This window comes from Pseudonocardia adelaidensis, from assembly GCF_039543345.1.
Taxonomy (GTDB): domain Bacteria; phylum Actinomycetota; class Actinomycetes; order Mycobacteriales; family Pseudonocardiaceae; genus Pseudonocardia; species Pseudonocardia adelaidensis.
This window is the reverse complement of record NZ_BAABJO010000016.1, coordinates 1-55359: the sequence shown is the minus strand read 5'-3', so window position 1 is coordinate 55359 and position 55359 is coordinate 1. Positions and strand designations below refer to the sequence as shown.

Here is a 55359-nt window from a genome sequence, read left to right as displayed (position 1 = left end):
CCACGGCGGCCAGCAGCCGCATCGTCAGCTCCTTGTTGGTGAGCTCGGTGCCGCCGCCGATGTTGTAGACCTCGCCGTCGCGGCCCTTCTCCGCCACGAGCTGGATGCCGCGGCAGTGGTCGTCGACGTGCAGCCAGTCGCGGACGTTGAGCCCGTCACCGTAGAGCGGCACCTTCTTCCCGTCGAGGAGGTTGGTGACGAACAGCGGGATGACCTTCTCCGGGAACTGGTGCGGCCCGTAGTTGTTCGAGCAGCGGGTGATGCAGACCGGGAGGCCGTGCGTGCGGTGGAAGGAGCGGACGAGCAGGTCCGACGAGGCCTTCGACGCCGAGTACGGCGAGTTCGGTTCGAGGGGGTGGTTCTCGGGCCACGCGCCGTCGTCGATCGAGCCGTACACCTCGTCGGTGGACACGTGCACGAACCGCGAGACCCCGCGTTCCAGCGCCGCCTGCAGCAGCACCTGCGTGCCGACGACGTTCGTGGAGACGAAGTCGGCGGCCCCGGCGATCGAGCGGTCGACGTGCGACTCGGCCGCGAAGTGCACCACGACGTCGGTGCCGGTCATGACCTCCGCGACGACGTCCGGATCGCGGATGTCGCCGCGGACGAAGTGCAGCCGCGGGTCGGCGGCGCACTCGGCGAGGTTGGTGAGCGTGCCCGCGTAGGTGAGCAGGTCCAGCACCACCACGTCGGCGTCGGCGTAGGCGGGGTACGCGCCGGCGAGCAGCGACCGCACGTAGTGCGAGCCGATGAAACCCGCCCCACCCGTCACCAGGACCTGCACCGCGCTCCTCCTAGCCGGCGAACGACTTCGCCACGTCCATCACGTACTCGCCGTAACCCGACTTCGCCTGCCGCTCGCCCAGCGCGTAGCACGCCGCCGGGTCGATGAAGCCCATCCGCATCGCGATCTCCTCGATGCACGCGATCCGCACGCCCTGGCGATTCTCCAGCACCCGCACGTACTCGCCCGCCTCCAGCAGGGACTCGTGGGTGCCGGTGTCCAGCCAGGCGAATCCGCGGCCGAGGTCGACCAGGCGGGCGGTGCCGCGCTCCAGGTAGGCGCGGTTGACGTCGGTGATCTCCAGCTCACCGCGGGCCGACGGGGTGAGCCCGGCCGCGATCTCGACGACGTCGTTGTCGTAGAAGTAGAGCCCGGTGACCGCGCGGTTCGACCGCGGGTGCTGCGGCTTCTCCTCGATCGACAACAGCCGGCCGCCGTCGGCCTCCGCGACGCCGTAGCGCTCCGGATCGCGCACGGCGTACCCGAACAGCACGCAGCCCGCATCGCCCCCGCTGATCTCGGCGATCGAGCGCTGCAGCAGGCCGGAGAAGCCCGGCCCGTGGAAGATGTTGTCCCCGAGCACCAGCGCGGCGGGGTCGGACCCGATGTGCTCGGCGCCGATCACGAACGCCTCGGCCAGCCCGTTGGGCGCGGGCTGCTCGGCGTAACCGATGGAGAGGCCGAGCTCACCGCCGTCGCCGAGCAGCCGCTGGAACGCCGGGACGTCCTGCGGGGTGGAGATCACGAGGATGTCCCGGATCCCGGCCAGCATCAGCACCGACAGCGGGTAGTAGACCATCGGCTTGTCGTAGACGGGCAGCAGCTGCTTGGACACCGCGCGGGTGATCGGGTGCAGCCGCGTGCCCGACCCACCGGCCAGGACGATTCCCTTCATCCGGGCGCCTTCGCCCGGCTCACACGTAGACGGCGAGCGTGAGCGTGCCCACCCACAGCACCGCCAGCACCTGCAGCACGCGGTCGCCCAGCGCGATCTCCTCCGGCTCGCCACCGTTGCCCGAGTCGACGTCCACGGAGTAGCGCAGGACGGCGATCACGAACGGCACGATCGAGATCACCGACCACATCTGGTTGTGCCGTACGACGCCGATGTCAAAGGCCCACAGCGAGTACGTGGTGATCAGCACGGTGGCCGACAGCGCCCACACGAACCGCAGGTAGGACGACGAGTAGCTCTCCAGCGACTTGCGGATCTTCGCGCCGGTGCGCTCGGCGAGCATCATCTCGGCGTACCGCTTGCCCGCCACCATGAACAGCGAGCCGAAGCCCGCCACCAGCAGGAACCACTGGGACAGCACGATGTCGGTCGCGGCGCCGCCCGCGATCGCCCGCAGCAGGAAGCCGGACGCGACGATGCAGATGTCGAGCACCGCCTGGTGCTTGAGCCAGAAGCAGTAGCCCAGCTGCACCGCGATGTACACGGCGAGCACGACGGCCAGCTGGACGCTGGCCAGGAAGCTCAGCCCCAGCGAGCCCAGCAGCAGCACGGCCGCGACGGCCATGGCGAGCCCGGGCGGGACGATGCCCGCGGCGATCGGCCGGTTGCGCTTCGTGGGGTGCGCGCGGTCGGCGGCCACGTCGTTCGCGTCGTTGATCAGGTAGATGCCGGACGCGGCGATCGAGAACGCCGCGAACGCCACGGCGAGCTCGACGACGATGCCCTCGCGCGACAGGTCGCCGCTCGCGAACGGCGCGGCCAGCACCAGTACGTTCTTGACCCACTGCCGGGGCCGCATCGTGCGCACCACGCCCCGCGCCACGCTCACGGGCGTGCGGGGCGGCGGCACGGCCTGTTCGGTCGGCACGTCGGTGCTGGTCATCGCTGTTCCTTCCGGATGGCCCTGCGTGCCGCCAGCGCGACGGCGGCGCCGAGCGCGGAGCCCGCGAGGACATCTGTGGGGTAGTGGACGCCGAGCACCATCCGCGAGAGCGCCATCGACGGCACGAGCGCGGCGGCGAGCGGCTTGCGCAGCAGTGCGCCGAACAGCACCGCAGCGGCCGTTGTGGAGGTGGCGTGCGCCGACGGGAAGCTCAGCCTGCTCGGCGTGCCGACGTGGACCTGCACCCGCGGGTCGTCCGGCCGCGGCCTGCGCACCACGCGCTTGACCCCGACCGACGCACCGTGGGCCACGGCCACCGCGGCGGTGGCGGCGATCCAGTCGCGGCGGCGCCTGCGGTCCACCAGCGCCCCGATCGCGCCCATGGCGAGCCAGCCCGCGGCGTGCTCGCCGAAGAACGACATCCCGCGGGCGACCCGCACCACGGGCGGGCGGCCCAGCGCACCCTGCACCGCCTCCAGGACGCGCACCTCGCCCGCGGCCGGTGCGACGTCGACCGTGCCGTCCGGGTCGAGGACCGGGGCGGCGTGCGGGACGGGGCGGTCGAGGAGCTCGGCCACAGGTGGGGCCTCCAGTACGGCGTGGCGGGCGGTGTGCCCGCGTGATCCGTGCGGCACGGCGCCGCACTGAGTGCGCTGTCGTCGCCCGATGCTACGCCCGGTCACCGTGCGTAGCCGGGTGTGGGCGGAACCGTGTCAGAACCAGCGCTCCAGGACGAGCGCCAGACCGTCCTCGGCGTTGCTCGCCGTGACCTCGTCGGCGGCGTCGAGGAGCGCCGGGTGGGCGTTGCCCATCGCGACGCCGTGGCCGGCCCAGCGCAACATCTCCAGGTCGTTCGGCATGTCGCCGAAGGCCACCACGTCGGCGGCGGGCACGCCGTGCCGCCGCGCCACCTCCGCGAGGCCGGTGGCCTTCGTGACACCGGGCGGGGAGACCTCCACGAGCCCGCGCGGGTGCGAGAACGTGAGGTCGGCCTCGTGACCGATCACGGGGGTGAGTGCGGCGACCATCGCGTCGCTGGACAGCCGCGGGTCGCGGATGAGCAGCTTCACCGCCGGCCTGCCCAGCAGCGCGGAGCGGTCGGCCGCGACCCCGTCGCCGTCGACCCAGGCGTGCCGGTAACCGGGCTCCGCGACGAACGGCGCACCGGGGTCGACCCGCTCCACCGCCAGGCGGGACCCGGGCAGCGTCTCCGTGGCCGCCGCGGCGACCCGCGCGAGCGTGTCCGGGGCGAGGGTGCTGGCCCACAGCACGCGGTCCTCCCCGGCGTCGTAGAGCACGCTCCCGTTGGCGCACACGGCGAGCGACGCGACGTCCAGCTGCGCCACGACCGGCGGGATCCACCGCGGCGGCCGCCCGGTGACCAGCACGAACCCGACGCCGGCCGCCACCAGCCGCTCGACGACGGCGACCGCACGCGGCGACACCCGCTCGTCGGGGTCGAGCAGGGTGCCGTCGACGTCGGTGGCGACGAGGCGGGGCGGTTGCACCCGTCCAGACTACGTTCGCGCCGCCGCCGTGCTTCAGAGCCGCACGGGCATCAGCAGCGAGACCGAGCGCGGCGACTCCGTGGTGATGGCCAGGGGCGTGATCGGGCCGTCGAGGGCCAGCAGGAGCTGCCCGCCGCCCGCGTCCAGGGCCTCCAGGAGGAACTCGCGGTTCACCGCGACGCCCGGGCCGTCGGTGACCCGGATGCCGTCCGGTCCGCCCTCCAGGACCGTCACCTCGTACTCCGTGCCGTCGCGCCGCATCCGGCGCGCCGGGGCCGCTGCCACCGCGGCACGCAGGGCGGCGCCGTCGACCGGCACCGGGCGGCCGCCGGCGGGCAGCAGCCTGCGGTAGTCGGGGAACGGCTCCGCGATCGGCTCGCCGCGCAGCACCTCGCCGGCGGCCGTCACCTGGACGGAGCCGCCCGCGACGGTCACCGAGACCGTCCCGGCTGCCGGGATCCGGTCGACGAGGGCCACCGGCAGCACGGCCTCCACCGGCGGGCCGTCGAGCGCTCCGACGGGCGTGGTGGCGGTGGCGAGCCGGTACCGGTCGGTGGCGACGAGGGTGAGGGCGTCCGGCGTGATGTCGAACAGCACGCCGGACAGCATCGGGAGCTCCGGGTCGGAACCGACGGCGAACCGGACGGCGCGCACCGCGGCGGCCAGTTCGGGGCCGCGGACGGTGACGGTGGTGGACGGCACGGGATCCTCCTGTGCGACGAGCGATCGGACGGAGGAGAGCTCGCGGCGGGCGTCGGCCAGCCCCTGTTCCAGGCGGCGCAGGTGCCGGTCGAGCAGTGCGTCGACGGTGGCCGCGTCGTGCCGGTGGGCCAACACCTCCCGGATCCCGGCCAGCGGCATCCCGACCCGGCGCAGCGATGCGACGAGCCGGGCGAGCACCACCTGGTCCGGCGTGTAGTACCGGTAGCCGGTGGCCGGGTCGACGCGCGCGGGCGTCAGCACCCCGGCGCCGTCGTAGAAGCGCAGCGCGCTGACCGAGAGGCCGCTCTCGCGGGCCATCCGGCCGATCGCGCGTGCCCCGTTCGAGCTCTCCACGTCACCGACCCTCGTGCCTCGACATGGTCGAGAGTCAACCCGACGCACCCGCGGGTAGTCCCAGCCATGGCCGACGAACGGAACCTCCTCCAGACGCTGCTCGACCGCGCCGGGACCACCTACGCCGAGCAGGCCGGGATCCGGCTCAAGGACAGCCCCGCGCCGCTCTACCGCCTGCTCGTGCTGTCGGTCCTGCTCTCGACCCGCATCAAGGCCGACATCGCGGTGGACGCCGCCCGCGCGCTCGCCGACGCCGGGATGGGGACGCCGGAGAAGATGCGCGACGCCTCGTGGCAGGACCGCGTGGACGCGCTCGGGCGGGCGAGCTACAAGCGCTACGACGAGAGCACCGCCACCGCGCTCGGCGACGGCGCGGAGCTGCTGCGTCGCGAGTACCGCGACGACCTGCGGAGGCTGCGCGACAGCGCCGACCAGGACCCGAAGCGGATCCGGGAGGCGCTCACCGGATTCCCGCGCCTCGGCCCGGTGGGCGCGGACATCTTCTGCCGCGAGGCGCAGGACGTCTGGCCCGAGCTGCGCCCCGCCATCGACGGCAAGGCGCTCGACGGCGCGCGCCGCGTCGGGCTGCCCGCCGACCCGGGCGCGCTGGCGCGCCTCGCCCCCGGTCCGGAGCTCGCCCCGCTGGCCGCGGCGCTGGTGCGGGTGGCGCTGGACAAGTCCGTCGCCGACGAGGTCAGGGCAGCTGCCTGAGCTCAGAGGATGGCGACCGCCACCACGAGGCCCAGTGCGAGGTGGGCCGCCGAGACGACGAAGGCCTGTGCCTGGATGCGCTCGGCGGCGAGCACCGCGCCGATGTCGATGCCCGTGACCCACTCCAGCAGCCGCACGCCGCCGATCTGCGCCACGATCCCGACCAGGCCGAAGATCAGCGAGGCGAGCAGGCCCTCGAGCAGCCCGCCGGTCGACGTGTAGATCGCGACCACCACGATGAACGCCATGCTCACCATGCCGGCGGCGGTGACCACCACGGCGTTGGGGAGCCCGTCGCGGACCAGCCGGTTGAGCTTGCCCGGCGTGGTGATGTCGACGGCGTAGAAGCCGAGCAGCATCAGCAGGACGCCGAGGACGGCGTAGAGCAGGATCGCGCCGATGCCGCGGCCGATCACCTCGCCGAAACCCGGACCGATCTGGGCGAGCGTCACGAGAACCTCCATCAAGCGTCCAGGGAGCGTCAGGTTGGGGGGATGCGGTGGGGGACGAACGCCGCGCCGTCGTCGGTGACCAGCCCGACGGTCTCGCGGATGCCCAGCCCGGCCGCGGTGTCACCGACCACCCACGCACCCAGCGCGGGACGGTAGCCGTCGAACTCCGGCAGCGGGTCGAAGAGCTGGTAGACGTACCCCTCCTCGCCGTACACACCACCCGTCTGGTGCTCCATGCCGGGCGCGACGATCGAGATGTTCGCGCCCTCGCGGCCCAGGCGCGGCTTGCGGACGTACTCGGTGAGGAGCCCCGGCTGGTCGAGGTAGGCGGGGAGCAGGTTGGGGTGGCCGGGGTACATCTCCCACAGCACGGCGAGCAGCGCCTTGTTCGACAGCAGCGACTTCCACAGCGGCTCGATCCACAGCGTCTCCGGCAGGCTGCGGACGACGCTCTTGCCGAACTGGTCGGTGAGCGCCCACTCCCACGGGTAGAGCTTGAAGACCGCCGCCATGGGCGCTTCCTCGAGGTCGACGAACCGGTCCAGGGCGGCGTCCCAGCCGATGTCCTCGATGGCGAGCCCGACCGTGTCCAGGCCGGCCTCGGCCGCCGTCTCCTGCAGGTAGCCGGCGGTGACGTGGTCCTCGCCGGTGGTCTCGCTACCCGACCAGGTGAAGTGGATCTCGCTGCCCGGCAGCCTCCCCTTGATCTGCGACCAGCGCTCCACCAGCGACTCGTGCAGGGAGTTCCACTGGTCGTCCTCGGGGTGGACGTCCTTCAGCCAGTACCACTGCAGCAGCGACGCCTCGAGCAGCGTGGTGGGGGTGTCGGCGTTGTACTCCAGCAGCTTGGCCGGGCCGCCGCCGTCGTAGCGCAGGTCGAAGCGGCCGTACACGTGCGGGTCGCTGCGCTTCCACGACGCCGCCACGGCCTCCCAGCACCACTCGGGGAGGGCGAAGTCGCGGTACCGCTCGGTGGTGACGACGTGGTCGACGGCTTCGAGGCACATCCCGTGGACCACCTCGACGTCGGCCTCGAGCGACAGGACCTCGTCCATCGAGAAGGAGTAGTGGACCGACTCGTCCCAGTACGGCCGGGGCCCACCGTCGGCGCCGCGGCCCGGGGTGTTGAAGACCATGCCCTGCTCGCGGACGATGCGTTCCCAGCCGGACCGGGGCTCGCCGGTGTGCCGTTCCATCTACGAGCCGCTGCTGGAGGAGCCGCCGGACACGCCGAGGCCGCCGCGCGACACGCTGCTGCTGCCGGAGGAGAAGGTCTTGCCGGACGAGGTCGTGATGCGGGTTCCCTCCCTGGGCACCGTGGTGGTGCCGCCCTGCACGTGCTGGCCGATGGAGCCGCTGCCGCCGTAGGTGTAGTGGTACTGCCGGCCGCCGCCCCCGATGAAGATCGGGTAGAAACCGCCGCCCCCGTAGTAGCCGCCACCGCTCGCGCTCGCCGGTGTGACGCAGTTCGAGTCGTCGACGATCACGCCGTCCTCGCCGACGCACTGGGCCTGCACCTCGTCGTCGGGCTGCGCCACCGAGTACCCGATGGCGATCAGCGCGACCACGCCGACGGTGACACCGGCGCCGATCAGGATGCGCTTGCGCTTGCGCGCCGAACGCTCCCGGTCCTCGGCCTCCTGGCGCTCGGCCTCCTCGGCGCGCCGGGCCGCGACCTCACGGGCGCGGCGCTCGGCCAGCGTGGGCTCGCGCGGCGTGGTGCTCTCGTCCTGGAACCGCATCCGGCCCCGCGCGCTCTCCTCCGGAGCCGGTGCACCGTCGGGCTGCTCGTCCGGTCCCCCGGCGCCGTCGGTCCTCTCGTCGGGCACGCTCATCCCCCCTTCGGCCGTGCTCCCGGGCCGGTGACAGGTCCGTCCCGCGCGCCGAACCGTACCTGGACACCACCCACCGGCAAACGCTGACGCTCGCAGCACGCCGACGACCGATGGTCGCGCAGATCCACCCCGCCCCCTGGACGTGACCCCAGGTAACGGCATGATGACGGCCGACATGGACCGACTGACCGCTCCCCACGGCCGGCCCCCGATGCCGCAGAACGCAGGTGCCCCGCACCTCCGTCCTGCACGGCGTCCGGGGGGTGCGCCCACCGTCGTCGTGCCGAACGTCAACCGCCTCGCCGCCGCGCGTGCGGCGGCGTTCAGCGACGTCGGTCCCGCCGCCCGCACCGGCCGACACAGCGTCCCGGCCCCGTCCGCGCGTCCGGCGCCCCCTCCGCCACCGCCGTCGCGCACGCCCGAACCACGGCTCGTCCGCCGCATGGTCATCGGCGTCCTCGTCGGCTCGCTCACCATGCTCGGGGTGGCCACGCTCGACTCGTTCGCCGGCGCCACCGTGCCCGTGCTGGGCACGCTCGCGGCGCTCCCCGCGGCAGCCGGCTCCAGCGCGCACGAGGTGCCCCCGCCGCCCGCCACCCCCGGCACCTGCCTGATGTGGAGCCGCCCGGACGCCGCCGACACGGAGGTCGTCGACTGCGCCCAGCCGCACCTGTTCGAGCAGGCCGGCTCGGTCACGCTCGCGAGCGACATGGCGCTGCCGGACGACCGGCAGTGGCGCCAGCTGGTCAACGAGCGGTGCGAGCCCGTGGTGGTCGACTACCTGCGCGGCAAGTACGACCCGGACGGCCGCTTCCGCGTGGGCGCGCTCAAGCCGTCGGCGTCCAAGTGGGCGGACGGCGACCGCGAGCTGCGGTGCGGCGTGCAGAGCGCGTCGCGGTCCGGCGCGCTCCTCCCGCTCTCGGGTCGCGCCGCCGAGTCCGACCAGGCGGCCGTCCAGGAGCCGGGCACCTGCCTCGCCATCGACGGACGCACGATCGGCGACCCGGTCGACTGCACGGGCCCGCACGCCGTCGAGACCGTCGGGGTCGTCGACCTCTCGGAGAAGTTCCCCGATGCGTTCCCCGCCGTCGGTGACCAGGACGCGTTCCTGCAGCCCCAGTGCGCGGAGATCGCCGGCAAGTACGCGGGCGACGCCGACGCGATCTCGGACAAGGGCCTCACGGTCTACTGGGACAACATCACCGAGGAGTCCTGGAAGGCCGGCAGCCGCAAGGTGAACTGCAACCTCGCCGCGCTCCTGCCCGACCGGAGCGGGTTCGCGCCCGTCACCGGCCCGGTGAAGGGTGACGTGGTGGTGGGCGACGAGCCCGCCCCGCCGGCCACCAGCACCCCGGGCTCCCCGGTGCCGAGCACGCCGGCACCCCCGACGGACGGCCCGCCCGCCGAGGAGCTCCCGACGGCGACGCCGACCCCGGCCCCCACCAGCGAGCCCCCGGCCGACGAGAAGCCCGAGAAGCCCGAGAAGCCGACGGCCACCCCGGCCGCTCCCCAGAAGCCGGAGGAGCCGGAGAAGCCCGAAGCGCCTCAGGCGACCCTCCTCCCGGCGCCTGCCGACGCGGGTCCGTGACGTCGCGGGCGGCCGCCCGGGTCCACCCGGCGGCCGCCCCTCGGTGCGAGTATCGACGCGTGGACATGACGCGGCGCCAGTTCGAGGAGCTCGTCTCGGACGCCCTCGACACCATCCCGCCCGAGCTCACGGCGGCCATGGACAACGTCGTGGTGCTGGTCGCCGACCGCCACGACACCGATCCCCGCCTGCTGGGGCTCTACGAGGGCGTGGCGCTCACCGAGCGCACGTCGCAGTACGGCGGCGTGCTGCCCGACCGGATCACGATCTACCAGGATGCCATCCTCGACATCTGCGACGACGAGGACGACGTGGTGCACGAGGTGGCCGTGACGGTCGTGCACGAGGTGGCGCACCACTTCGGGATCGACGACGAGGCCCTGCAGGAGCTCGGCTGGGGCTAGTGCCCCGAACAGGACCCTCCTAGCCGGGCGTGCCCCCCGCGGTGACGTCGCCCGCGACGGGCCGTGCCCCGTCCCAGTGCTCCAGCGCCCAGCCCCCGTTCTCGGGACGCAGCACGACGAGCCCGGTGTTGGGCAGGAACCGCGTCTCCGCGGTGTCGCCGAGCAGGGCGGCCGCGGCGAGGCGGATGGCGGCCCCGTGGCTCACGAGCACGACGTCGCCGCGCGCGCCGTCGAGGATGCGGTCCAGGGTCGGCAGGAACCGGTCCCGGACGTCGTGCGCGGACTCTCCGCCGGGGAGGCGGGCGTCCAGGTCGCCGGTCCACCACGCGTTGTAGACGGCCATGAAGCGCTCCAGGGCCGCGCGGCCGGATCGGCCCTCCAGCTCGCCGCAGAACACCTCGTGCACGCCCTCGGCCACCTGGACGTCCAGGCCGTGCGCCGCGGCGACCGGCGCCGCCGTCTGCTGCGTCCTGATCGCCACCGAGGCGTACACCGCGCTGACCGGGTCGGCGGCGAGCCGCCCGGCCAGTGCCGCCGCCTGCGCCTGGCCCTGTTCGTTCAGGGGGGCGCCCGGCGGGCGGGTGTCGAGCACGTGCCCCGCGTTCGCCGCGGTCTGCCCGTGCCGCGCCATGACGAGGCGGAGCGCGCTCACGCGGCACCCCCCGCCCGCAGGGCCTCGAGCCACTTCTGGGCGGCCGCGAACCGTGCGGCGTCCGTGCCCCCGATCGGGAGCGGGGACGTGCTGGGGGCCGCCGCCGACCCGCCGTTGCCGGCCCGCGGGTAGGAGCCGAGGAACCGGACGCGGTCGGACCTGCGGTGCAGCGCGGCGAGCGCCTCCCCCATGGCCGGTTCGGCCACGTGGCCGGTGCAGTCGAGGTGGAACCAGTACTCGGCGTGCCGGTCCTTGATCGGCCGGGACTCGATCCGCGTGAGGTCGATCCCGCGCACGGCGAGCTCCGTGAGCAGGCCGAGCAGCGCGCCCGGCCGGTTCTGGGTGGTGGCGGCGAGCGATGTGCGGTCGTGCCCGGTGGGCGCGGGCGGCGGCCCGGGCGGGGACACGAGCGCGAACCGGGTGACCGCGCCCGCGTTGTCGGCGATGTCGTCGGCGAGGATCGCCAGCCCGTGCTGCTCGGCCGCGAGCGGCGCCGAGACGGCCGCGTCGAACTCGCCCCTGGCCACCTGCGCGGCGGCCTCCGACGTCGACGCGGACGTCAGCACCGTGGCATGCGGCAGCCGCGCGGCGATCCACTCCCGGGTCTGGGCGATGCCGTGCGGGTGGGACGCGACCGTGCGCACGTCGCCCAGGCCCGTACCCGGGCGCACCAGCAGCGCGAACCGGACCGCCAGCACGGCCTCCCGCACGATCACAAGCGGCGGGTCGGCCACGAGACCGTCGAGCACCGCCGGAACCGCGCCTTCCACCGAGTTCTCGATCGGGACGCAGCCGAGGTCGGCGGACCCGTCCCGCACGGCGGCCAGCACGGCGGGCGAGCCGGTGACGGGGACGAGGTCGGCGCCGGCGGCCTCGGGCATGGACCGCAGAGCCTGCTCGGTGAAGGTGGCGCGCGGCCCGAGGAACGCAATGCGGGTCACGTCGGCGACCCTACTGTGGGCCCATGGGCAACCCGACTCTGGTGCTGGTGGCCGTCGACGCACCGATGGCACGGGCATGGCGCGCGCTCGCCGAGGGGCGCGCCGGGCTCGTCGTGCACGAAGGCTCGATCACGGATGTGGACGTCGACGCCGTGGTGAGCCCGGCCAACTCGCTCGGGATCATGGGCGGCGGCATCGACGCCGTCTACGCCCGCTGGTTCCCGGGCATCTCCGACCGGGTCCGCTCGGCGTCCGGGGGCGAGCTGCCGGTCGGTGAGGCCGTGATCGTGCCGACCAGCATCGAGCGCCCGGCGTGGCTCGTGAGCGCGCCGACGATGAGCAGGCCAGGCACGCGGCTCCCGGCCGACGGTGCCGCCGCCCGCGCCGCCGCCGGGGCCGTGCTGCGGCTCTGGCGCGACGGCACCCTGCCCGACGGCACCCGGGTGCGCGACGCGGTGCGCACGATCGCCCTTCCCGGCCTGGGGACGGGCGTGGGTGGGCTCTCCCCCGAGGTCTGCGCCGACCAGGTCGGCGCGGCGTGGGACGAGGTCCTCGGCGACGCCTGAGCGTCAGGCGAGCAGGCCGAGCCCGGCGAGCTGGGCGGCCGGCACGGGCTCGGGGTCGGCGCCGCAGCGTGACAGGAGCCCTCGCACGCCCTTGACGGCGCGCTCGGACAGGCCGCTGATCTCCCTCGCCAGCCCGGCGCCGTCGCTGGACTCGAGCGCCTCGCGGACGTCGCCGCCGCCCAGCGCCCGCGCGACGCCGAGGAGCAGGTTGAGGATGCCGTGGCGCCGCGGGTCGTCGTGCTCGCTGCGCACGACCTGGCGCAGCCCCAGCGTGGTGAACGGCCTACCGGTGTCGACGACCACGTGCAGGAACTCCTCCACCTCCGCGACCGACGGCACGTCGGAGGCGCGGGGACCGCCGCAGCGCAGCTTGGGTGCGCACCCGTGCTCCGCGACGCGGCGCACGGCACCCAGCCAGGCGCTGATCTCAGCGGGCTCGATGCCGGCCGGCCTGCGCGGCTCGACGACCGCCACGACGTCCTCCGGCACGAACTCCGACACCCGCTCCAGCCAGATCGCGTCGACGTCGGGCGGGGCCGCGGTCTCGACGGTGCGCGGCGTCACCAGGCTCGACCGCGAGAAGACCGTGGAGAGCGCCTTCGGCACGGCGCCGAGCCCGGTGTCGACCACCAGCGACACGTCGACCGGGCGCGACGGCACCGAGCGGGCCAGCTCCTGCACCAGCGAGGGCAGCCTCGACACCGGGCAGACGAGCTGCCCGACGAGTCCGCCGTACCGCCCGTCGCGTGCGCTCAGGTACCGCGATACGACGGCGTCCACACCGGGCGCCACCGACCGCGGCTGCAGCAGGCTGGTGTCGTCGACCAGCTGCGCGAAGAGCGGTGGGATGGCCCAGGGATCCGCACCGGCCGCCGTCGTCACGGTTCCAGACGCTAACGGGTGGGCTCCGGCGGCGTGACAGCGGCCGTGGGTTCGCGCGCTGGACACCCGCGTGAGCGCCCTATAACTTAGGCTCACCTAAGTCACGGAGGTGTCTCGTTGGGATCCACCCGGCCCCGCCGACCGCCCGCTCCGTCGGCCGCCGAGCGCGCCCGCAGCATCGCCGCCCGCGGCGGCACGGCGAGCCTCGTCGGCACCGGCGCCCCCCAGGCCGCGCCGCTCGTGCACCACGTCCGCGCCGACGGTTCCGCGATGCTGCTCCTGGACGACGACGAACCCGTGCTCGCCGCGATCCGGAGCGCGCAGGGCGGTGAGTTCGCGGCGATGCTCGAGATCACCGACCACGCTCCGGTCGAGCTCCGGGAGCCCGTGCGCGGCCTCCTGTGGATCACCGGCCGGCTCCGGGTGCCGGAGCCCGACATCGCCCGGCGGATCGCGCTGCAGGTGGCCGACGTGCGCCCGCAGGAGGACCTGCTGCGGCTGGGCCACGGCGCCACCCTCGTGCGGCTCGACCCGGGGTCCGCCGTGCTGTCCGACGCGGAGGGCACCGCCGCGCTCACCCCCGTCGACCTGGCCGCCGCATGGCCCGACCCGTTCTGCCGCTACGAGGGCCACTGGCTCGCCCACCTCGAGGCATCGCACCCGGACGTCCTCGACGTACTCGCGCGGCACCTGCCGCCTGCCCTGCGCGACCTGCGTGACACGCGGCTGCGGCCGCTCGGCATGGACCGCTACGGTCTGCGCCTGCGCCTCGAGGCGCCCGGCCGCGACCACGACGTGCGGATCGCGTGGCCCGAGCAGGTCACCACCGTGGAGGAGCTGCGCAGGCAGATGCAGCGCCTGGTCGGCTGTCCGATGCGGCGGGGCGTGGACGTCGACCCGTTGGGTGGGAGCCGCCCCGCTGGGTGACGGGCGGCTAGCTGACGGGGGACTGCCCCGCGCGCACCCGGTGGGTGACCCGGCGCTCCGCGATGAACGACGCCACCGGGATGGTGCCCGCCACCAGGATCAGGAGGGCGTCGAGCGGCTTCCACCGCCCGCGCTCGGCCAGCAGCAGGGTGCAGACGATGTAGATCATGTAGAGGAAGCCGTGGGTGACGCCGACGACGGCCACCAGCTCCGGCTGGCCCCAGATGTACTTCAGCGGCATCGCCACCAGCACGAGGACGAGCAGTCCGACGCCGGTGACCCAGGCGGCGATGCGGTAGGCGATCAGGGCGATCTCGATCGGCACGGTGTCTCTCAGCGGTCGGAGTTGCGTGCGGCCAGCTCGGCCAGCATCTGGTTGTAGGCGACGAGCTCGGGGTCGTCGTCCACCGGTGGGGGTGCGGCGTCGCGCGGGCGCGGGCCGAACGGCGACGGAGCGTCGGGGGGCGTGGCCGCGCGCGGCTCCGGCACGGACGGGGCGGCCTCCACGGCGGGCACGGCCTCGTCGGGCGCCGGGGCGGCCTCCTCCAGCTTCGCGGCCTCCATCCGCAGCATCCGCCACCACATCACGCCGAAGAACACGGCGAAGAGCGGCCACTGCAGCCCGTACCCGACGTTCAGCGCGCTGCCCATGGCGGATCCTGCGCGCTGCCACTGCCAGGCGGCGAGGAAGCCGCACGTGACCATCGCGCCGAGCGTGACCACGTGCCAGACGATCCACCTCGGGGAGAGGATCAGCCGGCGCACGGGAACGAGGGTACCCGCCGGGTAACGTCCGCGACCGTGCCCCGCTCGACGTCCCTCCGGGACTGGATCGCCCCGCCGCCACCCGGAACGTCCCCGTTGACCGACCCGCGGGCCCGCCGGCTCGTCGGGTTGGAGGTGCTGGTCGTCCTCACGGTGACGCTGGGGCTGTCCGCGGTGCGCAGCGGTCTCGCCCTGCTCGACGCGGTGATGCAGCCGGTGCCCCTCAACGAGCAGCAGGTCGCGCTGAACGCCCCCGCGGCGCAGGTCGGGCTCATCGACCTCGCGCTGCAGCTCACGCGGGTGCTCCAGCTGGTCGGATGGGGCGCGCTGGGCGCCTACCTGCTGCTGCGCGCGGGCTTCGCGATGCGGCACGTCGGGCTCGACCGGCGCAGGCCGGGCCGCGACGCGCTGGGCGCTGCGGGTCTCGCCGCGCTGATCGGCGTGCCCGGGCTGGGCCTGTACCTGTTCGCCCGCGCGATCGGGGTGAGCGTGACGATCGCGCCCACCACGCTCACCGACACCTGGTGGCGGATGCCGGTGCTGCTGATGTCCGCCGCCGCGAACAGCTGGGCCGAGGAGGTGGTGATGGTCGCCTACCTGATCACGCGGCTGCGCCAGCTCGGCTGGTCCGAGAACGGGTCGCTCGTCGCCCAGGCCCTGCTGCGCGGCGGCTACCACCTCTACCAGGGCCTCGGCGGGTTCTTCGGCAACATCGTCATGGGGCTGGTGTTCGGCCGGGTGTGGCAGCGCACCAACCGGTTGTGGATGCTGGTCGGCGGCCACGCCCTGATCGACGTCGTGGCGTTCCTCGGCTACGCGGCCCTGTCCGGCCGGGTGGCCTGGCTCCCCTGACCCCCGCCCACCAACTGCGGTGCCGGCGCGCGTGTTGGTGGGCGAGCGGCTAGCGGAGGGTGATCTGCTTGCCGGCGAGGGCGTCGCGGGCGCGGCGCTCGGCGTCGGTGAGCGGGGTGTCCTCGGCGAGCGCGGCGTCCAGCCGCTCGGCGAAGGCGGAGAGGGGCTCGCTCCACTCCTTGGCGTGCAGCTCGCGGTCGAGGTCCCACACGGGCACGAGCAGGCCGTGGGCCCGGAACGACCCGGCGTAGCGGGCGTCCTCGGCGAGCGCCAGCTCGCCACGGGCCTGCAGCCGGGCCAGCGCCGCGAGCAGGGCCTCCTCCGGCTCCGGCCGCACCCACCGCAGGTGCGCCTTCGAGCCCGTGTCCACCCAGTACGCGGCCCGGACACCCGGTGCAGGCACCGCCTCGGTGGGCATGATCGCCTTGTTGGCCCGTTCCAGCGAGGCGGTGACGTCGGGGCCGGGCTCGGAGCCGTCCTCGGACGGCGGGATCCACCACCCGAAGTCGGCGTGCACGGTGACGTCGAGCGTGGCCTCCGGGTCGAGCACGTCCTGCAGGCGCACCAGCTCGCCGGTGACGCCGGGACCGACCACCGGCAGCGCCGTGCCCGGCTCGGCCGCCCGTGCCCAGCGCAGCGCCTTGGCCAGGTCGGCCGACAGGTCGCCGGAGTGCGCCTGCACCTGCATCCCGATGAGGATCGAGCCGTCAGGGCGCACGAGGGCGGCCGCGGCGCCGGGCAGCACCGTGGCGAGCGTGACCGGGGCGTCGGCGGGCTCGCGCAGCGGCAGCGGCGCGGTGGCCGACGGCAGGAACTCCCGCATCGCGACCAGGTCGCACTCCGCCGCGAGGCCGTCGAACGGCCGGATCACGATGACGTCGTCACCGGCGCCGTGGCAGGCCTTGTACCGCTTGCCCGAACCGCAGGGACAGGGGCGGCGGGGGTTCTCACCCGCGGGCGCCGCCGTCTTGGCACGTGTCTTCTTGGCCATGGTGCCGACGACGGTAGCGGGTGCCTCGGGCAAAGATGGGACCGCCATGGCCCCATTCGATCCGGGCGACCCGGACTTCCTCGCCGACCCGTACCCGACGTTCGCCGCACTGCGCGCGCGGCGCCCGGTGCACGAGCACCCCCTGCTGGGGATCCCGGTCGCGGTGTCGCACGCCGCGTGCTCGGAGGTGCTGCGCGGGCGGGACCTCGGCCGGATCTGGGTGGACGCCCAGCCGGCTGCGGAGTTCCCGGCCTTCAACCTGCTGCACCGCAACTCGCTGCTCGAGCGCGAGGGCCCGCCGCACGACCGGCTGCGCAGGCTCGTGGCGGGCGCCTTCAACCGCGGCCACACCGCGCGGCTGGAGCCGCGGGTACGGGCGCTGGCGGACCGCCTCGTCGGCGAGCTCGTCGAGCGGGTCCGGGTCGACGGCAGCGCGGACCTGATGGCGGGAGTCGCCGCCGTCCTGCCGGTGGAGGTGATCGCCGACCTGCTCGACGTCCCGGAACCGGAACGGTCGGCGCTGCGCGGCTGGTCCAACACGATCGTCACGATGTACGAGCCGGACCCCGGCCGGGTGCGCCGCGCGGAGGCCGAGCGGGCGGCCGCCGAGTTCGTCGAGGCGCTGCGCGGGCTCGCCGCCCACCGCAGGCGGCACCCCCGGGCGACGACCTCGTCACGGACCTGCTCGACGCCGAGCTGGATACCGAGGGACCGCTTGCGGGTCCGAGAATCAGCGCCGACGAGCTGGTCGGCACCGCTGCTCTGCTGCTCATGGCCGGCCACGAGGCCACGGTCAACGTGATCGGAAACGGCGTGCTGGCCCTGTTGCGCCACCCGGGGCAGTGGCGGCGGTTGGTCGCCGATCCCGGTCTCGACGCGACCGCGGTGGAGGAGCTCATCCGCTACGACCCGCCCCTGCAGCTGTTCGAGCGCACGGCGGTGGCGGACACGGTCGTGGCCGGCCATCCGGTCCCGGCCGGCACGAAGATCGCCGCCCTGCTCGGCGCCGCCGCCCGCGACCCGGCGGTCTTCGCCCGGCCGGACGACCTCGACGTGGCCCGCAGGCCGAACCCGCACCTCGGGTTCGGCGCGGGCGTGCACTACTGCCTCGGCGCCCCGCTCGCCCGGGTGGAGGTGGCGGCCACGCTGGACGCGCTGCGGCGCGCGCTGCCCGGCATGCGGCTCGCGGCCGAGCCGCCGCGGCGGCCGGACTTCGTCATGCGCGGGCTGCGGGAGCTGCGGCTGTCGACGTGTTGATCTTCAACAGCACCTCGCGCCGCCGCGGCGCGGAAGGGGCGAGCAGCCGGGTGATCCGGAGCACGAGCCGCGCCGTGACGCCCGCGGTGACCGCGGCGAGCAGGTCGAGCACGGCGTGCAGCACGACGCCGTCGGCACGGGCCTGCACGCCGTCGCGCAGCGACCACAGCAGCACGACCGCGGTGAGCACGACGCTCGCGGCCCACAGCCCCCACCAGACGAGCACCAGCCGCGACGGCCGCGGGCGCCGCTGCGCCGGCAGCCCGATGGCGCTGTGCTCGATCTCGGCGAGCACGGACCCGGGTATCGAGAGGTTCAGCCCGGGCACCAGCCACCCGAGCACGATCATGCGCGTGGACCGGGACGGCCGCACCCCGGCCCGATCGGCCGCCGCCTGCGCGGCGCGCACGGTCCACAGCACCATCAGCACGCCGACCACCAGGCTCAGGATGGGGGCGACCGTGCCGGCGGACGCGACGAGCGCATCGGACGCCGCCACGGACTCGGCCTGGAGCGCGCCGTCCCGGCTGGCCAGGAGGAGGACGTACCGCCACACCTCGGCGCCGGCGGCGAGCAGCGCCACCGCTGCGGTGGCCCACAGCAACGGCACCAGCGAGCCCACGATCGACCGCGCACCGGTCAGGGGGTCCGGCCCCGCCCGCTCCGGCTCCGGGGGTCTCCACGGGCCGAGCGGGAACCCCCAGCGGGGCAGCAGGCGGTACCGCGGCGGCCCGGTGTAGCGGGTGGGCAGCGCCGCGGGCTTGGCCGGCGTGACGCCGGGTGGGGGCTCGGCGACCCAGCGCAGGGCGGCCAGGTAGCGGCCGCAGAACGGGCAGAACGGCCCACCACCGGCCGGGGCCCGGCGGCCACAGCGCGGGCAGGGCGGGCCGAGCGCGACCTCGTCCGTTCCGGGTACCGGTGGCTGCACGGGGATCGCGACCTAGATGATCTGTGGCTCGGCGCCGCCGTCGGCGACGACCTCGCGACCCTGCCGGGCCCACGACTGCATCCCGCCCTCGACGTTGACCGCCGGGTAGCCCTGCCCGGACAGGTAGGCGACCACGCGCGCGGACCGGCCGCCGGAGCGGCAGACGACGTACAGCGGGTCACCGTCGGGCAGCTCGTCCATCCGGGAGGTGAGCTCGGACATCGGCAGGTGGGTGGCGCCCGGCGCGTGGCCTGCGGCCCACTCGTCGGACTCGCGGACGTCGAGCAGGGCGGCGTCGGGCGGGAGCTGCTCCACCGACACCGCCGGGACGGCTGGACCGGTCATGCCCTCAATCCTCGCACGCGGCGGCGTCACACCCCGGTGAACGCGAACGGCGCCCGGCCGCGGGGGCCGGGCGCCGTCGGAAGGGGTTCGCGCCGGTGTCGCGTCAATGCGTGACGGCCTTCTCCGATCCGGCGCCGGTGAGCGACCGGACCTCCATCTCGGCGTACTTGCCTTCCTCGACGGGCTGCCTGCCGCCCACGAAGGTGCCGACGATGCCCAGGACGAACGAGAGCGGGATCGACACCAGGCCGGGGTTGGCCAGCGGGAACAGGTCGAAGTCCGCGTTCGGGATCATCGACGTCGGCTTCCCGGAGATCGCCGGCGAGAAGATGATCAGCAGCACGCAGGACACCAGGCCCCCGTAGATGCTCCACAGCGCGCCCATGGTGTTGAACCGCTTCCAGAACAGCGAGTACAGGATCGTCGGCAGGTTCGCCGATGCCGCCACCGCGAACGCGAGCGCCACCAGGAACGCGATGTTCTGGTTGCGGGCGAGGATGCCGGCGGCGATGGCGATGACGCCGATGATCACGGCGGTGATCCGGGCAACCCGCACCTCGGCGTCCGGGCTGGTCTGCCCCTTCTTGATGACGTTGGCGTACACGTCGTGGGCGTAGGACGCCGACGCCGTGATCGTCAGCCCGGCCACCACCGCGAGGATCGTGGCGAACGCGACCGCCGAGATGATCCCGAGCAGGATCTCCCCGCCGAGCTCGTAGGCCAGGAGCGGGGCGGCGGAGTTGGTGCCGCCGGGTGCGGTGGCGATCCGCTGGGCACCCCCGGTGACGAGCGCCGCTGCGCCGTAGCCCAGCACCAGCGAGAACAGGTAGAAGATGCCGATCAGCCAGATCGCCCACACCACCGAGCGCCGCGCCTCCTGGGCGCTCGGCACCGTGTAGAAGCGCATCAGGATGTGCGGCAGGCCCGCCGTGCCCAGCACCAGCGCGAGACCGAGCGACAGGAAGTCGATCTTCGCCGTGGTCGTTGCGCCGTACTGCAGGCCCGGGATCAGCAGCTTCTCACCCAGTTCCTTCGGCGCGGCGGTGGGCGAGGTCTGCACCTGCGGGTTCGCGTCGACGGCCTGGCCGAGCAGCGCGGACAGGTTGAACCCGAACTTCCCGAGCACCCAGATCGTGATGATCGCGGCGCCGATGAGCAGCAGGGTGGCCTTGATGATCTGCACCCAGGTGGTGCCCTTCATGCCGCCCACCAGCACGTAGGTGATCATCAGCGCGCCGACGATGGCGATCACGACGCCCTGGCCGACCGTGTTGCTGTTCGGGATCTGCAGCAGCAGCGCGATCAGCGCACCCGCACCGGCCATCTGCGCCAGCAGGTAGAAGAACGAGACCACGAGCGTGGAGGTGGCCGCCGCCGCCCGCACCGGACGCTGCCGCATCCGGAAGCTCACCACGTCGCCCATCGTGTACTTGCCGGTGTTGCGCATCAGCTCCGCGACCAGCAGCAGCGCCACCAGCCACGCGACGAGGAAACCGATCGAGTAGAGGAACCCGTCGTAGCCGTTCACCGCGATCGCACCCGCGATGCCGAGGAACGACGCCGCGGACAGGTAGTCACCGGCGATCGCGATGCCGTTCTGGGGACCGGTGAACGACCGCCCGGCCGCGTAGTAGTCCGATGCGGTCCTGTTGTTCCGGCTGGCCCGGAACACCACGACCAGGGTGACCACCACGAACAAGGCGAAGATGCTGATGTTCAGCAGCGGGCTGCCGACGCCGGGCGTCGCCGGGGCCTGGGCGATGACACTCACGGCGCTGCTCACTCGGCACCCTCGATCTGCTGGCGGATCCTCTCGGCGGCCGGGTCGAGGTGCCGGTCCGCGTACCGCACGTAGAGGGTGGTGATCACGAACGTCGTGACGAACTGCAGCAGGCCGATGACCAGCCCGACGTTGATGTTGCCGACCACCGGGATGGCCATGAACGCCGGCGCGAACGACGCCAGCAACACGTAGAGGAGATACCAGATCAGGAAGGCGGCGCTCATCGGGAAGACGAACGCCCGGAGCTTCCTGCGCAGTTCAGCGAATTCGGGAGTGGCTTGCATCTGTTCGTAGATGGTGGATCGCTCGCCTGTGGCACTCACGGCGTCGTCTCCGTTCTCTTCCGTCCGCGCACTGCATCGTCGCCGCGCCTTCCGGCACACAACGTGCGGAACGATAGTTGAGCCACACTCCCGCCCCGGAATACGCCAGCTGGGTGATGGCGCGCGTCGTGCAACTGTCGCGACGAGCTCGCGACCAACGGAGCATCAGCGGGACGAGTGGCGGACGAGCGGTCGACGAACGGTCCGGAGTCGGACGTACCGGACCGAAACGCCGGCGCCTGCATGATCGTCGATCACGGGCTCTCACCACGTGGGACGCTGGCGATCCTCGAGGCGGTCCCGGCTCAGGCCGAGCCGTTCCGGCGCGTGCAGCCGCAGGAGCACCTGGTCGGCGTCCACCGGGCGGTGCCGGGCCGTCAGCCTGCTCACCACGATCATCACGACGAACGCCGCCGGCACCGTGGCGAGCGCAGGCCGGTACAGCAGCACGCCCAGCGGGCCGGACTCGGCGACCCCGGCGAGGCTCAGCGCCACGGCGCCCGCGGAACCGATCCCGCCGACGAGCACGCCCGCGATGCCGCCCGCCGCGGTGAGCCCGCGCCACCAGATGCCGAGCACCAGCAACGGGCAGAACGTCGACGCGGCCACCGCGAAGACGAGCGCGACGGCCTCGGAGAAGTCCAGCCGCGTGACGCCGACCGCCAACCCGAGCGGCACGGCCCCTGCGATGATGGCCGCCCAGCGGAAGTCACGCACCCGGCTGCTGCCGATGAGGTCGGTGGAGAGCACCCCGGCGATGCTCACGACCAGGCCGGACGACGTGGACAGGAACGCGGCCCACGCCCCCGCCGCGACGAGGCCGCCGAGCAGGGCCCCGGCCAGCCCACTGCCGAGCACGGCGGGGGGCAGCAGCAGCACGGCCGCGTCGGTGTCGCCGTTGACGAGCAGCTGCGGGGTGTAGAGCCGGGACAGCGCACCGAGCAGCGTGACCGCGAGGTAGAAGCACCCGAGCAGGGCGAGCACGAACACCGCGCTGCGGCGCGCCGCCCGCCCGTCGGGGTTGGTGTAGAAGCGCACGAGCACGTGCGGCAGGCCCATGGTGCCGAGGAACAGGGCGATGATCAGCGAGTAGGTGGCGAGCAGGCCGTGCTCGCGGCCTTCGGGGAACGGCGCGAGCCAGCTGGCGTCCGACGCGGGCGCCCCCGCCACGACCGGGACCGCCGCGCCCGCGGGGAACTCCAGCTGCGCCCCCTCCTGCACCGTGTGCCGCCCGATCTCCCAGCGGATGCGGCCGTCGACGACATTGCGGCCGTCGATCACGCCGGTGCCGGTGAACTCGACCGGCTCCTCCACCTGCAGCTCCACGTCGGTGCGGATCTCGACCGTCGCGTGGTCGGGGAACTGCGGCGGGGCCGGCCGGTCGAAGGTGCGGTCGTCGCTGAAGAAGAAGATCGCCGCGATGATCGCGGGGAGCGCCAGTGCGGTGAGCTTGAGCCAGTACTGGAACGCCTGCACGAAGGTGATCGACCGCATGCCGCCGAGCACCACGGTGGCCACGACGATGAGTGCCGCCACCGTGGCTCCCGTCCAGCCCGGCAGCCCGGTGACCGTCGTGACGGTGAGGCCCGCCCCCTGCAGCTGGGGCAGCAGGTACAGCCAGCCGATGATGACGACGAATACCGCGCACACCCGGCGCAGCACGCCGGACCGCAGCCGGAACTCCGCGAAGTCGGGCACCGTGTACGCCCCGGAACGGCGCAACGGGGCCGACACGAACAGCACCAGCGCGAGGTAGCCCGCGGTGTAGCCGACGGGGTACCAGAGCGCGTCGACGCCGTCGCGCAGGATGAGCCCCGCGATGCCGAGGAACGACGCGGCGGACAGGTACTCGCCCGAGATCGCCCCCGCGTTGACCATCGGGCCGACGGTGCGCGAGGCAACGAAGAAGTCGGAGGTGCTGCGCGCCACGCGCACCCCGAGCGACCCGATCACGGCCGACGCCACCGCCACGAGGCCGATGGCCGCGATCGCGATGATGCCGGTCGTCGTCACGGAAAACACTATGTCAACGCGGTGGCCGCACCACCACTACACCTTGGTCGGTCATCACCCGTGACCGGGCCGGTCGAACCGGTCACGGGAGAGGCCGAGCTGCTCAGGAGCGTGCAGGATCATCAACGACCGGTCGACGTCACGCGGGATCGAGGCCCGGGTGCTGCGGCTCACCACGAGCATCGTCAGGAACGCGGCGGGCACCGTGACCACCGCGGGCCGGTAGAGCAGCACCCCGAGCCAGCCCTGCGGCACCACCGCGAACAGCGACACCGTCACCGCGACGGCGGACAGGCAGCCGCCGACGAGCACGCCGGCGATCGCGCCGGCCGGGGTCAGGCCCCGCCACCAGATCCCGAGCACGAGCAGCGGGCAGAACGTCGCCGCGGCCACCGCGAAGACCAGCGGCACGGTCAGCGCGAAGTCCAGCCGCGTCACGCCGAGGGCGAGCCCGAGCGGCACGACGACCGAGAGCACGGCGGCCAGCCGGAAGTCGGTCCAGCGGCCCCGCAGAACGTCGGTGAACAGGACGCCGGCCAGGCTCACGACGAGCCCGGACGACGTCGACAGGAACGCCGCCGCGACCCCCGCCGCCACCAGCCCACCCAGGAGCCAGCCCGCCCAGTCGTGCCCGAGGACGGCGGTGGGCACGAGCAGCACGGCCGCATCGGTCTCGCCGCTCACCAGCAGCTGGGGCGTGTAGAGGCGGGTGAGCGCGCCCATCAGCGTGACGAGCACGTAGAACACGCCGATCATGCCGAGGACGATCACCGTGGTGCGGCGGGCCGCGGTGCCGTCCGGGTTCGTGTAGAAGCGCACCAGCACGTGCGGGAGTCCCATCGTGCCGAGGAAGCCCGCGATGAGGACCGAGTAGATCGAGAGCAGCTGGTCGGCCGCACCGCCCGTCATCGGTTCGAGCCACTGCCGGTCGGTGGTGGGCGAGCCGTCGACGGTCGGCACGGCCGAACCCGCCGCGAACCTCAGGGTGGTGCCCTCGTCCACCTCGTACCGTCCTGGTGGCCACGTGCTGTCGCCCCGCTCGCGGCTGCCGTTGACGGTGCCGTCGACCCACACCTGCACCGGCTCCGTCACCGCGAGCACCACCTTCGTGCGCACGTCCACGGTCATGTTCTGCACGAACTGCGGCGACGCCTGCCGGTCGAGGGTGCGGGCGTCGTTCAGGAACATGCTCCCCACCACGAGGGCGGGCACGAGCAGCGCCGTCAGCTTGAGCCAGTACTGGAACGCCTGCACGAACGTGATCGAGCGCATCCCGCCGCCGACGACGGTGAGCAGCACGACGAGCCCCGCCCCGGCGACTCCGGTCCAGGCGGGCAGGCCGGTGAGCGTGGTGAGCGCGAGGCCGGCGCCCTGCAGCTGCGGCAGCAGGTACAACCACCCGATCACCAGCACGAACACCGTGCACAGCCGGCGCAGGGCCGGGGACGCGAGCCGCAGCTCGGCGAAGTCCGGCACCGTGTGGGCGCCGCTGCGGCGCAGGGGTGCGGCCACGAACAGCAGCAGGGCGAGGTAGCCCGCGACGAAGGCGGCCGGGTACCAGAGCGCGTCGGCGCCTTCCCGCAGGATCAGGCCGGCGATGCCCAGGAACGACGCCGCGGACAGGTACTCGCCCGAGATGGCGCCCGCGTTCGCCACCGGCCCGACGGTGCGCGACGCGACGAGGAAGTCCGAGGTGCTGCGCGCCATGCGGACGCCGTACGAGCCGATGAGGGCCGAGGCGAGCCCGACGAGCCCGATCGCACTGAGCGCGACGAGGGCGGGTGTGGTCACGTGATCCGCCTAGTGCCCCGCTAGAAGGCGGCGGAGCCGCTCGTACGTGCGAGCACGCAGCCGGCACCCACCGGCACCGCTACGCAAGCCACATCGCACATCCTCTAGTCCTGGACGGTTTCGGCGAAGTTCTGCTCGAGGTGCTCGGCGGTGCGGGTGTGCCACAGCCCGAGCCCGAACAGGAACGGGTAGACGAGCACGCCGAGCAGGAGCCACGGCAGGCGGATCCCGAGCACCTCCACGCGCCCGATCTCGGGGACCATCGCGAAGAGCAGCGGCAACAGCCCGAGCGTGAGGCCTGCGCCGATCGCGAACCGGAGGGCGATGGCCAGCTGCGACCCGATGAGGTTCGTGCGCAGGAGCTCCCCGACGCCGGAGCTCTCCTGGATCGTGATGACCGTGCGGACCGGGCGGGCCACGCCCTTGCGCTCGGCGAGCACCACCCGCACCCGCCTGCTCGCCTGGTCCTCGGGGGACTCGGCGCCGGGGCGCCGGCCACCGCGCTGCCCGGAAGCCCGCTGCGCCGGCACGCTGATCCCCCGAGGGGGCGAGTCGACCCGTTCCGGGGGGCCGGGGTGATCCTCGACAGCGGGGACAGGTGCCGTGTGCTCGGTGGCGGTGGGGTCCGGTGCCGGGGTGCGGGGAGGCGCGCCTGCCGGTCTGGACCTGGGGGACGCGGGCGGCCGCACGTCCGCGTCTGGCGCCGCCGCGGAACCGGGCGCCGCGCAGTCGAGCGCTGCGGGGTCGGGCGCTGCGGAGTCGGGCATTGCGGGGTCGGGCGCTGCGGCGACGGACGGCGCGGCGCCTGCCGGAGGAGCCGATGCGGGCCCGGGACCCACCGGTGCGGTGCCGGGGGCGGCGGTGTCCGGGGAGGCGTCCGCCGGTGCGGTGTCGGCGGGGGCCGCCTCGACGGGGGTGGTCTCGACGGGCGTGGTCTCGACGGGCGTGGTCTCGACGGGCGCGGTCTCGACGGGCGCGGTCTCGACGGGCGCGGTGGCCGACGGGTCCTGCGGTGCGCCGGCGGGGGCGGCGGGACCCCGTGGTGGCGGGGCACCGTCCACCGGCCGGACCGCGGCGACGGGTGCGGTCGCGGCGGCGGCGGCCGCACGAGCCCGCCCACGGGCGGCACCCCGCATCGCGGCAGCCGCGGCGATGCCCGGGCGGACCGGCCCGCCCCCGGCCTGCTGGTCCGCCGGTCCGGCCGCGGGCGGTGCCGCGTCGGGCGGTGCCGCGTCGGGTCCGCCCTCGTCCGGGCGGGTGGGTGGGCCGGACCAGACCGGCTGGACGGTGGTGCCCTCGGTGCGTTCCCGCCGCAGGAGCTCGCTCGCCTGCGACATCTGCCCGCCCACCGGGCGGGGGCGCGGGGCGCCCGGGCCGGGAGTGGCGACGGAGTGCCGCGCGATGTACTCCGCCGAGCTGGGGGACGTGGGTTCGCCGTGGCGGGCGTGCCGCCCCCCGCCGCCGGCGGCGGCGCCCTCGGCGATCCGGCGCTGGATCTCGTCGTGCAGCCAGGCGGACCCGGTGTCCGGGTCCTGGTCGGGCGCCTCTGCGCGGTGCGGGACGGAACCGTCGTCCGGCTCCGGGGTCACCGACGGCGGTGCGCCGTCGGTGAACGTGGTCACCGCTGGCTCCACGCCTGCTTCGTCGCGCGGACGAGTCGGTCCTTCAGCTCGCGGGTGTGGCGCCTGCTCACCGGGAGCTCGGCGCAGTCCGGACCGCTGCCGACCCGCACGACGTAGCCGGATCCGGACAACCGCAGCTCCGTGACCAGCGGCAGCGCGACCAGGAACGAGCGGTGGATGCGCACGAACCCGGCCTCGCGCCACCGGTCCTCGAGCACCGAGAGCGGGATGCGCACGAGGTGGCTGCCCTCGTTGGTGTGCAGGCGGGCGTAGTCGCCCTGCGCCTCCACGTACCGGACGGCCGAGCGCGGCACGAGCTTCGTGGTGCCGGCGAGCTCGACCGGGATGACCTCGTCCTCGGTGCTCTGCTCGGGCTGCGGCTCGGCCACCGTGGCGGCGCGGTTGGCGAGGATGCGGTCGATCGAGGCGGCCAGCCGCTCGGAGCGGATGGGCTTGAGCAGGTAGTCGACCGCCCCGACCTCGTACGCGTCGACGGCCCGGTCGTCGTGGGCGGTGACGAACACGACGGACGGCGGCACGGCCATCGACGAGAACACCCGCGCCAGCTCCAGGCCGTCGAGGCCGGGCATGCGGATGTCCAGGAAGACGATCTCGACGTGCGTGCGGTCGGCCACGCGGGTGCCGCTCACCGGGTCGGCGAGCCCGCGAGGGCCGGGGCCGGCCGTGGCGGCCTCCCGGACGCCTTGCCGGCTGTTCAGGATGCGGAGTGCGTCGGTGGCGTCCGATGCCTTGAGCACGGTGCCGACGCGGGGGTCCTCGCTCAGCAGGTAGGCCAGTTCTTCGAGGGCCGGCAGCTCGTCGTCCACCGCGAGGACGACCAGGCCGCCGGAGCTGTCGTTGCTGTCCACGATCTCCTCATCCTGCGTGTCCGGGGCCGGGGCCGGGACGACCTGCCCAACTCCGACGACCATGGTGACGGCGAATCCGTGTGAGTGCCAGAGCCCAGCACCAATCGGGTTCGTCCGGTCACACCGCGCTACAAACCGTACCGCGCCCACGCGGCCCGTATCTCGGCCGCCTGGGCAATACCCAGGAGGGCGTCCGTGCTGATCACGCTGGTGGAGGCCGCGGGAGGCGTCAGTCCGAGCCGCGCGAGCAGCGGCTTGCGCCCCTCCACCGGAACGAGTTCGGCGTCGGGGAAGCGCTCGCCGAGCACAGCGCGTGCGGTGCCGAGCCCGTCGACCAGGCCGAGCTCCACGGCCTTCGCACCGGTCCACACCTCGCCCGTGAACAGCTCGTCCTTCTCCCGCAGGCGATCACCACGCCGCGCCACCACCCAGTCCTGGAACATCTCGTGCAGCTGGTCCTGCAGGTCCCGCAGCCACGCGACGTCCTCCTGCTTCTCGGGCAGGAACGGGTCGAGGCGGGACTTCGACTCCCCCGCCGTGTAGAGCCTGCGCTCCACCCCGAACCGCTTGATCAGCCCTTCGAGCCCGAAGCCGTGGCTGATCACGCCGATCGAGCCGACGAGCGACGTGGGGTGCGCGTAGATCTCGTCCGCCGCGCACGCCAGCCAGTAGCCCCCGGACGCGGCGACGTCCTCGCAGAACGCGAGCACGGGCACGCCCTTCTCCGCGGCGAGACCGCGGATCCGGTCGGCCACCAGCGCCGACTGGGTCGGCGAGCCGCCCGGCGAGTTGACCAGCAGCGCGACCGCCGCGAGCCGCTCCGGCGCGAACGCTCGCACGAGCGGCTTCTCCACGGTCTGCGCACTGATCACCGAGCGCGGCATCGGCCCCGTGGCCGCCGTGATCACGCCGTGCAGCCGCAGCAGCGAGACGACGGGCCGGTCGCCACGATCCCCGAGGCGCCCCGGGAGGCGGGAGGCGAGCCGGTCCGGGAGGCGGATCACGTCCATGCGGCCACGTTACGCGGCTGCGCGCCCGCCGCAAGATCAAGAAGCCGCGGAGCCCGACCTCCCGTCCGGCGCGTCACATCGGGGCCGATCCCGCCGCGGGCTCCGTGGTGGGCCGGTGAGTCGGCGGAGAAGGGGTGCGGGAGCGGATGCCGCCCGGCGACCGGGGGGCCGGGTTGGGGTCTCCCCCGAGAATTGCGTGCCGTCCCGGGCACAGCCGTCCTCCGGCCCCGACTCGGAGCCTCGTGTCGTCGGGAACGCGGCCGGAACCGGGACGGCGCGTCACGTCGATGTCGAGGCCGACCTCGTGAGCGCCGGCGTCAGACCCTGATGCCTGCGCGGAACTTCGGGACGCGCAGGGTGATCTTCATGCCCTCGCCGGGGGCGGTGTCCACGACGAGGCCGAAGTCGTCGCCGAACGTGGAGCGCATCCGGTCGTCGACGTTGCCGAGCCCGACGTGGGCGCCCGACTGGTGGGCGTCGTCCAGGTCCTCGTGCAGGCGCGCCGGGTCCATGCCGATCCCGTCGTCCTCGACGATGATCACGCACTCCGCGCCCGCGTTCTCCGCGGTGATCGTGATCGTGCCACCGTTGGGCTTGCCGCCCAGCCCGTGCCGCACGGCGTTCTCCACCAGCGGCTGCAGCGCGAGGAACGGCAGCACGACGGAGAGCACCTCGGGGGCGATCTGCAGCTTGATGTTGAGCCGGTTGCCGAAGCGGGCCTTCTCCAGGCGGACGTAGCGCTCGATGTTGGTGAGCTCGTCCTGCAGCGTCGTGTACTCGCCCGCCGTGCGGAACGAGTAGCGGGTGAAGTCGGCGAACTCGATGAGCAGCTCCCGGGCGCGCACCGGGTCGGTGCGGATGAAGGAGGCGATCGTCGTGAGCGCGTTGTAGGCGAAGTGCGGGGAGATCTGCGCACGCAGCGCCCTGACCTCGGCCCGGTTGAGCCGGGCCCGCGACTCGTCGAGCTCGGCGAGCTCCAGCTGGCTGGAGACGTACCGCGCGACCTCCGCCGAGGCCCGCAGCAGCACCGGCCCCGCCGTGGAGGTGGTGAGCGCGGCGAGGGTGCCGACGATCGCGCCGTCGGTCTCCAGCGGCACCACGACGATTCCCCGGACCGCGCAGTTGGGGTGCTCGCAGGACAGCGCGGTGTGCGAGAGCACCTGCTGGCGGCCGGTGGAGATGACCTGGTCCGCGAGCGACCGGACGTCCGGCTCGTGCTGGTCGGCGTCACCGTCCCAGGCCAGGGTGGTGCCCCGGTTGTCGGTCATGGCGAGCGCGCACGTGTCGAGCAGTTGCCGCAGGTACGGCAGCGCGAACGACGCGGAGTTCGGCGAGAGGCCCTCGCGGAGCGACGGCGCGGCCAACGCCACCGTGTGCAGCGTGGCGAAGGTGGCGCGCTCCAGGGGCGTGGCGAAGGTGTTGCGCCGGTTCTTCATGATCAGCCACACCAGCAGCCCGATCATGATGATGATGACGCCACCGGCAACGAGCAGCGCCGTGGAGCTGCCCAGGAGCTCAGTCACACCTCCACCTACCTCACCAGGCGCGAGAGCCGCCGGTCGGCGAGGGGTTTGCCGCCGGTCTGGCAGCCGGGACAGTACTGGAACGACTTGCTGGCGAAGGAGACCTCCCGCACGGTGTCCCCGCACACCGGGCACGGCAGCCCGGTGCGCGCGTGCACCCGCAGGCCGGAGCGCTTCTCCCCCTTGAGCTCCGCGGCGCCCTGGCCGACCGAGCGCTCGACGGCATCGGTGAGGACCGAACGCATGGCCGCGTGGAGCTCGTCGACCTGCTCGGCCGTCAGCCTGCCCGCGGTGGCGTACGGGGAGAGGCGCGCGGTGTGCAGGATCTCGTCGCTGTAGGCGTTGCCGATCCCGGCGATCACCTGCTGCTCGACGATCAAGGTTTTGATCCGTTCGGTGCGCCCGGCGAGCAGCGCGGCGAACTCGTCGCGGGTGAGATCGAGCGCGTCGGGGCCGAGCCGGGCGATCCCCGGCACCTGGCCCGGGTCGGGCACCAGGTAGACCGACAGGCGCTTCTGGGTGCCGGCCTCGGTGAGGTCGAACCCCGGCCCGCCGACCGAGTCGAGGTGCACCCGCAGCGCCAGCGGCCCCCGGCCGGGCTTGGGCGGGGTGGCCGCCGCGGTCTCGTGCCAGCGCAGCCAGCCGGCACGGGACAGGTGGGTGATCAGGTGCAGCGGCTCATCCGGTCGGTCGGCGAACTCGACGGACAGGAACTTGCCGTAGCGGGCCGCGCCGGTGACCACCCGCCCCGCCAGTGCCGACACCGGCGGGTCGAAGGTCTTGACCGCGCTCATGCTCGCCACGTCGACGCGCGCGACCGGCCGGTAGACGGCATGCTCGCGCAGGTGGTGGGCCAGCGCCTCGACCTCGGGGAGCTCGGGCATCAGTTCACCGGTTGCAGGGGGCTGTCGGCGTGCCCCGGCGTGCCCTGGGTGCGGATGCGGCGCACGATGATGCGGATCTCCTCCTTCGCCTTGCTCCCGCCGCGCACCATGCCCGTCCACCGCTCGGCAGGCAGGTCGTACCCGCCTGCGGTCTCGGCCACGATCGTCCACGGCCTGCGCAGGAACCAGCGGATCGGGAAGAACGCCACGACGACCACCGCGACGACGTACAGGTACCAGGGGATGTGCACCCCCGCGGGCCGCCAGACGACCAGGATCAGCCAGAACACGAAGAGCGCCGACAGGATGAGCACGGCCGCCCCGCGCCCACCGTCGACGTCGTGCTCGAAGTCGTCGCCGACGGCCGGCAGGGACCACTCGATGTTGCGGCGCACCGACCACATGCGTCCGTCGACACCGGCGACCGTTCTCGTAGCCATCTCCCCCGCCGTGGTGAGTGCTGTGGTTTTCCCCAACTTTCCCACAGATCGGGCGTGGATGGCGGCAAGTGGTCGCGGACCACTAGCACCGCAGCGGGAGGCTCGTGATCCCGTTGATGAAGTTCGAGACGAGCCTGCGGGGCTCGCCGTCGAGCTCCACCTGCGGCAGGCGCAGGAACTCGGTGAAGAACTCGCGCATCTGCAGCCTGGCGAAAGCCGCCCCGAGGCACAGGTGCGGCCCCTGCCCGAACGACAGGTGGTCGTTGGGCTCGCGGGTGAGGTCGAGGCGGAACGGTTCGGGGAAACGGCGCTCGTCGTGGTTGGCCGACACGTGGTAGACGACGACCTTGTCGCCACGCGCGATGCGCCTGCCGCGCAGCTCCACGTCGCGGGCCGCCGTGCGCCGGAACGTGAGCACCGGCGGGTGCACCCGCAGCAGCTCCTCGATCGCCGAGGGCAGTAGCCCCGGCTCCGAGCGAAGCCGCCGGTAGGCGTCGGGGTGGCGCACGAGCGCGAGCACGCCGCCGGGCAACGCGCTGCGCACGGTGTCGTTGCCCGCGATCACGAGCAGGAAGAAGAACATCTTCAGCTCGGCGTCGGTGAGCCGCTGTCCGTCGACCTCCGCCTGCACCAGCGCCGTCATCAGGTCGTCGGCGGGCTCGGCGCGCTTGCGCTCGGCGAGCTGCTCCGCGTAGCCGAACATGTCGGCGAGCATCGCGGGCGAGCGCGGGTTGACCGGCCTCCCCTCGGCGTCGGTGACGACGTGGGCGTGCTCGGGGTCCTGGTAGCCGATCACCCGGTTCGTCCACTCGAGCAGCAACGACCGGTCGGCGGCCGGCACGCCGAGCAGGTCGGCCAGGTTCTGCAGGGGGAAGTCGTCGGTGATCTCCCGCGGCAGGTCGCAGCTCCCGCGGCCGGCCACCGCGCCGAGGAGCGCGGCCGCGCGCTCCCGCACGGCGCCGGCGAAGAGCTCGAGGCGCCTGCGGGTGAACGTGCCCGTCACGATCCGCCGCAGCCGCAGCTGCTCCGGCGGGTCCATGTTGAGGATCATGCGGCGCAGGAACGGCAGGTCGGCCGGGTCGGGATCGCGGATCTGGGTGGCGCCGAGCGCGGAGGAGAAATCCTCGGGGGAGCGCAGGACGTGCTTGACGTCGTCGTGCCGCGTGACCGCCCAGAAGCCGGGCCCCGCGGGCCAGATCCCGATCTCGGGCTCCTCCTGCCAGCTCACCGGGTCGGTGTCGCGCAGCAGGCGCAACGCGTCGTGCGGCACGCCCCGGCCGAAGGTGCGCGGGTCGAATACGTCGACGTCTGTCACGGGACCTACCTACAGCGTGGCGCTACCCGAAGTCGAGTGCCGGCGTGAGCACCCCTTCCAGCGCGAGCAGCCACTCCTTGGTGGCCCGGCCACCGCCGAACCCGCCCAGCGAGTCGGAACCGAGAACCCGGTGGCACGGCACCACCACCGGGAGCGGGTTGGAGCCCATGATCGACCCGACGCCGCGCGCCGCCGTGTAGGCCGTGCCGAGCCCGCTGCGGACCGCGAGCTCCCCGTAGGTGACCGTGGCGCCGTACGGCACGGTGTCGTGCAGTGCCTCCAGCACGACGCGCTGCGACCCCGCGGTGAGCGACCAGTCGAGCGGCACGTCGAACTCGCGCCGCGTGCCGGAGAGGTACTCGGCGAGCTGCTCCGCGGCCGCGCCGCCCGCGCCGTCGGCCACCGGCTCGCCCAGCCGCTCGGCCGCGCGCTCGACGGCCTCCGGGGCGCGACCGAAGGCGACGAGCGCGAGCCCGCGGGGCGTGACGCCGATGGTGAGCGCACCCATCGGCCCGGGCACGTCGAGCACGGTGCGAACGATGGCCATGCAGCCCAGTGTGGCCCGGCCCCCCGACAGTCCGCGCCCGCGTCCGGCTACCGCGAGCCGGCACGAGGTCAGCCCGGGAAGAGGTCGACCGCCAGGTGGTGGGCGGCCCAGTCGGTCCAGTCCTGCAGCGGCCAGCCCTGCGTGACCACCAGGAGCCCGTAGGTCTCGTGCGACAGCAGCGCCGCGGTGATCTCGGTGGCGCGTTGCACCGAGATCACGGTGGTGAACCCCGGCTTCTCCGCGAGCTCGTCCGCGGCCTGCGCGTGCGCGGCGAGCGCGGCCCGCCGGGTGCGGGCGAGCAGCTCGGCGGGTTCGGGGTCGGCCGCCGCGGCCCGCAGCACGGCGTCGAGCGGGTAGCGGCGCTCGACCTGCGCGGCCGTGTGCTCGACGTACCGGCGCAGCGCCGCGGGGCCCGACGGCTCGGCGCGGACGTCCGCGAGCCACCCGTTCGGCTGGTCATCGGGCTCGACGGCGAGTGCCGCCTCCAGTACCGCGGCCTTGCTGCCGAAGGACAGGTAGAGCGTCTGCACCGCCACACCTGCCGCGCCGGCGATGCCGGCCATCGTCGTCTCCACGTACCCGTCGCGGACGAACAGCGGCGTCGCGGATGCCACCACCCGCTGCCGGGTGGCCTGGGCTCGTTCGGCGCGAGCGGCCCGGGTGCGTGTCGACAATTGGAACCCCTTGCTGGAACCTCATTCCATCATCACATTACAGCATCGGGCTCCTTAACGATCTTCAACATTCCGGCTCCCGGGGACCGATCGTCTCCGCCCACCGCACCGACCACGCGCGCAGCGGGGCGATCGCATCGCCCAGGTCCACCCCGAGCGGGGTCAGGCGGTGTGCCCGGTTCTCGTCGTGCTCCACGAGGCCTGCCGCGCGGAGCTCGCCGAGGCGCGTGTTGAGCACCGTCGGGGACACGCCGTCGCACCGCTCCTGCAGCGCACGGAACCCGATGGCCCCGTCCCGCAGCTCCCACAGGATGCGCAGCGCCCAGCGCCGACCCAGCAGGTCGAAGGCCGCCATGATCGGGCGGCCGGTCCGGGACCCCCGGACGGGCGCGCCGGGGAGGGGCGCTACGCGGTCATCCACGGCGGCCATTGTCCCCCGAGGAGCGCATGCGCTACGAAGTACGTAGCGAAAGGGGGGGCGCGGTGCGCATTCTGGGGGTCCGGGAACGGAGGGTGCCGATCTCGCGCTACGCGACCGGCGACGCCACCGGAGGCGATCTGGACACCACGGCGGTGGCGGTGGTGACCGACGTCCTGCGGGACGGCGAGCCCGTCGTCGGGTTCGGCTTCTCGTCCATCGGCCGGTTCGGGCAGGGCGGGCTGATCCGGGAGCGCTTCGCGCCCCGCCTCGTAGCCGCGGCGGACGCGGTGGCGTCGGCCTCGGGCGGAGGCATCGATCCCTTCCGGGCCTGGGACCACATGATGCGGGGCGAGAAGCCCGGAGGCCACGGTGAGCGGTGCGTCGCCGTGGGGACGCTGGACATGGCGCTCTGGGACGCGGCGGCGAAGATCGCCGACCGGCCGTTGCACGCGTTCCTCGCCGCCGCGACCGGCGCGAGCGGTTCCGCGGCCCGCGTTCCGGTCTACGCGGGCGGCGGCTACTACTTCGCCGACGGCGACATCGGCCGGCTGACCGACGAGGTGCGCGGCTTCCTCGACGGGGCCACACCCATGTCAAGATCAAGATAGGTGGCCGGGAGCTCGCCGAGGACCTCGAGCGGGTCGAGGCCGTGCTGGCGCTGCTCCCGAGCGGCGAGCGGCTCGCGGTGGACGCCATGAACCGCTACGACCCCGACCAGGCGGTGCACGTCGCGGGTGCGCTGGCGCCGTACGGGCTGCGGTGGTTCGAGGACGTGTGCGACCCGCTCGACTTCGCGGCCCACGCACGGATCGCCGAGCTCTACGCGCCACCGCTCGCCGCGGGCGAGGCGCTGTTCTCGGCCGCCGACGCGCGGAACCTCGCCCGCTACGGCGGCCTGCGACCGGACCGCGACGTGCTGGTCTTCGACCCCGCACACTGCTACGGCCTGCCGGGCTACCTGCAGATCGTGCAGGTCATGGAGGCAGCGGGATGGAGTCGCGCCGCCTTCCAGCCGCACGGAGGGCACCTGTTCTCGCTCCACGTCGCGGCCGCGCTGGGCCTCGGCGGGAGCGAGGCGAACCCGCACAACTTCCAGCCGTTCGGCGGGTTCGCCGACGGCGCCGTCGTCGAGGACGGGTTCGCCCGCCCGCCCGATGCACCCGGGATCGGGTTCGAGACCCGGTCAGCCCTGCACGCCCTCTTCCGTTCCTTGCTCTGAGCGCGGGAAGCGGGCCGCCCAGGTCTCGAGCGGCAGCCGCACCGAGGTGATGACCGTGGACAGGGTCCGGTACCAGCCGCAGAGGATGATCAGCTCGAGCAGCTGGGCCGGCTCGAGGGTCACGGCGAGCTCCTGCCACGTCCCGTCGGTCAGCTGCCCGTCATCGGCGAGCTCGTCGGCCGCCGTGACCAGCAGCCGCGTGCGCGCGTCGAACACCGGGTCGTCGGACGGCGCCGTCGCCAGCGCGGCCAGCACGGCCTCGCCGAGCCCGACCGATGGGCCGAAGACGACGGCGTGCACCCCCCACTCGTACTCGGCGCCCGCCCGGGCGGTGGTGCGCCCGATGAGCACCTCCCGGTCCCTCGCCGGTAGCAGCCCCTTGTTCAGCAACCCGGACGCCATCGGCCGGATCCGGTCGGCGAGGTCGTGGTGGATCGCGAGTACCCGGAACAGCAGGAGCGGGTCGTGGCCCGCCGCCGGCGGCATCAGCTTTCCGAGCAGCCGCTCGACGTCCTCGTCGTAGGGAGGGTGCAGCGGCGCGAGTCGCGGTTCCATTTCCCGGATGCTACAGATTACGTAGCAGACTCGCGGATCTCGTCGAGCGTCCTCGGCTGCGTGAGCCGCCAGTGGTTGCCGAACGGATCGCGGAACGCGGCGTCGATCCCGTAGAACCGCTCCTCCGGCTCCTCGATGAACTCGACGCCGCGCGCCCTCAGCTCCTCGTAGGTCGCCCGGCAGTCATCGGTCCGGAGTGCGCCGAGCCCGAGGTAGCCCCGCGCGATCAGGCTGCGCAGCTGCCCCGCGATCGGTTCCTGGACCACGGGCGGCTCCGGCACGACGAGCATCATCGGCAGGTCGGGGCGGCCGGCCGGGTGCACGGTCAGCCAGCGGAAGCCGTCCATCTCGCGGTCGATCCCCACCTCGAAGTCGAGCACGTCCACGTAGAAGCGCTTGGCCTCGTCGAGGTCCAGGACGTTGAGGCAGACCAGAGCGAATCCGGTGATCATGGCTGGCGAGCGTACGGAGCGTGGGCCCGGACGAAGTCGTGCACTGCCGTGGCCAGCGCGTCCGGGGCGACGTCGTGGGTCTGACCGGGCAGCTCGCCGTAAGTCGCGCCGGGGATCGCGTCGACGGCGGCCTTGCCCACGGCACGGAACCAGTCCGGGCTCGCCCCGCCCGTGAACACCGCCGTGGTGGCAGTGATCGCGGCGAATCGCTCGCGGGGGACGCTCCCGTCGCCCATCACCTCTGCGTCGTAGGCGAGTGTGTGCGCGAGGCCCTCGCCCTGCGCCCAGTACGGCGACTGCCGGATGCCGGCGATCGCCTCGGCGGGCAGGCCGACCACGGTCATGAACAGCTCCAGTGCCTCGCCACGGCGGCCTTCGGCCAGGAGGGCGCGGGTCCGCTCCCCGTACTCGAGCGAGGCGCGCTGCGCGGCGGCGCCGAGCCGGAAGGGTGGCTCCCACATCACGAGGTGGCCGACCGGCAGGCCGGCCGCGGCGGCGTGGCCCGCCAGCACCGCGCCCGAGGAGAGTCCCACGACCACCGCGGAGCCGCCCGCCGCGGCGAGCAGGATCTCCAGGTCCTCGATCTCGCGGTCGACGGCGTAGGGCGGGGTGTCGGTGCTGTCGCCGCGGCCGCGCCGGTCGTAGTTCAGCACGGTGAAGTGGGCGGCGAGTCCCTCGGCCATGCGCGCGTCGACCGCGCGGTCACACGACGCGCCCGCTACGAGCACCAGCGGCGGCCCTGCGCCGATCTGGTCGAAGGCGATGGTCGTTCCGTCTTTCGAGGTCACAGTCTCCATGGCGGGAACGCTATGGGCGCGACCGTCGTCGCGGCTTCTCCGAAACCGCTCAACCCGCGGGACGCGTGTACCGGCGGACCAGGCACGACGGGATGGCGGCCAGGTCCTCGTGGTCGTGCGTCCGCGCGCGGTAGGACGTCGGGTTCTCCCCGACGAACCGCCGGAACTGGGTGCTGAACGAGCCGAGGCTGGTGAACCCGACGGCGAGGCAGACCTCGGTGACGGACAGCTCCCCGGCCCGGAGCAACGCCTTGGCCCGCTCCATCCGCCTGCGCAGCAGGTAGCGGTGGGGCGTCTCCCCGAAGGCCGCCTTGAACGACCGGCTGAAGTAGTCCTCGGAGACGTGCGCGCTCCGTGCGAGCGCGGGCACGTCGAGCGGCCCGGCGAAGGCGCGGTCGATCAGGTCCCGCACCCGCAACAGGTGCCGGGAGAGCGGGATCGCCGGCGGCGCCGTCACCCGGCCCACCGTAGTTCACCAACCGGCCGTCACGCGGAGCCGCTCCCGCCACAGCACCTCGGCCGGGCCGCCCGGCTCCCACTCGTGCGTGAACTCGATCAGCTCGGCACACCGGTCGACCATCGCCGCCTGCCGGTCACTCCACGAGAACGATGTTCCGTAGCCGGAGTACAGCGACGGGATCGCGGCCGTCTCGCCGGGGTGGTGCATCCGCACGATCCACTCGCACCACGAGAGATCGACCACCGGGTCGACGCCGGTCGAGGAGAACTCCCAGTCCAGCACGGCGGTGACGAGCAGCGAGTTCGGGTCGAGCAGCGTGTTGTTGGGGCCGAAGTCGCCGTGGCGGAACCCGGCGGAGTGGATGCGGCGCAGGACGCCGCCGCAGGCCGCGAGCACCCGGGCCGCGTGCCCTGCGGCGATCAGGTCCTGTCCGGGTCCGCCCGCGACGAACTCCAGCGTCAGGGTGCCGGGCGCCCGTCCCAGGACCGCGGGCACGGGAACGCTCCCGGCGATGGCCGTCAGCGCCGCGTACTCGCGCTCGGCCCGCTCGGCCGCCCGGGGACCGGCGTATCGCTTCCGGACCGTGGCACCGATCCTGACCGTGCTGTTGGTGTAGCCGTGCCTCAACGCCGGGTGTTGGGCAGCTCGCCGAGGTTCTTGATGGCGGTGTCGGCGGGCCCGGTGTCGACCAGCTGGTCGATCGGCGGCGCCTGGTTCTCGAGGATGCCGAGCTGGCGCATGGAGTCGACCGTGGAGCTGATCCGGGTCTTGTCGAGGCCGGTGTTCAACGGGAAGATCTGCCGCTGGGTCAGCAGGATGTCGTACGACTCGGCGATGATCGAGTCGTCGAAGCCGGTGGCGTCGGCGACGATCCGCACGGTCTCCGCCTTGTTGCTGTACATGTACCGGTGGGCCTTGGTGAGGGCCGTGAGCAGCCGGCTGGCCGTCTCCCGGTTGGCGTCGAGCCAGGCACGGGAGGCGAAGAACGTGCCGTAGTGGTAGTTCGGGACCACGTCGACGAGGTTCGTGAGGACGTGCAGGTTCGGGTAGGCGTGCGAGGCCGCGACCGCTTGCTCGGTCTGCAGGATCGCGGACTGGATGCGGCCGTCCACGAGTGCCGCCGTGTAGGACTGCGCGTCGACCGGGACGTACTGCACGTCGTTGGGCGTGAGCCCGCCCTGCTGGAGCACGAGCCGGGTCATGACCTCCCGGAACGCGCCCACCTCCTGCACCCCGACCGGGCGTCCGCGCAGGTCGGCGGGGGTGAGGATGTCCTTCGGGGTGACCGCGGAGACGGCCAGGCGGTCGCTGTACGCGCCGATGATGACCGTGTCGTCACCGTTGGCGGCGGAGTTCACCACCGGCTCGATGCTGGCCGCGCCGACGTCGAGCTGGCCGTCGGAGACGGCCTGCGCCACCGAGACCCCGGACTTCAGGTTCTGGATCTGGACCGCGACGCCGTAGTCGGCCAGGAAGCCCTTCTGCTGGGCGACGAGGATGTCGGCGTTGGCGAAGCTCGTGACGCCGGTGGGGAGGCCGATCCGCAGGATGGGCGGCCCGCTCGCGGCGGCCGCCTCGGGCTCCTGGCCCAGCGCCCCGCACCCCGCGGTGAGCGCGGACAACCCGACGAGCAGCACGGCGAGCAACCGGCGCGGTCGTGACGACATGGAAACCTCTCAGTCTCTCGCCGACCAGCGGACGACGCGGCGCTCGACGAACTCGAGGAGCGCGGTGACCAGCACACCGAGGGCCGCGATCACGAGGATGGGCACGAATGTGCGGTCGGTCCGGAAGCTGTTGGCGTTGGTGACGATCAGATACCCGAGCCCGGAGAAGGCCGTGAAGAACTCGGCCACGATGATGCCGATCAGCGCACGCCCGATCGCGAGCCGCAGGCCCGTGACGACGTACGGGAGCGCGGACGGCAGGATGAGGTCGAACCACATGCGACGCTCGCCCGAGCAGAACGAGCGGGCCACCTCGACGAGGTCGCGGTCGACCTCCTGCACCCCGCGCATGGTGTTGATCAGCACGGGGAAGAGCACGAACAGGGTGACGACGACCGTCTTGGCCGTGGGCCCGAACCCGAACCAGACCACGATCACCGGGATCAGCGCGACGGTCGGGGTGGCGTAGAGGGCGTTGAGCGGCAGCTCGATCAAGGTGGAGATGACCTGGTTGCGCCCGGCGGCCAGCCCGATCACGAGCCCCGCCGTGACGCCCATCAGCGAGCCGACACCCAGTACGACGAAGCTCTCCCCCATCGCCTTCGTCAGGGTGCCGTCGGCGATCATCTCGAAGGTGGCGCCGATGATCGCGGTGGGCGAGGACAGCAACACGGGGTTGATGGCGTTGCCGTAGAGCTCCCAGGCCACCGCGATGGCGAGCACGGACGCCAGCCGCAGGGCCCACTTCGTGGTGGGCGACAGCTGGCCGCGCGTGCGACGCGCGCTGCGGGGCCGGGCGGGCGAGGGGTCGGTGGCCGCCGCGCCGGTGTCCTTGCCGGTGCCCTTGGCCACGGTGGTCATGTGCGCTCCAGTACGCGGTCGGTGTCGCCCTGCAGGGCGTTCCACAGCTGCTCACGCAGGTCGGGGTACGACTCGTGGGACCGCACGGAGCGGGCCGACCGCGGCCGGGGGATGGACACCGGGACCTCGAGCGCGATGCGCCCCGGCGGGCCCTGGATGACGACGATCCGGTCGGCCATCAGGATGGCCTCGTCCACGTCGTGCGTGATGAGCATGGCCGTCATGCCCTGGTTCCGCTCCCAGAGCTGCAGCACCTCGTTCTGCAGCACCTCGCGGGTGATCGCGTCGACGGCGCTGAACGGCTCGTCGAGCAACAACAGCTCGGGTTCCATCGACAACGCGCGCGCGATCCCGACGCGCTGCTTCATCCCACCGGAGAGCTGGTGGGGATAGCGGTGCTGGGCGTCGGTGAGGTTCATGATCTCGAGCAGCTCGTCGACACGCTCGCCGTAGCCGGTGCGGCCCTGCACCCGGAGCCCGTACTCCACGTTGGCGCGCACGGTCTTCCACGGGAACAGGCCGAAGTGCTGGAAGACCATCGAGATCCGCGGCGTGGGCCCGACGATGTCGTCCCCGTCCAGCCGCACGGATCCCCCCGCCGGGGGCAGCAGGCCGGCCACGGACCGCAGGAGCGTGGTCTTGCCTCCGCCGGACGTGCCGATGATGCATACGAACTCGTGCTCGCCCACCGAGAGGTCGATGTCGTCGAGGATGTGGTTGCCACCCAGCGACACGGACAGGTGGTCGACGACGACCTTGGGCGTCGCTTCGTTCATCGGCCCCCCGCGGGCGTCACTGCTCTAGCCGGTGTCGGAGAAGACTACAGCGAGTTCAGAAACCCTTTACATTCCAGGCTACAATAGAGCCATTCGGGTTGCAGTGTCAACACTGTCGCTCACACAGCGATACCGACACGGTATTGGGCAGAACCTGGTATTTTCTCACAGCGCGGGAAATAGCCGCACATCGACCCCCGGCAGGCCGGCGAGAATCACCGGCGAATGCATCGATGGGATCGTCATCCGATCTCCCCGCTCATGGTCGACCGCCGGTATTCGCCCGGCGGAGTTCCGTGTGCGGCGCGGAACAGCCGGTAGAAGCTGGTGGTGTCGGCGAACCCCACCAGGCGGCGACCGCGCCGACCGGACGGGCGGCGAGGGCCGGGTCGGCGAGGTCACGGCGGCACCGGCCCAGCCGTCGCCCGCGGATCCATTCGGCGACGGTGTGCTCCTCCGCTCGAACAGCTTGTGCCTCGCACCTGATCGAGAACTTGATCTCGTACGCCGGTCGGCGGAACCGGGCGTGCGGCTGACCTCACCGGCCGTCGGGACCGGGCTGCGGGCGTAGCAGCGGACGCACGGGCATCGGCACCGCGTGCATCACACGACGAGGCCGCGGCGGTAGGCGTAGACCACCGCCTGCACGCGGTCGCGGAGGTCGAGCTTGGTGAGGATGCGCAACACGTACGTCTTCACGGTCTCCTGGCTGATCACCAACGTCGCGGCGATCTCGCTGTTGGACCGGCCGTCGGCGATGAGGCGCAGCACCTCCAGTTCGCGCGGGGTGAGCGCATCCTCCGGGGCGCCCTCCGCGGGACGGATCCGCGCCGCGTACCTGCCGACGAGCTGGCGCGTCACCTCGGGCGCCAGGAGGGCGGCACCGCTCGCGACGGTCCGGATGCCGTGCAGCAGCTGCGCGGGCGGGGCGTCCTTGAGCAGGAACCCGCTCGCCCCCGAACGCAACGCCTCGTACACGTACTCGTCGAGGTTGAACGTGGTCACCACGAGCACCTTGACCGGATCCGCCACCCCGGCGCCCGCCAGCAGGCGGGTCGCCTCGATGCCGTCGAGCACCGGCATCCGCACGTCCATCACCACCACGTCCGCGCGCAGCTCGCGGGCGAGGTCGACCGCGGTGCGCCCGTCCCCGGCCTCGCCCACCGCCTCGAGGTCGGGCTGGGCATCGATGATCGTCGTGAAGCCGGTGCGGATCAGCGCCTGGTCGTCGCAGACCAGCACCCGTACCGTCGTGCTCACGACGAGCTCCCCGTGGGGACGGACGCACGCACGACGAACCCGCCGCCCGCCCGCCGGTCCGCGCTGAACTCGCCGCCCAGGGCACCGACCCGTTCGCGGAGCCCGGCCAGGCCCCGCCCGCTCCCGCCGGGCGAGCCGGCACCCGAACCGGAGCCGTCGTTGCCGATCTCCACGGCGATCCCGCCCTCGCGGTAGTGGACGCGGACGACCGTGCGGCTGCCGTAGGCGTGCTTGAGCGCGTTCGTCAGTGACTCCTGCACGAGACCCGATAGACCGTGAGCTCGGCGCTGCCGGTCGGCTCGGCGGGCCTGCCCTCCTCGCTGAACTCGACCGGCTGCCCGGCCCGGCGCGTCTGCTCCACGAGGGGGAGCAGCTCGCCGCCGGGCGGCGTCCTGGGCCCGGCCTCGTGGTCGTGGTCGAGCACGTCGAGCAGGTGCCTCAGGTCGCTGATGGCCCGGCGGCCGGTGCCGGTGATGGCGGTGAGGGTCTCGTCGAGGCGATCGGGCACGGCGGTCACGTAGCGAGCCGCCTCCGCCTGCACCACCATCGCCGTCACGTGGTGGGTCACGACGTCGTGGAGTTCGCGGGCGATGCGGGCTCGTTCGGCGGCACGGGTGGCATCGGCCACGGCGCGTCGGCGGTCGGCCTCGGCCGCCCGGACGGAGCGCAGCCACGCCCCGATGGCCCACGCGGCGACGAGCGACAGGTAGAACACCACGAACCCGTCCGCCGTCTCCGGTGCGCGGGCGCACTGCTCCGAGCAGGTGGAGCGCGATCGCCAGCGCCACGTACACCGCGGAGAGCAGGACCGCGGTGGCGCGCCGGTGGCGTTCCAGGTGGGCACCCGCGCTCAGCAGCGCGATCGGCAGCGCACTGGCCGCCACCATGTGGTAGCTGAAGAGCTCGGCGACGACGAAGCCGAGCGACACGAGACCGAGGCACACCGCGGGCCACCGCCTGCGGACGGCGAGCGGGAGGCACTCGAGGGCGAGCACCACGGCGGCCACCGCGTCGAACGGACGGGCCGGCAGGTCGCCGACCTGCGTCTCATGGCCGTGGAACACCGGCAGGAACGACGCGGCGACGAGCAGCAGCGCGAGCGGGAGATCCCGAACCACGACGTCCGATCGCCGCCACAGGTCCGGGAGCCCCCGGAGATCGATCACCGGGGGAGGGTAGCGACCGCGCCGGAACGGGCGATGCGCCGGCGAAGGGGCACGATGCGGCCGCGGCGGTGGGCGAGCCACGAGAAGACGATCGTCAGCACCACGCCGCTCACCACCGTGTACAGGCTGGCCTCCGGCCCGAATTCCCCGCCGCTGAGCAGGGTCGGGCCCGACGTCACAGCGTTCAGCAGCCCCTGCGGCGTGCCGTTCCCGGAGACCTCGGCGCCGAAGACACCGGCCACGGTGAAGTTCCAACCGAAGTGCAGCCCGATCGGCAGCCACAGGCTGCGGGTGGCCGCATAGGCGGCGGCGAACATCCCGCCGGCCTCGAGCGCGATGGCGATCGCCCCCCACAGGTCGGCGTGCGGGTTGAGCAGGTGCGAGAGGCCGAACAGCACCGCGGTCAGCGCCAGCGCCATCCACGTTCCGGTCCGCTCCTCGACGATCCGGAACAGGATGCCGCGGTACACCACCTCCTCCGTCACCGCGGCGGCGGCCATGAAGCCGAACAGCCCGACCGGGCCGGTCACCGAGCCGAAGCCCTCGACCCGGTAGCCGCCGAGGAAAGCGATGTTCACGATGACGATCGCGCACATCCCGACGCCGATCAGCACGCCGCGACCGACGGCGGCGGGGGCACCGGCCGCCGCCACCTCCACCGGCGCGCGGCGTTCGCTCCACCGCACCGTCCAGGCGTACGTGACCACCGCGAGCACGGCTGTGGCAACACCGACGACCAGGGTGAGGAGCACGTTCCCGGCCACCGCACCGACCGCCCGGCCGCCGACGAAGGCGACCGCCGCGGCGGGAACGAGCTGCTTCAACAGACGCATGACGACTCCGTTGCGAGATTCCGCGGCCGAGCGCCGCGGCGACGCGGGGAACGCTATGGATCAGCGGGCCCGGAATCGTCACCGCACGGTGGACATTCGCGGGTAGCTCGCACGGGGGACACCGGGCGCCCTCAGTGCGCTCGCGCGTGGCTCTCCTCCACCGAGAGGCCGCGCAGCCGACCGTCGATGATCGACCAGAACCGGGGGCATCTCACCGGCTCGCCCGCCGGGCACCTGCGGCCGTGCTCGAGCGCGGCGCGGGCCACCTCGATGCGGTGTTGCTGTTCGGCCAGCTCGGCCAGCTTGCGATCGATCATCTCCTGCTGGCACCGCCGCCCGCCCGTGACGAAACGCCCGATCTCGGCCAGCGAGAACCCGATCTCCCGGAAGAAGACGACCAGGCCGACCTCCCTGACCGCCGACTCGGAGTACCGCCGTCGCCCCGCCGCCCTGACCGCGGGGCGCACCAGGCCCAGTTCGTCGTAGTACCGCAGCGTGGTGGCCGGCACCCCGGTGCGTTCGGACAGCTCGCCGATGGACAACGACGCCGCAGCGCGCTCGGTGGCAGGCATTGACTTCAAGCGTACTCGAAGTGCTGGGCTCACCCCCATGAACGAGAAGCCGGGGGTGGCGGGCGGCATCATGCTCTGGTGGGGGCACCACGGAGGGGTGGCGCAGTTCCACCGGCCGACCGGCGCGGTGGGGCACGTCGCGGGCTGGGTCATGGGACGGCGCTCGTCGAACGTGGCGCGCAACCGGTGGGCGGTGGAACTCCTGGACGTCCGGCCGACCGACCGCGTCATCGAGCTCGGCTGCGGTCCGGGCGTGGCCATCGCCGCCCTCGCCACCCGGGCGACCAGGGGATCGGTGGTCGGTGTCGACCACTCCCAGGTGATGATCCGCCAGGCCCGTCGCCGCAACAGGGCCGCGGTACGGGCCGGACGGGTACGCCTCGTCCACGCCCCCGTCGAGCGCCTGTCCGTCGGCGACGAGCCGTTCGACGCCGCGCTCGCGGTCAACACGGTCGGCATGTGGCCCGACCCGCCCACCCGGCTACGCGAGATCGCGCGGCTGTTGCGGCCCGGCGGGCGCATCGCGGTGGTGTCCCAACCGCGCTGTCCCGGGGCCACGGCGGCCACGTCGGCGGCCGCCGCCGCGGAGCTGGCGCGCCTGCTCACCGAGGCCGGCTTCGGGCACCTCCGAACCGAGGTGCTCGACCTCGACCCGCCGGTGGCGTGCGTCATCGGGCACGTGGCACCGTGACCGGGTACCGCTGGAGGACGGTCAGCGCCGGCCGACCCCCACCCAGCTGATCCCGGCGCGGCGCAGCACATCGGGGTCGAGCAGGTTGCGGCAGTCGACCACCACGCGGCCGGCGAGCGCCCCGGCGACCGCGCCCCAGTCCAGCGACCGGAACTCGGGCCATTCGGTGAGCACCACCAGCGCGTCCGCGTCCTTCGCGGCGAGCAGCGGCTCGTCGGCCACGGTGACGCCGTCGGTGACGCCGGGCACGGCGGCGGGGCAGCCGGGGTCGTAGGCCGTCAGCTCGGCGCCGCCGTCCCGCAGCAGCCGCGCGACGGCCAGCGCGGGCGAGTCGCGCAGATCGTTGGTGCCCGCCTTGAACGTGAGCCCGAGCAGGCCCAGGCGGCGGCCCGCGAGGTCACCGCCCACGGCGTCGGTGATCTTGTCGACCACGATCCGGCGCTGCCGCTCGTTCGTGGCGATGCTCGCGCTCACCAGCGGCAGCTCGATCCCGGCCGCCGCCGCCACCTGCACCAGCGCGTTCGTGTCCTTGGGCAGGCAGGAACCGCCCCATCCCGGGCCGGGCCGCAGGAACGCCTGCCCGATCCGCCGGTCGTGCCCCATGCCCTCGGTGACGTCCGCGACGTCGGCGCCGAGCACGTCGCACAGCTCGGCGAGCGCGTTGACGTACGACAGCTTCATCGCGAGGAAGCTGTTGGCCGCGTACTTCACCATCTCCGCGCTCGCCGCGTCGGTGAGCACCGTCGGCGCCCCGAGCCGCGAGTAGAGCGCGGCCACCCGCTCCGCGGCGTCCTGGGCGTCGCTGCCGACGACGATCCGGTCCGGGTGCAGGAAGTCGTGCACCGCGGAGCCCTCGCGGAGGAACTCCGGGTTGCTGACCACGGCGACGTCGCGGCGGTTCATCAGCTTCCGCGTGGCCTCCGCGGTGCCGACGGGCACCGTCGACTTGTTGACGACCACACAACCCGCCGGGAGCAGGTGCCGGATCTCGGCCGTCACGGCCCGCACGGCCGCCAGGTCGGCGGCCCCGCCCTCGCCCATCGGCGTAGGCACGCAGAGGAACACCACCTCGACCGGCTCGCCGTCGCGCCCGGCCACCGCGTCCCGCGCGCCCAGCACGAACTCCAGCCGCCCCGCGGCCCGGTTCTCCGCCACGAGCTCCGGCAGCCCCGGCTCCAGGATGTCGACGACGCCGTTGCGCAGCCGCTCGACCTTCGCCTCGTCGACGTCCGCACAGACCACGCGGTGGCCGAGCGAGGCGAGGCAGGCACCCGTCGTGAGGCCCACGTAGCCGGATCCGATCACCGCGATGCGCCGGGCGAACATGCCCGGCACACTCCCCCGACCGGATGGCCACGGCCTGGCTGGTCGGCGGCGCCCCGATGAAACGTCAGCGTCACTTCACACACCGTGTGCTTGTGAAGCCGGGGGTGCGACCTAGAGGTCCGCCGCCAGCGGGACCTCCTCGACGGCGCGCGAGGTCATCCACTCCCGCAGGGCGTGGGTGGCGTGGACGTCGTCAGCGTTGTAGGCGAGCAGCCGCTCCCGCTGCTGCGGGTCGGGCGGAGCGCCGTCCATGCCGACGGCGTTGCGGTACCAGCGCATGGAGTTCTCCCCACCGGCCTCCGGGTCGCGCCATGCGAAGCCCGCCGCCGGGGCGATGCGCTTGAGCCCCTTGCCCTGCGCGCACAGGAACCACTCGCTGACCACGGCGAACAGGTCGATCCAGCCCGGGTGGGCGATGAACTCCTCCACCTCGGCGGTGGGCGGGATGCCCGGCATCCCGGCGAACCGGGCGGCCGAGGCCAGCAGCCAACGGTTCTCCGCCTGCTCGTTGTAGCAGTAGGCCGCGAAGGTGCGCCCGGTGGCGGCGGCCCGCGCCCGCACCGCCGACAGCCACGTCCAGAACGCGGCGAACGACCGCGCCTCGTCCTGCGTGGGCACCGGGTCCCAGGTGGCGAACGCGCGGTAGCCGTCGGGCTCGTCGCCGGCCTGCCGGCCGCCCGGGTGGCGCAGCAGCGCGCCCCAGAGGTAGGCACCCGCCTCGCCGAAGCTCTCCATGTCGACGTCGACTTCGATGTCGGCCCGCACCACCGCGACCTGCGGTACCCGCCGCACGACCGCGAGCCCGCGCAGGCGCGCCCGCGCGAGCGCGACGAGGTCGGCGAACGGCAACCCGGGCACCTCCACCGGGGGTTCCGCCGCGGGGTCGAGCGCGGCGAGCTTCGCCACGGTGCCCACCCCGACCTCGCGCAGCACCCCCGCGTACTCGCCGCGCACGACGAGGCTGACGTCCTCCGCCCGCTCCAGCTCGGCCTCGCAGGTGGGCCACCAGGGGCAGCGCCGGCACTCCGTGATGCGCGACGGCTCGGCGAGCGCGGGCGCACCGGTGGCGGCCGCCGTGGCGACCGCGAGCCGGTCGGTGAAGCGCGCGTCGTACTCGGCGAGGGTGGACCGCCCGCCGGGCCAGTGGCCCGCGCGCAGGTCGTGCCACACGACGACGTCGGCGTCGAGGCCGATGACCCCGCCGTGGTCGCCGTGCCGGAGCCGGGGCTCCGCCGCCCAGCCCGCGGTGCGCAGCATGCGGTTGAGGTGGGCGAGACGCATCAGGTCGCGCGGCTGCGAGCGCACCTTGCGCTCCTCGTCGAGGCGGGCGCGCTGCGGCCACGGGGCGTCGAGCGCCGCCGTGACGGCGCCGGAGCCGGGATCGGTGATGCGGTGGCGCACGACGATGACCGGCACGTAGCCGCCACCAGGCACCCGGACCAGCAGCTCGGGGCTCCCGCGGCGGCCGGCCGCGCGATCGGTGGGCAGCGCGGCCCCCCAGATGAGCCGGGCACCGGCCGCCACGGCACGGGCCGTGGCCTCCACCCGCTCCGCGCCGGGCAGGCCGGCCGGGATCTCGCACCACTCGCCCCCGAGGTCTGCGGCCAGCCGGGCACCGATCTGCTCCCGGTGGGCGACGGCGTCGGCCCGGCGCTGCTCCAGGGCCGGATCCGGCATCGCCCGAGGCGCCGTGGCCGCCCCCGGATCGTGGTCCAGGTGGACGCGACGGCGGCAGCGCGTGGTGGCCGCGGCGTCGAGCACCGGGCCGCTCCCGACCGTGGGCTCCACGACGGGGTACCGGTTCTCGATCGCCGTCACATACCAGAGGGTAATGACACGTGCCGACAGTCCGAGCGGATCGGGCCGTCCCGCGCGGCGGGCCTCACCACATCGGGACACGCGCCGGTGTCGAGCCGCGCCTCCCGGGCCATGACCCCGTTAAGCTCGGGGACCGATCACCGGCACGAGGAGGACGAGCGGATGGGGCTGCGGCGACGCCGGTCGACGCCTGCGGCGGGCGACGCCATCGGGAGCGCGGACGCCGCGCCGACCGGTCGCGCCCGCAAACCGCTCACCGCGGCGCGGGCCAAACGCATGATCGGCGTCGGCAAGGCCGTCGCGCCCCTGCTCGCGCCGTACGCGCTCGCGGCCGCCACCGTCGCGCGCGACCGCTGGGACGCCTACCGCGCCGCCCGCCTCGGCGTGGAACCCGGCCAGCTCGCCGCGTACGCCGGGCCCGGCGGCGCGCTGCACGCCCGCCTGTCGCGGATGGCGGAAGCGCTCGACCGGCTCGAGTCCGGTGCCGAGGCGCACGGCAGCGACGCCGCGCGGCGCTTCGCCGCCGACACCCGCCCGCGCCTCGCCGACCTGGCCGTCGCCGTGCGCGCGGCCGAGCAGATGCCGACGCAGCGCCGCCGGACGGCCTACCGGTCCGTGGGCGCCGAGCTGGACCGGCTGGAGGTGGCCCTGCTCACGCACCTCGGCGTACGGGGCTGACGGTTCCCCGCACGACGCCCTGCGTCGAACGGGTGCGCTGGCTCCTCCACCCGCGCGACGGCTACCGTCGTGCCCCGTGACGAGCGGTCCGGGCGGTGGTGTGCTCCGGGGTGCCGTCCTGGCCGGGTTGAGCGCGCTGCTCGCGGCCGCCGGGCACGCGGCGGGCGGGGGCACGGTCCCCGACCTGGTGGCGCTCGTGCCGGTGCTCCCGCTGCTCGCCTGGGCGTTCACCGGGCTCGCGAGTCGCCGCCGGAGCCTCGTCGGCACGGTCGCGGTGCTCGCGGTGGGGCAGTTCGTGCTGCACACCACGATCGAGCTGCTGCACCCCGCCCACACGGGCTCCACGATGCTCGCGATGCACGCCGTGGCCACCGTCGTCACGGCGGTCGCCCTGCGCCACGCCGACCGCGGTGCCGCCGCGTTGGTGGCGGCGCTGCGGCGGGTGCTGCCCCGCCGCCTCCTCCCGCTCCCCGCGGACCGGCCGCTGCGGGTGTTCGCGGTGCCCGGACCCGCGGTTCCCGCGCGCCTCACCCGCGCCTTCGTCGTCGCCCACGCCCGGCGCGGCCCTCCGGTGACGTGCTGACCACGTCCGCACGTTCCACACCATCCACCGGAGAGCATCCATGCCCTCGTCCCTCCGCCGGGGCGCACTGCGCGCCGGCACCGTCCTCGTGGCCGCAGGTGCGGTCACGCTCGTCGGCGCGGCGCCGGCGTTCGCCCACGTGACCGCCCAGCCGGGCACGGCCGAGCAGGGCAGCTACGCCGTCGTCGCCCTGCGCGTCCCGACCGAATCCGACACGGCGGGCACCGTTTCCCTGCAGGTCACACTGCCCACCGACCACCCGATCACCTCGGTCCGCACCACCCCGCGCCCCGGCTGGACGGCCACCGTGGCCAAGGCACCGCTCGACCCGCCGGTCCAGTCCGACGGGCGGACGATCACCGAGGCGGTCCGCACCGTCACGTGGACCGCCGACCCCGGTGTCCGGATCGGTCCCGGGGAGTTCGCCGACTTCCCGCTGTCGCTCGGGCCGCTCCCGACGGACACGGACCGGCTCGTGCTGCCCGCCGTGCAGACCTACGACGACGGCGAGGTCGTCGCCTGGGACCAGTCGCCCGCCGCCGACGGGTCGGAACCGGAGCGACCGGCGCCCAGCGTCACGCTGACCCCGGCGACCGGCGACGACGAGACCCACGCCGCGGCCGCCGCCGCGGACCCGGGCGGTACGACCGACCCGACCGCCCGCTGGCTCGCCGGCAGCGGCCTGCTCGTCGGGGCGCTCGGGCTCGGGGCCGGGTTCGGTGCGGTGCTCCGGTCCCGCCGCTCCACGGGGGCGGACCGATGACCGCGCGGCTCCTGCGCACCGTGGCGATCGGCGTGCTCGCCGGCCTCGCGCTGCTGCTCGGCGCAACCCCGGCCCTCGCGCACGCCCGGCTGCAGGGCAGCGACCCGGCCGACGGGGCGAGCCTCGAGGCCGCACCGGAACGCGTCACCCTGACCTTCAACGAGGCGATGACCGCCGGGTTCAACACGGTCACCGTGGTGGGCCCCGACCAGGGCCACTACGAGACCGGGGACGTCGCCGTCGACGGCTCGTCGGTGAGCGTCGCGGTGCGGCCGCTCGGCCCGGCCGGCCGGTACGAGATCGGCTATCGCGTGGTGTCCGCCGACGGCCACCCGATCAGCGGCAGCGTCGGCTTCACCCTGACCACGCCCGGCACGGGCGCGCCCGCCGCGGCAGCGCCCTCCGCGAGCGCGCCCGCCCCGACGGCCGGTGCCGCGCCGGCACCCTCGGCCGCCGAACCGGCCGACGGCGGTGGCGGCAGCCCGGTGTGGCCGTGGATCGTCGGCGCGGTCGTGCTCGTCGGGGGCGGGGTCGTCGCGGCGCTCCGGCTGGGCCGGGGATGACCCCGCCGACCGCGGGTCCCCGCACGCTCGACCGGCTGCGCCCGGCCGGGTGGACCGGGCTCGCGGTCGGTGCCGCGCTGGCGGCGAGCCTGCTCACCGGCGCGCTGGCCGGCACCACCCTGCCGGTGCTGATCGGGACGTCGGTCACCCGGTCCGGGATGGACGTCGCGGGTATCGCGGCCGTCGGGCTCACCGTGCTGGCGCTCCTGCTGCCAGCGGCCCGCCACGTGCCGGGCTCGGCTCTGCGCGCGCTCGACCGCGTGCGGGCCACCGCCGACCGCGCGCTCGTCGCCGTGGCGGGCGCGTGGTTGGTGCTCGTGCTGGTCGGGATCATGTTCCGGACGGCCGACGCGTTCGGCAGGCCGGTCGGGCAGCTGAGCGGCGGCGACATCGGCAGCTTCGTCACCGAGCTGGCCGGCGGGCGAGGGCTCCTGCTCACGGCGGGGTGCATCGCGGCGCTCCTCGTCTGCGCTGCCCTACGGCTGCGCGACCGCGCGCTCGTGCAGGCCCGCGTGCCGCTGGTGGCGGCGCTGCTGGGGCTCGTCACGCCGGCGGTCACCGGGCACGCGGGCACCCACCCCGACCACCAGCTCGCGATCATGTCGATCGGGGTGCACGTGGTCGCCGCCGCGCTCTGGGTGGGCGGGCTGGCGCTCGTGCTGGCGCTCGTGGCGCGACACCGCGCCCTGCTCGACGCCGTCCTGCCCCGGTTCTCGCGGCTCGCGGGCTGGTGCATCGGCGCCGTCGCGCTGACGGGCCTGCTCACCGCCGTGATCCGGCTCGAGACGTGGGACGCGGTCGTCACCACGCGCTACGGCGTGCTCGTGCTCGCGAAGATCACGTGCCTCGCGCTGCTCGGCGTGCTCGGCGGGCTCCACCGACGGAGGCTGGCCGCCGGGCGCGTCCCGGTGCTGCGCTGGGCCGCCGTCGAGGTGGGGGTCATGGCCGCCACGATCGGCATCGCGGCCGCGCTCTCCCAGTCGGCTTAGGAACGGTAGGTCTCCAGCAACCGCAGCCACACCTCGCTCATCGTGGGGAACGCCGGCACGGCGTGCCACAGCCGGCCCAGCGGAACCTCCCCGACGATGGCGATGGTGGCCGCGTGGATCATCTCGGCCACGTCCTGCCCCACGAACGTCACACCGACCAGAACTCCTCGGGCGGTGTCGACCACCATCCGCGCGGCGCCGTCGTAGTCGTCGGCCTGCAACGACGACCCGGCGACGGCGATCGGGATGTCGACCACCCGCACATCGATGCCCGCGGCGCGAGCCTGCGCCTCCGTGCGCCCGGCCGAGGCCACCTCCGGGTCCGTGAACACCACCTGCGGGACCGCGACGTGGTCGGCCGTGGCGGCGTGCTCGCCCCACGGACCGGCGTCGAGCGCCTCACCCGCCGCGCGGGCACCGATGGCGGCGCCGACGATCCGCCCCGCGTACTTGCCCTGGTGGGTGAGCAGGGCCCGGCCGGTGACGTCGCCCGCGGCGTACAGCCACTCGCCCGCGACGCCCTCGACCAGCCCGGTGTCGTCCACGGCGAGCGGCTTCCCGGGTTCGAGGCCGACCGCGTCCACCCCGATCGACGCGGTGTTGGGCCGGCGCCCGGTGGCCACGAGCAGCTCGTCGACCACGGCCGTGCCGTCCTCCGTGCGCAGCTCGATCTGGTCGCCCGCAGCGGCCACCGACTCGAGCCGGTGCTCCAGCCGCACGTCGACGCCCTCCGCGCGCATGGCGGCCGCCACGCGCTCACCGGCGAACGGCTCCATCGCCGGCAGCAACCGCGGGCCGCGCTGCAGGAGCACGACCTCCGAGCCGAGGCGCCGGAACGCCTGCGCCATCTCGCAGCCGACCACGCCCCCGCCGAGCACACCCAGCCGGGGTGGGATCTCCTTGGCCGACGTGGCGTCGCGCGAACCCCAGGTGCGCACCCGGTCGAGCCCGGGCACGGGCGGTGTGGTCGGCACGCTCCCGGTGGACACCACGACGGCCCTGCGGGCCACGAGCGTCTCCCGGCCGGACGGGCCGTCGACCTCCACGGTGCGCTCGCCCACGAGTCGGCCCGTCCCGCGCAGCACCCGGATGCCGGCGCCGGTGGCCCACTGCACCTGGCTCTCGTCGTCCCAGTCGTGGGTGAACGAGTCGCGGCGCGCGAGCACGGCCGCCGGGTCGAAGTCGACCGTGGTACCCGGCAGCCTCCGCACGGCGGCCACCGCGTGCCCGGTGCGCAGCAGCGTCTTCGACGGGATGCACGCCCAGAACGAGCACTCGCCGCCGAGCAGCTCCGACTCGACGATCAACGCCGAGAGCCCGGCCCGGACGGCGTAGTCGGCGGCGTTCTCGCCCACCGGCCCGCCCCCGAGCACGATCACGTCGACGTCGGCCATCAGGACACCCCCGCCACGGCCTCGTGCACGTCGCTCTCCCCTTCGCGCAGTTCCAGGACCTTGCCCGCACTGCCGGGTGCATCCAGCAGCGCGACGAGCACGGCCGCCGTGTCGTCGCGGGTGACGCTGCCGCGCGGCACCGGCGGAGGCGCGAGCAGCACCCGCCCGACCCCCGGGTCGTCGGTGAGCGAGCCCGGGCGCAGGATCGTCCAGTCGAGGTGGTCGGCGGCCCGGATCGCGTCCTCCGCCGCCTTCTTCGCGGCGATGTAGGCCGCCCACACCTCGCCGCGGTCCGGCGCAGCCGGCTCGTCGACGCCCGTCGACGACACCAGCAGGTACCGCCGCACGCCCGCGATCCGCGCCGCGTCGGCGAGCAGCAGCGCGGCGGCCCGGTCGACCGTGTCCTTGCGGGCGACCCCGCTGCCCGGCCCGGCGCCTGCGGCGAACACGACGGCGTCGGCGCCCGCCAGCACGGCCGCGAGCTCGTCCGCCCGCGCTGCCTCCAGGTCGAGTACGGCGGCGGTGGCACCGGCCCGTTCCAGGTCGGGCCGGTGGTCGGGGTTGCGCACCACCCCGGTGACCACGTCCCCCCGCCCGGCGAGCAACGCGGCCAGCCGCAACCCGATCTTCCCGTGTCCTCCCGCGATCACTACCTGCACGGGCGTGACGCTAGCGCCGTCACCGGCTCGGCCGCAGGGTCCATACGACGGTCATGCGGGTGGTTTCGCGGTTGTCGCCGTCGGTGATGGTGACGTCGATCCCGAACTCGGGGCGGGCGCCCGCGGCGAGCTCGGCCAGCACGTCCGGGGCCGGCCTGCCGAGGACGGCCACCGCGGTGAGCGGGCCGCGCGCGATGCGCTGGTAGGCGACCTGCGACCGGACGGGGAGCGGGGTCGCCCGCTCCATCCTGGACGCGAAGGCCGCCAGCGTGACGGCTCCGGTGGCGGTCTCGCCCAACCCGAAGATCATCGCCGCGTGCGGGCCGCCGACGTGGTTGCGCAGCTCCGGGTCGTCGGGCAGGTGCAGGACCGCCCGCTCCGGCGTGACCTCGGCGAACTCGATCCCGACCGTGCGCACCCACGGCACGGTCTGCTGCATCGCGGCGCCGACCCAATTCAGCTCTGTCGTCACGAACCAGAGGCTACTGGCCGGTAACCACTATCGGGAACGCCCTGGCCGCAGGCCCGAACCTCACCGGAGGGGGAGGCGATACGCCCGATTTCCCACTCCGCGGAATCGGCGCGGTTGAGGTCGTCCGCGGACGGCGCGTGGAATCTGGGTACGGCGACGACGCCACGAGGAGGTGCCCTGGTGAAGGCCGTACGGGTGCACGACTACCACACGGATCCGAAGATCGACGACATCGAGGAGCCGCGGATCCAGGGGCCGCTCGATGTGATCGTGAAGGTCGGTGGGGCCGGGGTGTGCCGCACCGATCT

63 protein-coding genes and 2 pseudogenes (1 of these 65 only partly in view) are annotated in these 55359 nt (G+C 73.8%); 16 read left to right on the top strand and 49 right to left on the bottom strand.

The window, feature by feature from the left end; translation table 11 throughout:
- The 6 genes from rfbB to ABEA81_RS21700 form a co-directional block, all read right to left on the bottom strand.
- Positions 1–784: the 5' portion of a dTDP-glucose 4,6-dehydratase gene (rfbB, locus tag ABEA81_RS21725; RefSeq protein WP_345607097.1), read on the bottom strand. It extends 197 nt beyond the left edge of the window; 784 of the gene's 981 nt are visible here — the first part of the coding sequence; it begins with the start codon at positions 782–784; its stop codon lies off the left edge, out of view.
- A 10-nt stretch (positions 785–794) separates the two neighbouring features.
- Positions 795–1679 (bottom strand): glucose-1-phosphate thymidylyltransferase RfbA, encoded by an 885-nt coding sequence (rfbA, locus tag ABEA81_RS21720; protein WP_345607096.1) that lies wholly within the window; start codon positions 1677–1679, stop codon positions 795–797.
- Between the two features lie 19 nt (positions 1680–1698).
- Positions 1699–2622: a decaprenyl-phosphate phosphoribosyltransferase gene (locus tag ABEA81_RS21715; protein ID WP_345607094.1), complete on the bottom strand. Its 924-nt coding sequence runs from the start codon at positions 2620–2622 to the stop codon at positions 1699–1701.
- Positions 2619–3257: a phosphatase PAP2 family protein gene (locus tag ABEA81_RS21710; RefSeq protein WP_425570629.1), complete on the bottom strand. Its 639-nt coding sequence runs from the start codon at positions 3255–3257 to the stop codon at positions 2619–2621. The genes ABEA81_RS21715 and ABEA81_RS21710 overlap by 4 nt, the downstream gene beginning before the upstream one ends.
- Before the next feature lie 78 nt (positions 3258–3335).
- Positions 3336–4130 carry an HAD family hydrolase gene (locus ABEA81_RS21705; RefSeq protein WP_345607093.1) on the bottom strand — a complete coding sequence of 265 codons (795 nt, stop codon included), beginning with the start codon at positions 4128–4130 and terminating at the stop codon, positions 3336–3338.
- 33 nt (positions 4131–4163) lie between these two features.
- On the bottom strand, positions 4164–5186 hold the full coding sequence (locus ABEA81_RS21700) for a DNA polymerase III subunit beta family protein (RefSeq protein WP_345607092.1): 1023 nt from the start codon (positions 5184–5186) through the stop codon (positions 4164–4166).
- A 66-nt stretch (positions 5187–5252) separates the two neighbouring features.
- Between ABEA81_RS21700 and ABEA81_RS21695 the strand changes: the two genes are divergently transcribed.
- Positions 5253–5897: an endonuclease gene (locus ABEA81_RS21695; RefSeq protein WP_345607091.1), complete on the top strand. Its 645-nt coding sequence runs from the start codon at positions 5253–5255 to the stop codon at positions 5895–5897.
- Between the two features lie 2 nt (positions 5898–5899).
- Here the strand turns inward: ABEA81_RS21695 and ABEA81_RS21690 are convergent, their stop codons facing one another.
- Genes ABEA81_RS21690 through ABEA81_RS21680 form a run of 3 tightly spaced genes read right to left on the bottom strand, consistent with a single transcriptional unit; the run spans position 5900 to position 8178 of the window.
- On the bottom strand, positions 5900–6361 hold the full coding sequence (locus tag ABEA81_RS21690) for a DUF350 domain-containing protein (protein WP_345607090.1): 462 nt from the start codon (positions 6359–6361) through the stop codon (positions 5900–5902).
- Between the two features lie 17 nt (positions 6362–6378).
- A complete protein-coding gene (locus ABEA81_RS21685) occupies positions 6379–7545 on the bottom strand; it encodes a glutathionylspermidine synthase family protein (protein ID WP_345607088.1) in 1167 nt (388 codons plus the stop codon).
- Complete coding sequence (locus ABEA81_RS21680; protein ID WP_345607087.1) at positions 7546–8178, bottom strand: hypothetical protein; 633 nt, start codon at positions 8176–8178, stop codon at positions 7546–7548.
- Positions 8179–8464: 286 nt separating this feature from the next.
- Between ABEA81_RS21680 and ABEA81_RS21675 the strand changes: the two genes are divergently transcribed.
- Both ABEA81_RS21675 and ABEA81_RS21670 read left to right on the top strand, forming a co-directional pair.
- Positions 8465–9772 carry a septum formation family protein gene (locus ABEA81_RS21675; protein ID WP_345607086.1) on the top strand — a complete coding sequence of 436 codons (1308 nt, stop codon included), beginning with the start codon at positions 8465–8467 and terminating at the stop codon, positions 9770–9772.
- Positions 9773–9837: 65 nt separating this feature from the next.
- Positions 9838–10176: a metallopeptidase family protein gene (locus ABEA81_RS21670; protein WP_345607213.1), complete on the top strand. Its 339-nt coding sequence runs from the start codon at positions 9838–9840 to the stop codon at positions 10174–10176.
- A gap of 19 nt (positions 10177–10195) precedes the next feature.
- On the opposite strand, the gene ABEA81_RS21665 is transcribed toward ABEA81_RS21670, so the two are convergent.
- Positions 10196–10828: a histidine phosphatase family protein gene (locus tag ABEA81_RS21665; RefSeq protein ID WP_345607085.1), complete on the bottom strand. Its 633-nt coding sequence runs from the start codon at positions 10826–10828 to the stop codon at positions 10196–10198.
- Positions 10825–11769: a prephenate dehydratase gene (gene pheA, locus ABEA81_RS21660; protein ID WP_345607084.1), complete on the bottom strand. Its 945-nt coding sequence runs from the start codon at positions 11767–11769 to the stop codon at positions 10825–10827. Before pheA ends, ABEA81_RS21665 begins: the two co-directional genes overlap by 4 nt.
- A gap of 23 nt (positions 11770–11792) precedes the next feature.
- Between pheA and ABEA81_RS21655 the strand changes: the two genes are divergently transcribed.
- Positions 11793–12335, top strand: a complete 543-nt coding sequence (locus ABEA81_RS21655; protein ID WP_345607083.1) for a macro domain-containing protein — start codon at positions 11793–11795, stop codon at positions 12333–12335.
- A gap of 3 nt (positions 12336–12338) precedes the next feature.
- Here ABEA81_RS21655 and ABEA81_RS21650 read toward each other — a convergent pair whose 3' ends face one another.
- On the bottom strand, positions 12339–13217 hold the full coding sequence (locus ABEA81_RS21650; protein ID WP_345607082.1) for a hypothetical protein: 879 nt from the start codon (positions 13215–13217) through the stop codon (positions 12339–12341).
- Positions 13218–13334: 117 nt separating this feature from the next.
- On the opposite strand from ABEA81_RS21650, the gene ABEA81_RS21645 reads away from it, so the two are divergent.
- Positions 13335–14144, top strand: coding sequence for a DUF2470 domain-containing protein (locus ABEA81_RS21645; RefSeq protein ID WP_345607081.1), 810 nt, complete (start codon positions 13335–13337; stop codon positions 14142–14144).
- Positions 14145–14151: 7 nt separating this feature from the next.
- Here the strand turns inward: ABEA81_RS21645 and ABEA81_RS21640 are convergent, their stop codons facing one another.
- Together ABEA81_RS21640 and ABEA81_RS21635 are read right to left on the bottom strand one after the other, a co-directional pair.
- Positions 14152–14469, bottom strand: a complete 318-nt coding sequence (locus tag ABEA81_RS21640; protein WP_345607080.1) for a DUF3817 domain-containing protein — start codon at positions 14467–14469, stop codon at positions 14152–14154.
- A gap of 8 nt (positions 14470–14477) precedes the next feature.
- Positions 14478–14909 (bottom strand): WASHC3/CCDC53 family protein, encoded by a 432-nt coding sequence (locus ABEA81_RS21635; protein WP_345607079.1) that lies wholly within the window; start codon positions 14907–14909, stop codon positions 14478–14480.
- Between the two features lie 36 nt (positions 14910–14945).
- Here ABEA81_RS21635 and ABEA81_RS21630 point away from each other — a divergent pair, with 36 nt between their 5' ends.
- Positions 14946–15761: a CPBP family intramembrane glutamic endopeptidase gene (locus ABEA81_RS21630; RefSeq protein WP_345607078.1), complete on the top strand. Its 816-nt coding sequence runs from the start codon at positions 14946–14948 to the stop codon at positions 15759–15761.
- A gap of 49 nt (positions 15762–15810) precedes the next feature.
- Here ABEA81_RS21630 and ABEA81_RS21625 read toward each other — a convergent pair whose 3' ends face one another.
- A complete protein-coding gene (locus tag ABEA81_RS21625; protein ID WP_345607077.1) occupies positions 15811–16752 on the bottom strand; it encodes a DUF5926 family protein in 942 nt (313 codons plus the stop codon).
- A 46-nt stretch (positions 16753–16798) separates the two neighbouring features.
- Here ABEA81_RS21625 and ABEA81_RS21620 point away from each other — a divergent pair.
- Positions 16799–18009: pseudogene (locus tag ABEA81_RS21620) on the top strand (cytochrome P450).
- On the opposite strand, the gene ABEA81_RS21615 reads toward ABEA81_RS21620, so the two are convergent.
- The 16 genes from ABEA81_RS21615 to ABEA81_RS21540 form a co-directional block, all read right to left on the bottom strand.
- Positions 17969–18937: a DUF4328 domain-containing protein gene (locus tag ABEA81_RS21615; protein WP_345607076.1), complete on the bottom strand. Its 969-nt coding sequence runs from the start codon at positions 18935–18937 to the stop codon at positions 17969–17971. The pseudogene ABEA81_RS21620 and the gene ABEA81_RS21615 overlap by 41 nt on opposite strands.
- Before the next feature lie 12 nt (positions 18938–18949).
- A complete protein-coding gene (locus ABEA81_RS21610; protein ID WP_345607075.1) occupies positions 18950–19282 on the bottom strand; it encodes a rhodanese-like domain-containing protein in 333 nt (110 codons plus the stop codon).
- Positions 19283–19385: 103 nt separating this feature from the next.
- Positions 19386–21053, bottom strand: a complete 1668-nt coding sequence (locus tag ABEA81_RS21605; protein ID WP_345607074.1) for a solute symporter family protein — start codon at positions 21051–21053, stop codon at positions 19386–19388.
- Positions 21054–21061: 8 nt separating this feature from the next.
- Complete coding sequence (locus ABEA81_RS21600) at positions 21062–21349, bottom strand: DUF485 domain-containing protein (RefSeq protein WP_345607073.1); 288 nt, start codon at positions 21347–21349, stop codon at positions 21062–21064.
- Positions 21350–21652: 303 nt separating this feature from the next.
- Positions 21653–23401 carry a sodium/solute symporter gene (locus tag ABEA81_RS21595; RefSeq protein ID WP_345607072.1) on the bottom strand — a complete coding sequence of 583 codons (1749 nt, stop codon included), beginning with the start codon at positions 23399–23401 and terminating at the stop codon, positions 21653–21655.
- Positions 23402–23455: 54 nt separating this feature from the next.
- Positions 23456–25192, bottom strand: coding sequence for a sodium/solute symporter (locus ABEA81_RS21590; RefSeq protein ID WP_345607071.1), 1737 nt, complete (start codon positions 25190–25192; stop codon positions 23456–23458).
- Between the two features lie 104 nt (positions 25193–25296).
- Entirely contained in the window at positions 25297–26814 is a 1518-nt protein-coding gene (locus ABEA81_RS21585; protein WP_345607070.1) for a hypothetical protein, read from the bottom strand.
- A complete protein-coding gene (locus ABEA81_RS21580) occupies positions 26811–27683 on the bottom strand; it encodes a LytR/AlgR family response regulator transcription factor (protein ID WP_345607212.1) in 873 nt (290 codons plus the stop codon). Before ABEA81_RS21580 ends, ABEA81_RS21585 begins: the two co-directional genes overlap by 4 nt.
- Before the next feature lie 128 nt (positions 27684–27811).
- Positions 27812–28684: a S49 family peptidase gene (locus tag ABEA81_RS21575; RefSeq protein ID WP_345607211.1), complete on the bottom strand. Its 873-nt coding sequence runs from the start codon at positions 28682–28684 to the stop codon at positions 27812–27814.
- Positions 28685–29010: 326 nt separating this feature from the next.
- A complete protein-coding gene (locus ABEA81_RS21570; RefSeq protein WP_345607069.1) occupies positions 29011–30216 on the bottom strand; it encodes a sensor histidine kinase in 1206 nt (401 codons plus the stop codon).
- 8 nt (positions 30217–30224) lie between these two features.
- Positions 30225–31100: an Fpg/Nei family DNA glycosylase gene (locus ABEA81_RS21565; RefSeq protein ID WP_345607068.1), complete on the bottom strand. Its 876-nt coding sequence runs from the start codon at positions 31098–31100 to the stop codon at positions 30225–30227.
- Positions 31100–31540 (bottom strand): hypothetical protein, encoded by a 441-nt coding sequence (locus ABEA81_RS21560; RefSeq protein WP_345607067.1) that lies wholly within the window; start codon positions 31538–31540, stop codon positions 31100–31102. The genes ABEA81_RS21565 and ABEA81_RS21560 overlap by 1 nt, the downstream gene beginning before the upstream one ends.
- Before the next feature lie 82 nt (positions 31541–31622).
- The gene (locus ABEA81_RS21555) at positions 31623–32855 is read right to left on the bottom strand and encodes a cytochrome P450 (protein ID WP_345607066.1); all 1233 of its coding nucleotides are present in this window, start codon (positions 32853–32855) and stop codon (positions 31623–31625) included.
- Positions 32856–32877: 22 nt separating this feature from the next.
- On the bottom strand, positions 32878–33402 hold the full coding sequence (locus ABEA81_RS21550; protein WP_345607065.1) for a methylated-DNA--[protein]-cysteine S-methyltransferase: 525 nt from the start codon (positions 33400–33402) through the stop codon (positions 32878–32880).
- A gap of 68 nt (positions 33403–33470) precedes the next feature.
- Positions 33471–34076 (bottom strand): TetR family transcriptional regulator, encoded by a 606-nt coding sequence (locus ABEA81_RS21545; protein WP_345607064.1) that lies wholly within the window; start codon positions 34074–34076, stop codon positions 33471–33473.
- Positions 34077–34140: 64 nt separating this feature from the next.
- Positions 34141–34497, bottom strand: coding sequence for a winged helix-turn-helix transcriptional regulator (locus ABEA81_RS21540; protein WP_345607063.1), 357 nt, complete (start codon positions 34495–34497; stop codon positions 34141–34143).
- A gap of 62 nt (positions 34498–34559) precedes the next feature.
- On the opposite strand from ABEA81_RS21540, the gene ABEA81_RS21535 reads away from it, so the two are divergent.
- Together ABEA81_RS21535 and ABEA81_RS21530 are read left to right on the top strand one after the other, a co-directional pair.
- Positions 34560–35105, top strand: a complete 546-nt coding sequence (locus ABEA81_RS21535; protein WP_345607062.1) for an enolase-like domain-containing protein — start codon at positions 34560–34562, stop codon at positions 35103–35105.
- Positions 35096–35716: an enolase C-terminal domain-like protein gene (locus tag ABEA81_RS21530; RefSeq protein WP_345607210.1), complete on the top strand. Its 621-nt coding sequence runs from the start codon at positions 35096–35098 to the stop codon at positions 35714–35716. The genes ABEA81_RS21535 and ABEA81_RS21530 overlap by 10 nt, the downstream gene beginning before the upstream one ends.
- Here ABEA81_RS21530 and ABEA81_RS21525 read toward each other — a convergent pair.
- The 13 genes from ABEA81_RS21525 to ABEA81_RS21465 form a co-directional block, all read right to left on the bottom strand.
- Positions 35681–36271 carry a carboxymuconolactone decarboxylase family protein gene (locus tag ABEA81_RS21525; RefSeq protein WP_345607061.1) on the bottom strand — a complete coding sequence of 197 codons (591 nt, stop codon included), beginning with the start codon at positions 36269–36271 and terminating at the stop codon, positions 35681–35683. The two genes, ABEA81_RS21530 and ABEA81_RS21525, sit on opposite strands and share 36 nt — an antisense overlap.
- A gap of 17 nt (positions 36272–36288) precedes the next feature.
- Entirely contained in the window at positions 36289–36723 is a 435-nt protein-coding gene (locus ABEA81_RS21520; RefSeq protein ID WP_345607060.1) for a VOC family protein, read from the bottom strand.
- Positions 36720–37520 (bottom strand): alpha/beta fold hydrolase, encoded by an 801-nt coding sequence (locus ABEA81_RS21515; RefSeq protein WP_345607059.1) that lies wholly within the window; start codon positions 37518–37520, stop codon positions 36720–36722. Before ABEA81_RS21515 ends, ABEA81_RS21520 begins: the two co-directional genes overlap by 4 nt.
- 49 nt (positions 37521–37569) lie before the next feature.
- Positions 37570–37977, bottom strand: a complete 408-nt coding sequence (locus tag ABEA81_RS21510; protein WP_345607058.1) for a helix-turn-helix transcriptional regulator — start codon at positions 37975–37977, stop codon at positions 37570–37572.
- Positions 37978–37992: 15 nt separating this feature from the next.
- Positions 37993–38607 (bottom strand): phosphotransferase, encoded by a 615-nt coding sequence (locus ABEA81_RS21505; RefSeq protein ID WP_345607057.1) that lies wholly within the window; start codon positions 38605–38607, stop codon positions 37993–37995.
- Positions 38604–39647, bottom strand: coding sequence for an ABC transporter substrate-binding protein (locus ABEA81_RS21500; protein WP_345607056.1), 1044 nt, complete (start codon positions 39645–39647; stop codon positions 38604–38606). The genes ABEA81_RS21505 and ABEA81_RS21500 overlap by 4 nt, the downstream gene beginning before the upstream one ends.
- Before the next feature lie 9 nt (positions 39648–39656).
- Entirely contained in the window at positions 39657–40508 is an 852-nt protein-coding gene (locus ABEA81_RS21495; protein WP_345607055.1) for an ABC transporter permease, read from the bottom strand.
- Positions 40505–41284, bottom strand: a complete 780-nt coding sequence (locus ABEA81_RS21490) for an ABC transporter ATP-binding protein (RefSeq protein ID WP_345607054.1) — start codon at positions 41282–41284, stop codon at positions 40505–40507. Before ABEA81_RS21490 ends, ABEA81_RS21495 begins: the two co-directional genes overlap by 4 nt.
- 603 nt (positions 41285–41887) lie before the next feature.
- Positions 41888–42544, bottom strand: a complete 657-nt coding sequence (locus tag ABEA81_RS21485) for a response regulator transcription factor (protein ID WP_345607053.1) — start codon at positions 42542–42544, stop codon at positions 41888–41890.
- A complete protein-coding gene (locus ABEA81_RS21480) occupies positions 42541–42804 on the bottom strand; it encodes an ATP-binding protein (protein ID WP_345607052.1) in 264 nt (87 codons plus the stop codon). Before ABEA81_RS21480 ends, ABEA81_RS21485 begins: the two co-directional genes overlap by 4 nt.
- A complete protein-coding gene (locus tag ABEA81_RS21475) occupies positions 42789–43262 on the bottom strand; it encodes a histidine kinase dimerization/phosphoacceptor domain-containing protein (protein WP_345607050.1) in 474 nt (157 codons plus the stop codon). The genes ABEA81_RS21480 and ABEA81_RS21475 overlap by 16 nt, the downstream gene beginning before the upstream one ends.
- A gap of 444 nt (positions 43263–43706) precedes the next feature.
- Entirely contained in the window at positions 43707–44543 is an 837-nt protein-coding gene (locus ABEA81_RS21470; RefSeq protein ID WP_345607049.1) for a CPBP family intramembrane glutamic endopeptidase, read from the bottom strand.
- A 131-nt stretch (positions 44544–44674) separates the two neighbouring features.
- The gene (locus ABEA81_RS21465; RefSeq protein WP_345607047.1) at positions 44675–45115 is read right to left on the bottom strand and encodes a MerR family transcriptional regulator; all 441 of its coding nucleotides are present in this window, start codon (positions 45113–45115) and stop codon (positions 44675–44677) included.
- A 37-nt stretch (positions 45116–45152) separates the two neighbouring features.
- Here ABEA81_RS21465 and ABEA81_RS21460 point away from each other — a divergent pair, with 37 nt between their 5' ends.
- Complete coding sequence (locus tag ABEA81_RS21460; protein ID WP_345607045.1) at positions 45153–45806, top strand: class I SAM-dependent methyltransferase; 654 nt, start codon at positions 45153–45155, stop codon at positions 45804–45806.
- A 21-nt stretch (positions 45807–45827) separates the two neighbouring features.
- Here ABEA81_RS21460 and ABEA81_RS21455 read toward each other — a convergent pair whose 3' ends face one another.
- On the bottom strand, positions 45828–47132 hold the full coding sequence (locus ABEA81_RS21455; protein WP_345607044.1) for a UDP-glucose dehydrogenase family protein: 1305 nt from the start codon (positions 47130–47132) through the stop codon (positions 45828–45830).
- 111 nt (positions 47133–47243) lie between these two features.
- Entirely contained in the window at positions 47244–48950 is a 1707-nt protein-coding gene (locus tag ABEA81_RS21450) for a TM0106 family RecB-like putative nuclease (RefSeq protein WP_345607043.1), read from the bottom strand.
- A gap of 111 nt (positions 48951–49061) precedes the next feature.
- On the opposite strand from ABEA81_RS21450, the gene ABEA81_RS21445 reads away from it, so the two are divergent.
- From ABEA81_RS21445 to ABEA81_RS21425, 5 genes are all read left to right on the top strand, one after another.
- Positions 49062–49628: a DUF6474 family protein gene (locus ABEA81_RS21445; RefSeq protein ID WP_345607042.1), complete on the top strand. Its 567-nt coding sequence runs from the start codon at positions 49062–49064 to the stop codon at positions 49626–49628.
- A 76-nt stretch (positions 49629–49704) separates the two neighbouring features.
- On the top strand, positions 49705–50211 hold the full coding sequence (locus tag ABEA81_RS21440) for a hypothetical protein (protein WP_345607041.1): 507 nt from the start codon (positions 49705–49707) through the stop codon (positions 50209–50211).
- A 40-nt stretch (positions 50212–50251) separates the two neighbouring features.
- The gene (locus ABEA81_RS21435; RefSeq protein ID WP_345607040.1) at positions 50252–50974 is read left to right on the top strand and encodes a YcnI family copper-binding membrane protein; all 723 of its coding nucleotides are present in this window, start codon (positions 50252–50254) and stop codon (positions 50972–50974) included.
- Positions 50971–51537 carry a copper resistance CopC family protein gene (locus tag ABEA81_RS21430; protein WP_345607039.1) on the top strand — a complete coding sequence of 189 codons (567 nt, stop codon included), beginning with the start codon at positions 50971–50973 and terminating at the stop codon, positions 51535–51537. Before ABEA81_RS21435 ends, ABEA81_RS21430 begins: the two co-directional genes overlap by 4 nt.
- Positions 51534–52526, top strand: a complete 993-nt coding sequence (locus ABEA81_RS21425; protein ID WP_345607038.1) for a copper resistance D family protein — start codon at positions 51534–51536, stop codon at positions 52524–52526. Before ABEA81_RS21430 ends, ABEA81_RS21425 begins: the two co-directional genes overlap by 4 nt.
- Here ABEA81_RS21425 and ABEA81_RS21420 read toward each other — a convergent pair.
- From ABEA81_RS21420 to ABEA81_RS21410, 3 genes are read right to left on the bottom strand one after another with little or no spacing between them, the layout of a single operon-like run.
- Positions 52523–53920, bottom strand: a complete 1398-nt coding sequence (locus ABEA81_RS21420) for a dihydrolipoyl dehydrogenase family protein (RefSeq protein WP_345607037.1) — start codon at positions 53918–53920, stop codon at positions 52523–52525. The genes ABEA81_RS21425 and ABEA81_RS21420 overlap by 4 nt on opposite strands.
- Positions 53920–54579, bottom strand: coding sequence for an NAD(P)H-binding protein (locus tag ABEA81_RS21415; RefSeq protein ID WP_345607036.1), 660 nt, complete (start codon positions 54577–54579; stop codon positions 53920–53922). The genes ABEA81_RS21420 and ABEA81_RS21415 overlap by 1 nt, the downstream gene beginning before the upstream one ends.
- A gap of 19 nt (positions 54580–54598) precedes the next feature.
- Complete coding sequence (locus tag ABEA81_RS21410) at positions 54599–55051, bottom strand: DUF4442 domain-containing protein (protein ID WP_345607035.1); 453 nt, start codon at positions 55049–55051, stop codon at positions 54599–54601.
- A 180-nt stretch (positions 55052–55231) separates the two neighbouring features.
- Between ABEA81_RS21410 and ABEA81_RS21405 the strand changes: the two are divergent.
- Positions 55232–55359 (top strand): annotated as a pseudogene (locus tag ABEA81_RS21405) (NAD(P)-dependent alcohol dehydrogenase); the annotation flags it as partial.

Coding starts and splice junctions, on each gene's coding strand:
- rfbA (WP_345607096.1), bottom strand. CDS start 1,679: ATGAAGGGAATCGTCCTGGCCGGTGGGTCGGGCACGCGGCTGCACCCG.
- ABEA81_RS21715 (WP_345607094.1), bottom strand. CDS start 2,622: ATGACCAGCACCGACGTGCCGACCGAACAGGCCGTGCCGCCGCCCCGC.
- ABEA81_RS21695 (WP_345607091.1), top strand. CDS start 5,253: ATGGCCGACGAACGGAACCTCCTCCAGACGCTGCTCGACCGCGCCGGG.
- ABEA81_RS21690 (WP_345607090.1), bottom strand. CDS start 6,361: ATGGAGGTTCTCGTGACGCTCGCCCAGATCGGTCCGGGTTTCGGCGAG.
- ABEA81_RS21685 (WP_345607088.1), bottom strand. CDS start 7,545: ATGGAACGGCACACCGGCGAGCCCCGGTCCGGCTGGGAACGCATCGTC.
- ABEA81_RS21670 (WP_345607213.1), top strand. CDS start 9,838: ATGACGCGGCGCCAGTTCGAGGAGCTCGTCTCGGACGCCCTCGACACC.
- ABEA81_RS21655 (WP_345607083.1), top strand. CDS start 11,793: ATGGGCAACCCGACTCTGGTGCTGGTGGCCGTCGACGCACCGATGGCA.
- ABEA81_RS21625 (WP_345607077.1), bottom strand. CDS start 16,752: ATGGCCAAGAAGACACGTGCCAAGACGGCGGCGCCCGCGGGTGAGAAC.
- ABEA81_RS21610 (WP_345607075.1), bottom strand. CDS start 19,282: ATGACCGGTCCAGCCGTCCCGGCGGTGTCGGTGGAGCAGCTCCCGCCC.
- ABEA81_RS21600 (WP_345607073.1), bottom strand. CDS start 21,349: ATGCAAGCCACTCCCGAATTCGCTGAACTGCGCAGGAAGCTCCGGGCG.
- ABEA81_RS21565 (WP_345607068.1), bottom strand. CDS start 31,100: ATGCCCGAGCTCCCCGAGGTCGAGGCGCTGGCCCACCACCTGCGCGAG.
- ABEA81_RS21560 (WP_345607067.1), bottom strand. CDS start 31,540: ATGGCTACGAGAACGGTCGCCGGTGTCGACGGACGCATGTGGTCGGTG.
- ABEA81_RS21550 (WP_345607065.1), bottom strand. CDS start 33,402: ATGGCCATCGTTCGCACCGTGCTCGACGTGCCCGGGCCGATGGGTGCG.
- ABEA81_RS21525 (WP_345607061.1), bottom strand. CDS start 36,271: ATGGAACCGCGACTCGCGCCGCTGCACCCTCCCTACGACGAGGACGTC.
- ABEA81_RS21520 (WP_345607060.1), bottom strand. CDS start 36,723: ATGATCACCGGATTCGCTCTGGTCTGCCTCAACGTCCTGGACCTCGAC.
- ABEA81_RS21515 (WP_345607059.1), bottom strand. CDS start 37,520: ATGGAGACTGTGACCTCGAAAGACGGAACGACCATCGCCTTCGACCAG.
- ABEA81_RS21500 (WP_345607056.1), bottom strand. CDS start 39,647: ATGTCGTCACGACCGCGCCGGTTGCTCGCCGTGCTGCTCGTCGGGTTG.
- ABEA81_RS21495 (WP_345607055.1), bottom strand. CDS start 40,508: ATGACCACCGTGGCCAAGGGCACCGGCAAGGACACCGGCGCGGCGGCC.
- ABEA81_RS21490 (WP_345607054.1), bottom strand. CDS start 41,284: ATGAACGAAGCGACGCCCAAGGTCGTCGTCGACCACCTGTCCGTGTCG.
- ABEA81_RS21470 (WP_345607049.1), bottom strand. CDS start 44,543: ATGCGTCTGTTGAAGCAGCTCGTTCCCGCCGCGGCGGTCGCCTTCGTC.
- ABEA81_RS21465 (WP_345607047.1), bottom strand. CDS start 45,115: ATGCCTGCCACCGAGCGCGCTGCGGCGTCGTTGTCCATCGGCGAGCTG.
- ABEA81_RS21460 (WP_345607045.1), top strand. CDS start 45,153: ATGAACGAGAAGCCGGGGGTGGCGGGCGGCATCATGCTCTGGTGGGGG.
- ABEA81_RS21455 (WP_345607044.1), bottom strand. CDS start 47,132: ATGTTCGCCCGGCGCATCGCGGTGATCGGATCCGGCTACGTGGGCCTC.
- ABEA81_RS21445 (WP_345607042.1), top strand. CDS start 49,062: ATGACCCCGTTAAGCTCGGGGACCGATCACCGGCACGAGGAGGACGAG.
- ABEA81_RS21435 (WP_345607040.1), top strand. CDS start 50,252: ATGCCCTCGTCCCTCCGCCGGGGCGCACTGCGCGCCGGCACCGTCCTC.
- ABEA81_RS21430 (WP_345607039.1), top strand. CDS start 50,971: ATGACCGCGCGGCTCCTGCGCACCGTGGCGATCGGCGTGCTCGCCGGC.
- ABEA81_RS21425 (WP_345607038.1), top strand. CDS start 51,534: ATGACCCCGCCGACCGCGGGTCCCCGCACGCTCGACCGGCTGCGCCCG.
- ABEA81_RS21420 (WP_345607037.1), bottom strand. CDS start 53,920: ATGGCCGACGTCGACGTGATCGTGCTCGGGGGCGGGCCGGTGGGCGAG.